A 53,506-nucleotide genomic window follows, 5' to 3' on the forward strand; every position below is an offset into this window, starting at 1 on the left:
ATTCCCACCGATTGAACCAGTTATAGAGGGTCTTATAACTTATGCTGAAAATATTCATTAACTCTCCTTTTTTTACTCCTTGCGAAGCTAATATGAGGCAATGTGCTCGTTGACGTACCTGATGATGTCGGCTTTGGCGATAAATTCGCTGTAACAATTTAGACGAAAGATGGTTTATTTCTCTGATAAACATCATATGAAAGTGTAATTAACTCATAATTTTGCCGGAAATATCATTCTACTATGTATTTGTGTAATTAATTGTGTCTGACTACTTAGTCCAGACTGTTTTGAGTTCGTAGTCTGAAACCCTAGATTTTCCGTTGGTAGCGAACTTGCCTTGGAGCCTTGAAACCCTTATTCTACGGTTGGGTATTCAAAACTGTCCGAAGTATTGTATGAAAAGTAATTTAACTTTTGATAACTAAATAAATCGTGGTGAACATTTAACATTTGTAACTAAAGAAACATTTTTTAGCCTACAGGGGTAATACCGTAGAAAGATGTCATTTTATGCGGAAAGAGCGAGGATCGACGTGTAATTATAAGGCAAGGGAAACCAGAAACATGAATCCTTTATTCTACTGGTTTTTCCCCTGACTTTAAGCCAAGCTTGAGCCGAGAATAGCAATGATTATCTTTGCTTATGTCTTGGCAGCACTTGTTTTATAGTTTGTGACTGGCAAACTTTGTAGAACCTTTCATCAGCTTTAACGACTGCTGCTACCTCAGTAATTGGTAATTGGTGAAAATCTCATTCGTCCCTCTTACCCGTTAGATATTCCGAGCAGTGGCTCTAAGGCTCTAAAAGTTTAATGTGGGATGTTGGCGAATTACCGTTACTGTAAAACTCTGGAGTGTTAAAAATGCTAAAACAAATGTGTTGGTTGCCCAGACTCGGAGGCAATGGAGAAAAGATATTGCACTTGCGTACCGATGCCCGTCAGGCGTGGCGGCCTTATACAGCTTTTCCGCAGTGGGCTGTAGCCGACTACCGGGAACCGGGTGGTTCTAATGGATGGGCAACATTTCAGAAGCTGAGAACTCAAGGGTGGAATTTAATATCGACTGAAGAAGGGCAGCAGTCGAGTTTTGGCGAACAGAAAAGTGCTTAAAAAAACCGAAACCGTAGCAATAAAAGAAGAGGTAAAATCCTCTTCTTTTTATTATTTTTGGATACAGAAACTGGGTTTTTAAGCATCCTACTTGGTAAAATGGATAAGGTGTGTAGTGCTCACCTTACATAATTTTAAGAGGTTTGCCAGTTGCAAGTAAATTAGGCGATCGCCCTTTCTGTCTGTGCTGTAGTTGCTACGTTATGCAGCACCGGCTGGCGAGTTTTCAAGTTAAACCGGTATCCGTGGGGGAGGATGTGCAACTTGGCGCCGCAAATCGCTAAAGCCTCATCCTTCAACAGTCCATCTATATTGTCGTGGAGTTTTTCCGACTCGTCGATGACAGTTACAGCGTTTTCGCCAATGACTTCCAACTCGTCACCGTGGACTAAAATAGCTGTATTTTCGTCAATACCAAATCCCAACACGGCAGGTTGCAGCAAGAGTGCCGAAACTAAGCGTCCCAGACGACCTCGCTGGGCGAAATGCTGGTCGATGACAACTCCTGGAAGGAAACCCATTCCGGGGCCCATTGCTACCACATCAACGCGGGGATTTGTCTCCGAGTCTCCTTCAATAATCATCATGTCTGGCATCATGGCCGCGCCGGCACTTGTGCCCCCAATGATAATCCCTTCAGAGAAGCGTTTGTGCATTGCTGCGTCGAGTTTGGTGTCTTTCAAGCAGCTAATAATCCGTGATTGATCTCCGCCGGTAAAGAATATGCCTGTCGCTTGTTCGATCGCTTCTAAATACTCTGGATTGCGGGCCTCTTCGGGTCTCTGGGTGTCAACAACTCGCACATCTTCAGCGCCAAGCCGCTCAAACACTCGGATGTAATTATCTCCCACTTCTCCCGGCAGGCTTGTCGCAGCCGTCATGACAACAATGTGGGCTTTAGTGCCTCCGGCGCAGCGCAAGAATTCCCGCAGAATTTTGCAGTCCCCCTCTTTGTCTTCGGCACCACCAATAATTAGCAACTTCCCCTGAATTGCGTTGCTCGCCATATTATCTCCACTGTTAATTTATTAATAATTTCACTAAAACACAAACTTCTTTTTTCCGAAAACGGCCAAAAGGTATATCTAGATACCAAAAACATCTCAGACTTCTACCCCTCCAGGGCGCATACAGCTATAGCGTTCTGGTGTTTTTTTACTCTGGCGCAGGGCTGTAACGATGGTTTTGTAAACAGTCCTGGAGGCACTAGATTAAAGAAACCGGAAATAGGAACGAAAATTCTGCGTGTGAGCGGAAAACCTTAACTGAGAAACCCCCGTTTTTGAGAGAGCTTTTGCGTCCGCGACTGGTAAAAAATACCGGTTTCTGCGTCTAGGACTATCTATTTAACTCATCCTCGATGATGGAGAAAACAAACTTACCCCCCCTAACAGGAGATAGGAGGGGTCAAGAAATGAGCTTAAATTACAGGGCCCACGCGCGCGCGGTGATCAATCCGGTTTCTGATCCGATTCTTCGCTAATCCTCCTCTGATTGCTCGTAGAAATCGGATTGATGAGCGTAAGTCCTCAATTAGTCCGATCGCCCGTTAGTGCGATCGCTCGATCAAATTGCTCAATATGGTACTCGCCCGTTCTAAAGGGAGGTGCCTGGGTTTGCCGTTCCAGACAATCTGATATTCGTTGCTGTTTTGACCATCGCCGTAGCCAGAAATTAGCTTCCGGTGAAAGGCTTCCTCAGCTAAGTGGTGAACTTTTTCCCTGAGAGCAGTTTGTGCGATTTTCATAATTTGCTGCCTCTTAAATTTTCTTTCACTGTCATAAACAATTATAAGTACAGAGTGTACCTCTCAAAAGTTATAGCTTTTGTCGGGAGGGGGGAAGGAAGTAGTAATTAGTCATAAGTGCTTAGTTATCAATACTTAGTCATCAATGCTTAGTCATCAATGCTTAGTCAGATGTTGAAGGAAGAAGGAATATTTTCCCACTCTCACCATCTCCCCCACTCTCCCACTCCCCCTTTCGGGCAATACTGAAGGCAGAATTGGTCGGAGTATTTATCTCACTGCTGGAATATCTATGCCCGCAGGTAGTATCCCATGCAGCGACTATAAAGTTACGGTATAAAATTAGCTCAAAGGAGGTTAGAAAATGCTGCAAGAAAAAACCACTGAAATATCCCGCGTCAATGCTCGAAAAACCGATATTTTTGATGTTTTTAACTTCAAACACTATATCGGGCCCAACCCTTATTTAGACACCGCGGCTTTAGTTTTTGATTTAGCGGTAACGGGCGCGAGCGAACCTTTGCCGATCGCACATTACCACGAAATTATTAGCGATCGCTACCCGCAACTCCTGCACGAAAATTTCTCTAACCATGCCCAACTGTTCGGTCGTACCGCCTCAGAAGTAGCAAAACTCGACATGGGTTTGCACTTCCAACACTGGAACATCAAGCCGTTTTCTCATTTTAACAGAATCAGCATAGAAGCACTTCACGCCCGCACCGCCAGAGCAGTAGTTTACGCAGTTTGGGATTGGTTTGAAGCCATCAATCAAAATCAAGACTTTCCCTTGGAAGCACAAATGGGCGCGCTGCAAAATATGTTCCGGCAGTCAGTTTACGGAGGCCCGACAGTTTATTCGTTAATGCGATCGGCATCCCAAAAAGGCATTCCCGCATTTTATTTGTGGGATGAAGGACTAATGCAATATGGGTACGGCAAAAAACTGGTTCGCGGCTCTGCAACTACCTTTGATTGTGATAGCCACTTAGACTCAGATTTTACCACGCGCAAAGACGATTGTAAAGCTTTTCTCGCTACATTAGGATTTCCTGTTCCCAAAGGCGATATCGTCTCCACAGAAAACGGAGCTCTGGCAGTTGCTAGAGAAATTGGCTACCCAGTTGCTATCAAACCAGTAGTCGGTCATAAAGGAATTGGCGTAACCGCAGATGTCCGAGATGGTGAGGAATTGCAGGCAGCTTTTAAAAGAGCAGTTAAGGCCATTCCCGAAACAGACCCGGTGCGAGTAATTGTGGAAAACAGCATCAAAGGATCGGATTTTAGGCTGCTATGCGTTGACGGCAAATTTGTTTCTGCAACTGAACGCCGGCCCGCTTCGGTAACAGGTGATGGCGACTCAACAATTCGCGAATTGATCCGCCGTGAAAACCGCAAACCAGAACGTTTGGATACGCCAACTTCGGCGATGAGCAAAATTCAGTCCGACGAAGCGATGGAAATGTATCTGGAAGAACAAGGGCTGTCATTGGATAGTGTGCTAAGTCGCGATCGCACTGTGTCTCTACGCAAAGTTGCTAATCTTTCTGCAGGCGGCGTCAGCATCGACGCTACCCGCAATATTCACCCGGATAACATTGTTTTGGCTCAAGATATCGCCCTACATTTTCGGTTAACTTGTTTGGGCATTGATGTGGTAACAGAAACTCTCGCCAAATCTTGGAAAACAGGCAATTTTGGGATTATCGAGATCAATGCCGCGCCGGGAATTTTCATGCACCTCAACCCCGCTGTCGGCGAAGGAGTTGATGTGCCTTCGCATATTATCGAAACTTTCTTTGAATCGGGAAAGTCAGCCAGAATTCCAATTATTACTTTCAACAGAATTTCGGTACATGACCTACAAGAAACCATCGATCATGTTCTGTTGCAGCATCCCGATTGGACAATCGGTGCTGTTTGTCGCGGTGGACTTTTTGTTAACCGTTCTGAAAAAGTTTTGAATAAGAATTACCATCTCAACTTGCAAAGTTTGCTGCGGAATCCCAAGCTCGATTTGTTAATTGCTGAATATCCCGAAGATATTTTGGAAGCTGAGGGAATGTTTTATCGGGGCAGCAATATGGTGGTGCTGGACAATCCAGGGGAAACTGAGATGATGTTGGTCAGAGAAAGCACTGATGACGATACTGTTGTGATGAGGGAAGGAAATAGTATTTCTATTCGCCGCCAGGGATTGATCGAACAGTATACTCTGGGGGATGATGAACCGTTTACACGGGTTTATTTGAAGGAAATAGGGACTGTTTTGTAAGCTGTTCCACATTTAAGTTAGCTGTGTAGGGCGGGTATTGATTACCCGCCCCACCAGATCAAGGCTTTTTCTCCTTCCCCGGTTCTTCCGGGGAAGTAACTTGGGGAGCGCCCAGATTTTAACTCGCTTCGTTACAGGAAAGCGATGGTGAAAGCCGCCGTACTGAGCGTCGGGGGATGAAACCGAACGAGTCGTAAAGACAGCGGGATTTATCCCGCATTCTTGTCTTTTATTATGGTACAATGACTAATATCAAGGGATGTGATTATATTGTTCGGATGTCAGCAAGTTTTGATTCATACAGATCGAGATACTCAAGCAATAATTGAGTATATTTGTAGTGAATCAAATAAGGTTTTTAATTGTGCCGTGTATTATGCACGGCAAGTATACTTTAAGGCGCATCGCTATGCCACAAAAGCAGAGTTAGACCAAGAGTTGAAAAGGAATAGGCACTTTCAAGCCATGTATTCTCAGGCGGCGCAGCAAACTTGCCACAGCGTATTTGAATCCTTCAAATCCTTTAAGGCTCTTAATAAGCTGTTTAGAAAAGGGGAATTGGAGGCTCAACCCAGACCTCCGAAATACCGGAAAGGTGGGCTAAATGTTGTCACCTACCCTAAGCAAGCCTTAAAGCTGATAAATGGCAATATCAGGATTCCTCTAGGAAGTAAAGTCAAGACATGGTTTGGGATTGACTCATTCACTATTCCCATGCCCAACAACCTGAATTTCAAGGAGATTCGGGAACTGCGGATACTTCCCAGAAATCAATGCTTCTGGGCAGAGTTTGTCTACAAACTAGATGTTGTAGAAACAAAGCTCAATCCTAATAATGCCTTGGGAGTTGACCCTGGCATGGACAACTGGTTGACTTGTGTTTCCACCACAGGAACAAGTTTCATTGTTGATGGAAAACACATTAAGTCATTGAATCGTTGGTACAACAAAAAAAGTTTCCACGCTCAAAGATGGCAAGCCTCAAGGATTTTGGTCTAAAAAGTTGGCACATCTAACAGAACGTAGAAACCGTCAAATGCGAGATGCTGTTAATAAGGCAGCAAGGATAGTGATTAATCACTGCCTAAACAATAATATGGGAACCATCGTTTTTGGTTGGAATCAGGGTCAGAAACAAGAATCCAACCTTGGCTCCAAAAACAATCAGAAGTGGGTGCAAGTTCCTACAGCCCGACTCAAGGAGCGAATTGCCCAGTTGTGCGAACAATATGAAATTCAATTCGTAGAAACAGAAGAGTCGTACACTTCCAAAACTTCGTTCGTTGATGGTGATTATCTTCCTCAATATGGTGAAAAACCCGACAACTGGAAGCCATCAGGAAAGCGAGTGAAGCGCGGTTTATACAGAACTGCCCTCAATTGGTACATTAATGCTGATTGCAATGGCGCAGGAAATATATTGAGAAAAGTAGCGACGATGCTTGGATTTAATCTAAGCGGAGTTGGTAGGGTGCCTTTGACAGCACCCCAGAGGATTAAACTCTGGTCAGCTAAGAAGACACTTCGGGACGGTGTTTCAACCCGTCCCGAAGTATCGGCTTAGAATCCCCCGTACTGAGCGTCGGGGGAGTGTCAAACTTAGTTACAATTGGTGGCAATCCTCAGTCGTGGATGCACTATTCCTAAGAAACCCGGTTTCTCCCCAGATTTATCGTTACCACACCAATATTTTCGTAGAAATTGGGTTTCTCAAGGTAAGTTCTATTGCTGCGATCATAAGTTTTTAGACAATCTCGTTTGTGCGCTGTCGATCGTGCTATCAATGAACTTCACAAGTCTTTAAACAATTGCACTCCGCTAGCAGAAGGTGTGGAAATATGAATGTTGCGAGCAATTGGTTTAATTCGCTGACCGAAAGTTTACTGTCGCACCGTCGTTACATTCCAGCAGCGCTGACTCTTTGCACCGGTACGAGTTTGTCATTGGCAGCCGCAGCCGTTGTGTGGCATTCGGAAAACCAACGAATGCAAGCTGAATTTCATCAGCAAGCCGATCGCCTGAATGTGGCATTGCAGCAAAGCATCAATAAAAATTTAGAATTTCTGTACTCACTTGAAGGATTCTACAGGGCGTCTACTGAAGTTAGCCGACAAGATTTTAAGCAATTCGCTCAACCTGCACTTGCCCGAAATACTGCTATACATTCTGTTAACTGGATTCGGCGCGTGCCTGCTGCCCAAAAAGCAGCTTATGAACGGACAATTCGAGCCGAAGGTTTTCCGGCATTTCAAATTTACGAACGAACTCCTGACAAAAAGCAGGTCAAAGCAAAAGTGCGATCGGAATACTTTCCCATTATTTACAGAGAAGCATTAGAAGAAGATAACAAAGTGATCGGTTTTGATGTTGCCTCCAGCCCCGATCGCAAAGCAGCTTTAGAGAAATCGGTGAATACCGGGAAAATAGCGGCTTCCGCGCGGATTAGATTAGTCAGCAACAATCAGCCGGGATTGCAAGTATTTCTACCAGTACCCCGCCGCACAACTTCTGCAGATAACTCGGTCAACGGGCGCCAAAACCTCATGGGAGTTATTGCAGGTCTGTTTCAGATCACCAGTATGGTCGATTCCTCTTTAGAATCACTAAATTTAGACAAGATTAATTTTTACCTCTATGACAACTCTGCTATAGAGAAAGAACGCTTTCTGGTGCGCTACGACTCACAAGCTAAGCAGTTGATAGATAACCCAAAACACGAAAAGCCAGAGTTAACTAATATCCGGGGAAAAATCTGTCAAAATCCTAGTGCTTGCACTCGCTTATTTAACGTAGCAGACCGCCAGTGGATGCTGCTAGTTTTGCCAGGGAAGGGGTACAACAGTATCAGGACGCATCAGGGTTCGCTGGCAATTTGTGCGATCGGGCTATTGATGACTGGCAGCTTGACGATTTACCTGTTGATGTCTCTAGAACGTACTTCAAAAGTAGAACAGCAAGTGTACGATCGCACAATTCAACTAAAACAGCGCACCGCTGAACTAGAAACAGCACTAAAAAATTTGCAGGAAGCTCAATTTAAACTAATCCAAACTGAAAAAATGTCCAGCCTGGGGCAGTTGGTGGCTGGAGTTGCCCACGAAATTAACAATCCTGTCAACTTCATCTCTGGCAACCTTATCCATACAGGCGCATATACTCAAGACTTGCTGGAACTTGTGGAAATATACCAGCAGCAATATCCGAACCCAACGCCAGAAGTGCAAGCGAAACTAAAAGATATTGATTTGGAGTTTATCAGTGAAGACTTGCCTAAAATCCTAAAATCTATGAATATGGGAGCTGAAAGGATCAGCCAGATCGTGCTTTCTCTGCGGAATTTTTCGCGCTTGGATGAAGCTGAAATGAAGTCGGTTGACATTCACCAAGGCATTGACAGCACCTTGATGATTTTGGATAGTCGGCTGAAACCAAAAGCTGATTTTCCTGGCATTAAAATTATCAAAGAATACGGAAATTTGCCCTTAGTGGAGTGCTGGGCGGGACAATTGAATCAGGTATTTATGAATGTTTTGAGTAATGCTATTGATGTTTTATCTGATGCAGAAAATCCAAAAAGTCTCCAAAACAACGCCTCTAATTCTGCATTTTTACCTACTATTCGGATTCGCACTGAACTTTTAAGTTCTAATTGTGTATGCGTGCGAATTGCTGACAATGGAACGGGCATGACTGAGAATGTAAAAAAACGTTTGTTTGATCCGTTTTTTACTACCAAGCCTGTAGGCAAAGGTACTGGCCTGGGATTGTCGATCTGCTATCAAATAGTGGACAAACATCAAGGTTCGCTCAGGTGCGTATCGGCTCCGGGAGAGGGAACTGAATTCTGGATTGAGGTGCCGGTGCGGCAACAGTCTAAGCAATCTATTTCTAATGTTTTCCCTGCGGTAGGTGCCAGTTGGAATTAGCGGGAGAAATCTCGCTTTTAGCTGAGTCTTGATGGGAGCATCTCATATCAATTCCGGTTCCAGCGTCAGGTAATTGTTGACTGTTGACTGTTGAAGGAGGGGTGGAAAAACTCAATGGTTGAGTGTTAACTGGTGACTCGATTTTATTATTCCGATGCAACCGGAAACGATATCACTTTTGCAGCCAAGCTAGAAATTGGAGTTGGGAGGCAGGAGCCAGGAGGAAAGAGTCAGAATAAAGGAGGAAGAAGGAAGGAGCCAGAAGAAGTGTTTTTACAAATATGAGATGCTCCCTAATTCCTATTTAGAAAAGGTGAACTATGTGCACTTTACTTGGGAAAGTTTCGGATTTCGTACTCTACTTTCAACAGTCTACTGTTAACTGTTAACTGTTAACTGTCAACGGTTATAGTTATTGGCAAGCGCGTACTAATTTCCAGTGGAATATTGCCGAAAACAAATATCTGGGGTTTTACCCGTCGTGACAATTTATAATTGTAGCAAGTCCAGATTACCAATTATTAACTACGATGTCTTTACAATCTATTAGCATACCGCCCACAACGGATCGCAAACCTGTCGCTTTGATGGTCGCTTTGCATGGATGGGGCGCTAATGCTCGGGATTTGACTTCCTTAGCACCCTTTTTCAATTTGCCGGATTATCAGTTTGTATTTCCCGATGCCCCCTTTCCCCATCCCCAGGTAACAAGCGGCAAAGCGTGGTATAACCTTCAAACCAAAGAGGCTCAGGGATTGGTAGAAAGCCGGCAATTGCTGAGGGAATTTTTGCTGTCTTTGGAAAGCAGCACGGGCGTGCCTTTGTCTCGCACGATTTTAAGTGGCTTTTCTCAAGGCGGAGCGATGACTCTAGATGTGGGATTGACTTTGCCCCTAGCTGGTTTAATTTGTCTGAGCGGTTATTTACACCAGATTTCACCAGTTGCGGGGAGTGTTTTGCCACCTGTTTTAATCGTGCACGGTACTCAAGATACTATTGTGCCTGTTAGTGCTGCTGTGCGATCGCGCGAGAGTTTGACGGCTTGGGGAGCTGCGGTGCAGTATCGAGAATTTAACATGGGACACGAGATTCTGCCGGAAGTTATAGAGGTAATACGAAGTTTTGTTGTAGAAACTGTGTCGAAATCTGATTAAAGGTTTAGTATATAGTATGGCGGAAGTCTCGGGCAGGGGAAAAAAATGAAAACTTTAACCAAAGCATCGCGCGATATTGCTGTACTTACTTCTCAGGACGTGGCAGAATTGGCTGTCCGTTTGGAAGTTGACGATTATACAGATCCTTTTGAGGGATTGAATGATTGGCATTTGTTGCGATCGCTTGCTTTTCAGCGGCCGGAGCTAGTTGAACCTTATCTCCACCTTCTGGATATGGAAGCCTACGACGAAGCATAGACTGAAAAATCTAGCTCAAAATTTTCGACGGAATTGAGGAAGAAGTTAGCAGCATATTTTGTTGCAGATTAAACAGATGAATTAGGGATTTTAGTCTGTTTTTATCTTGATTTCTTTCTTGATTCTTTTTTATGGCTGAAGGAAGAAGGAAGAAGGAAGAAGGAAGAAGGAAGAAGGAAGAAGGAAGAAGGAAGAAGGAAGAAGGAAGAAGGAATGAGGAGATGCGATCGGGCTATTCTCCGCAATGGTTTCAGGAATTCATTAAGTTCTCATAACCTCGAAGGTTGCTGTATTACCAAAAATCATGAAGGGCAGACGAATTTTAATCGGCGTTAGTGGCGGGATTGCGGCTTACAAAGTTTGCGAAGTAGTTTCAACTTTAGCAAAAGCTGGAGCGGAAGTTAAAGCTATTCTTACTGATGCGGCTGGGGAGTTTGTAACGCCTTTGACTTTTGCTACTCTGTGCCGCCATCCTGCTTTTACTGACAAAGATTTTTGGCAAGCAAGTCACGGGCGCCCCCTGCATATTCAACTGGGAGAATGGGCGGAAGTTTTTATTATTGCTCCCCTGACAGCTAATACTTTGGCTAAGTTGGCGGGGGGTTTTGCTGATAATTTGTTGACTAATACTGTCTTAGCTTCTACTTGCCCAATTTTGCTGGCACCGGCGATGAATACGGATATGTGGGAACAGCCGGCGGTGCAGCGGAATTGGCGGGAAGTTTTGACTTATCGGCGCTATCATGCTGCGAATCCGGGGGCGGGTATGCTGGCGTGCGATCGCGCGGGTGTCGGCCGGATGGCAGAACCTTATGAGATTTTGCCTCATATTGAATCGCTGTTGTATGCGAAGGGCGATCGAGATTTAGCGGGCCTTCGGGTGTTGATCAGTGCGGGAGGAACGCGGGAACACCTCGATCCGGTGCGGTTTATCGGCAATCCTTCCAGCGGCAAAATGGGTATAGCTTTGGCGCAAGCTGCACAGCACCGCGGCGCGACAGTGACGCTGGTACACAGTATAACTGGCGAATTGCCGCTCTCAGGCGTGCGGGCGATCGCAGTTGCGAGTGCACAAGAAATGCGGCAGGCGATGCTGCAATGCTTTCACGATGCGGATTTGACGGTGATGGCGGCGGCGGTAGCGGATGTGAGACCGGCTGAGTACAGTAGTGAGAAATTGCCCAAGCGATCGCTCCCGAATTGTTTGCCGTTGGCACCGGTAGCGGATATTGTGGCAGAGTTGGGAAAATTGAAACAGCCGCACCAAAAATTAATCGGCTTTGCAGCACAAACTGGGGATATTGTCAAGCCTGCTTTGGAGAAATTGCGATCGAAGAAACTTGATGTAATTGCCGCAAACCCGATCGATCGAATAGGTGCAGGTTTCGGCAGCAATACCAATCAAGCAATATTAATTAATGCCGCCGGCAAGCAAGTAGAAATAGCCTCTTGCAGCAAGCTAGAAATGGCTCACCGATTGTTAGATTTTGTGATGAACGGGTGAGGGGGCGATTTACTCATTAACTGGGATTAATTACTACTGGTTCGGGCGATAATTCTGATTCCCCAAAATCCGTTGATTTCGAGTCAGCCGACAACTCAGTATCTGCGACAGTAATTTCTAGTTTAAATCCTAATGCTTCGAGCAATTCTACCAAACAGTTAATTTCCGAACCGCCGCTTTCAGTCAGCATCTTGTCGAGTTTTTCGTGATGCTCTTTTGCTGACTCCGAAAGAGCATTCATCCTGATTCGAGCCTCAATTACCTTTCTGATGGCATTTCTCAAAAGTGCTGGTTCAGGGTCTTTTTCTTCTAAGATAGCCCCGATAAAACCAGCAGCGTGTTGGGCATCTTTGAGAGATTCAATGAGGTACTCGCGGTAGCTATCGCTGGTAGGCATTTTCATTTCTTTCATAGTCTGCCGAATACTCCTTCGCTTTGAGAATATCTTGTTCTTGGGTACTTTTATCCCCACTACAGAGCAGAAGCACAATTGTCGCTCCTATTTGTCTAAAATAAATCCGGTAGCCAGGGCCGTAGTTAATCCTAAGTTCACAGACACCATCTCCGACTGACTTATAATCCCCCAGATTGCCGAGACTAACTCGCTCAAGTCTTGCATCAACTTTAACTTGGGCTTTGCCATCTCGTAGGGAATAGTACCACTCTAAAAAAGGAATCCTGCCATCGGGTCGGATGTAACGTCGAATTTCCCTCGGTTGTACTTCCATAATTTTATCCTAATTCATTAACAATTTCTATCGTAAGCGCGATGACAGTGCATTAAGTGGGCAAATAAATCATACTTAAGACAGAGGCATTCGAGCGACAAAATAGTAAACCTTGTTTGAGGGAACAAACTTTAAATCAAACAGGGGATTGTGAATGAATTTTAAATCGATCGCAAAAACCAATCTACTATTCGGCAGCCTGATAATTAGCCTCGGATTGCAAGCACTTCCAGCCACAGCGCAAGCAGTCACCGACGCGCAAGTTTCCGCCCTCGTAGAAGCGCTGCGACAAGCCGCCCCGCCCCAAGCCGCAAATGACGGAATGTACAGTCAGTGGCAAGTTTTACCGAACAATATTTCCCGCTGGGCAAAATTCTGTACAAAACAAGATTTAACACCCCAACAATTTGAGGCCGACGCGACAAAAGCCAAATCTATTGTTACCTGTATCGTGGGCGATTTGCTGCGCGACGAATACAAAGCTAGCAGCAACAATGAATTAACCGCTGTACGCCGCGCCGCTTGCTGGTGGATGACTGGGGACTCCGCAGCTTGTAAAAGTGGCGCAACTGCTACTTATGCTGATAAAGTTATCAGCGTTTACCAGAAGCAGCAACCTAAAAAGTAAAGTTTTTGCTGGCGGAATTTAGATTTTTTTGAACGCAGATGGACGCGGATGGTTTTGTGCTGATGGACAGATAAGAGCGATTTAATATCAAATTCAATTATCCTATAAGCGCCAAAGATTCTTGAGAACATTAATCAGCTATTTCTGCCGTCGAGCGATTACTTCTGGCGTCCATTCCTGTTCCCGCAGCACTTGGGTAGTAAGTGCAAAGGGTGAAACGCCTGTCTTAGTGGTGAAATACTTCTGTTTCTTCACATCAAAATCATAATTTTGTGCCAGACTGTTTTTCGCACAAGATAGCAAAACTAAGTTGCCAAGACGATGCACATATTGCTCGCGCTCTTGCTGACTAGGAAACCACTTCATCCACTCACTATTAGGCCCTGGATTTTGGGGAAGTACGTGCTCGACAGTAATGTTAGAGAAGTTGTAAGATGCTTCACCTTCTGACAGAGCAGCATCTAAGCGTACCAAGACATAACGACGAATTTTTTGAATTAGGTAAAGGTCACTATCGAGGACTCTAAGGATATTGTTTGACTCTTCAGGAGTAAACTGGAGCGGTGAATTGGAATTGAATAAATCTTCCTCTTGTTCAATAGCAGTAAGCAATTTGCTGTAACGTTCAATGCGCTCATTGATATTGGCGCGGACAATCATTAAACCTGCCGCGAGGCGGTCTAAATGTGTAAAAAAACGCACCAAATTATCCTGGTTATTACGGTTGCGCGACAGGTAGAGAATCGCAGGCGGTATCCAGTCAAAATTATCAATTTTGTTTAACCATTTAAATAGTTGATTAATTTCCTCGGCACGCCGCTCGCTTTCATAGGTTAATTTTTGAATTTCGGAAAAAGCCTTAGCATAAGGAGCTAAAATTTCATCAATGAATTGTTGAGATCCAGCCGCAGGATTGATGTTTTCTTGAAACTCTTTAAGGATACTCTTGCTAAGTTTTTTCTTTTCCTTAATCATGCGAATATGAGAAAACAAATCTTTGAATAACTCGCGTCCCAGATTCTCCTCGGTATCTTCCCACTTTTTAGTATATTTTTCTTGTTGGCTTTCGGGTATTTTTCCGATTATGTCCGCTTTCAAGATATCAGTTATGGAGAGATCCAATCCCCTGTTGTTCAACACAGAAAATATCCGATATGCAGAGTCAAAGTCAGGCGTAGAAACCACTACCAAGAAGCACTGGGTAATGAGGAACTGGGCAAGACGTATACGGTGGGATTCCGCGATAGTCTGCAAACGTTGCAAGAATAAATGTGCATTTTCTTTAATAAGCTTCTGAGTATCCATCAGCTCCGCATTGTTCAATTTTTGGAGCTTGTTAATACCACCTTCATTTTGAATATATTCCTTGAAAAATTGTGCATCTCGCTCGCGCAAAGTCAGACGGTAACGATTATCTATACCCGCAATTAAGCTGCCTTTTTGGTATAGATAAGTAGTCAATTCATTGGCGTGTTCTGTTGGCAATGATTCCCTGAGAGCAGCTAGTAGTATGGTGAGAGTTGTTAGACGTTGCTGACCATCTACAATTTCAGCATCTGGCGGCCCAGATTTGATTAAAACAATGCTGCCTAGAAAGTACGGGTTGAGTTGATCAATCGTGTCGTTACCATCTCCCAATGATGTTAGCAGGTCTTCCAGCAGTTCCCCAGCTTGCTCATTTGTCCAAGCATAGGGACGCTGGTAGAGGGGAATGGTAAACATAAAGTCATCGCTAAAGATTTTCCTAATGGGGTGTTCCTCACCCTTGATGCTGACACGGTTCATGCTGGAGTCCTGTGTTAGGTGTGGTTGGTAATTGCTTCCCGAAAGTCAATTTTCCCTGTTGCTAGAATACCATGCTCAAGCTTGGAAAGGCGAACTCTCAACTTAGCCTGTGCAGGCTGGTTTGATTCGTCCCGCCGCAGGTTTCAATCTGATCCTGAATTATCCATTTTCTGCCTGACTTCTCATCAACTTTTGCACGCTGGCTAAGGCTCGATTTAATTCATAACTCTTTCTTTCTGAATTCTGCAAAAAAGCCTGCTGTTCTTCTTCAATCATTAACACATCCTGCCGCACCAAACCATCTAATAATTTTTGAGCAGCACCGAAACAACTATCTTTGATAAACCTGCGAAACCATACAGGCAATTTGTGCAGCCGCCAAAACGCATTTAATGAGGTAAAGTGAATTAAATAAGCACGAGTTGCTGTCTCGCTCACCGGACAAACCAAGCAGTAAATCTTAAAGTCGCTTCCCAAAGTTGAAACCCAGTGCGGGTAAACATAGCTCACCTCCAGCGGTTCCGGGTGCAGTCGGCGCAGAGATTTAAAAAACAACTGAGAAATTGACCAAATTTTATCTATTTTGTAATAACTTTGTGCCTGATAGCGAGCAGTTACTTGATGCTCGTTTTCTTCTAAAGTATCTAACACCGGATTTGCCCAAGCTTGCCAATCATCGTGCAAGTGTCCGTGGTACATATCCATCAAGTTTTCAATTAAAAATGAATAGTGTGCCTGACAGTCGATGACTGAAACAGTGGCAATATAATTGAGATGTTCCCACTCGGGCAAATCCAGTAAATGAGTTTTTCCTGCTTGGGTTTCGTCGCCGGGAAACAGCCAGATAAAACCGTTTTGTTCCTTGACTGGATAGGAGCGAATTTTGCAGTTAGGTAGCTTTTGATTTTCGGCTAAATAATCGACTTCGGCGCATTCTCCCCTTGCATTTAAGCGCCATCCGTGGTAAGCACATTCGATTAAATCGCCTTTAACTTGACCGTGGCTGAGTTTAACTTGCCGGTGCGGACATCTATCTTCTAAAGCGTTGATTTTGCCTGCACTGTCGCGGAAAAGTACGATCGCCCGATTCCAGATTTTCGCAGCTAGCGGCTGAGTTTGCACCTCGGTGCTGCGGGCGATCGCATACCAGCGATCGAGATTAATGCCCAACTCGCGGATGTGAGTTTTTTCTCCCCTTGCAGCTACCGATTTTATCGCGTTGTTTTGCATTACAAATGTTCCCAAATTACGCCCATAAAACAACCCAATCTTACAAAATAACAGCCTGGAAAGCAACGACTGTAAATATTTTTAAATCGCCGTTCTGACAAATACCTGTCGCTAGCTAAATGTTTCAACCAGCTTGGCGACAGTCTAAATCTTAATAATCTTAAAGCATTGCGAAATCCGTAGGTGGAACAGTCGGGTCTAAAATCTCTCGCTGCACCTAATATGTAGCCTATTGTAGCAGGTCTTTCGATTTCCGATATATTATCTAAAAAAACGATTTTTCCGTGCCGATTTAACAATTGTTTAATTACTGAGAGGGCGGCGGGGAGGTTGGGCAAGTGGTGAAAAGTGTCTGCACTAACTATTAAATCAAATTTGCGCTCTAACGTTAATTGACTGGCATCCATTTGGATATATTCGATATTGGGAGCTGAGCGTTTTTGACGGGCGATAGCCAGCATTTTCGCTGAAAAATCTACGGCGACTACATGATCGTAATACTGGGCCAATTCAAAAGCAAGAATTCCCGAACCGCATCCAATATCTAATGCTGTACCTTTGCTTGTCGATAGGTTTTTAGTAAAGAAATCGTTCTGATTTTGCAAGGTGGCGGCGAAATCGTATTCTGTTGCAAAAGCATCAAACATTACAGGTTTATTGCGAATTGTGCAGTTAATCTTCAGCATCTATTATTGCTTTATACTGATTCAATAATATTTTAACCGCATATTCACCCCGCTCAACGCAGATATTTTTTGGGTTCGCAAGCTCTGCCTTTTCTCCTCAGCGAAACCGCACCCACAAACCGTAACTAATCTTAAAAAAAGGATGCAACTGTAGTAAAGCTCCAAACCCTTATATAATCAGTCATTTCCAATTATTCAATTCTTTAATCTAAAATTTAAAATGGTATGGCTGGGGGCGGGTTTCACCGAGAATAGCAGCCGATAATTGACGATTTATAAAACCCGCCCCCCTGCTAACCTTAGATTTTTAACACGCCTTCGGGATTTACCGTCAAGAGCGATCGCCTCTGCAAACCCTCTTGATATAAAATAGCATTAGCGGCCAACAAACCGCTGCTTACTGCCCTTTCCATTAAACCGCAAGGAAACGGCATTTTCACCCAATCTCCCGCAAACAAAAGATTCGGAACAGCGCAGCAAGTCTCCGGGCGTTCCGCATAACTACCGGGCGGATATCCAGAGAAATTCTTTTGATTTACCAATTCCCGGTGCAGCATATTTGCCTCTTTTAATTCCGGTACAATTTCGTACAATTCTTGCTCAAAAGTAGCCAGCAAAACTTCCTGGTTTGGAAATTCCTTCTCCTTGTAACAATAAGCGTGCAGTTCCACTACACTACCACCAGTTTTCTGATTCCACTCGATGAACTGATCCTGAATTTTGTGGTAAAGTGTAATGCTGTCAGTCAGTTTGTAGCCGGAAAGCGAACTGAAATTGCTGTGCTCCCAGGGAAATTCGCGATCGAACCAAAAACGGCCCACCGCAAAAGGATCGGCTATTTTCAAACTCTCGATCCGCTTCTGCACCTGGGAATTTACCTCACCGCTGGCCAAACTAAATAAATGCTGCATCCCCGGAACATCGGCAGCAAAAACATAGTAATCAGCCTTCAATGTTTCCGCCAAATTCTGCGTCTGGGACTTCTTCGCGGCGGAGACCAACTGTACCTCATCTGCTTTTTCATCGACTACCTTAAATCGAGGCAAATCCCGCTGAGCAGGCCCACTCACAACTCGTCCTTCGGCATCAAAAACTGCGCCGTGACAAGGACAGTGAAATTGACCGTCGTTCTGTTTCTGAACAGTGCAGCCTTGGTGAGTGCAGCTCAGAGAAATTGCCTCTTTTCCCGACGGTGCGGCGGCAAATACGCTGTCACCAGCACCGAAATATTCGGTAGAGTTGCTGTCAGTTAACAGGGCGTTTCGCTTTACCCAAAAAGGTATTTTACTCTGCACGTCTCCCGACTGATAACTCAGAGAATCAATCTTGCCGTTTTCCCAGCGTATCTCACTGACTGCGACATCTGCTAATACTTTGCCACCTTTGCTTTCAATCGCTCTGGCAATAGGTTGCACCAAACTCGTGCCCATATCTTGCCGCGTGCCGTTGAATGCCAAACCCTCTGGATTTCCGAAGAAGTAAAAGTGGAAGAATTGCATTAATTCTCCCGCGCTCAATTCGTCGGGAGCGTTGAGGCTGGACTTAGCAAAAGGCAGAAAATACAAGTCATAAAGCCCGCGCGGAAATTCACCTTTTACCCAGTCGGCAACTGATATATTGTCGAGGCGATCGAAAGTTTTTTGAGTTTGAAAACCGCCTATTTCTCGAAATACTTGCCAGTGAGCGGGTTTTGTAAGATTGATTCCCCACTTGAGCCGATTGGGAGAAGATATCCCCAAGTCAACTATATTCCAGGGAAAAGCTGAATGGTTGGGACGGAAAACTTCGGGTTTGTATTTGCCGTCTCGAAACAGAACGGCGTAGGATTCTAAAGATACAAAGTTATCGCTAATTTCTAGTTCTTCAACCACACTTTTGAGGTTGTAGTATTGCGGAAAAAAACCGTGGAAACCGTGTTCCATCATAAAAGTTTCGTTCCCGACTTGTATCGGCCAACTAGCAATTTTGCCGCCGAGTTGGGGCGATTTGTCCAGCAGCGTCACGGCGAAACCCCGCTGACTGAGTTCGTAAGCACAGGCGAGCCCGGCCAAGCCTGCCCCTACAACTGCAACGGTTTTGCGCTGATTCAGCATTCGCGGCAAGTCAATAGAATCTTGCACAAAAACGGCGGGCTCTGGCTTGGAAAATCGAGAATAGCCCAGCAGCCCGCCTGCGGCACCGACTCCGAGGAATTTGAGGGCGGTTCTTCGAGAAACTGGTTGGGATAGCGGTGGATTGGTTGATTGACTCATCAGCGGTACGCGATAACGGGCTTTAAACACAAATACGCCATAAGGCATATATCATAGACCGAAATCAGGATATGTGAAGAAATACTAAGACACATTCCGCAATCCGATCGCGATCCTCTTCGAGGGCTTCGCTAACGCACCGTGCCAAGTTCGATCGCACACAATCTATAACAGAAGCAAGAAGGCTTTACTTATTTAGGAGAAAAGACGGAAAAAGCGATCGCCCGCATAGCGTCAAATTTTCTAAATAATTAGTGTTTTTATTTATGTTGCTCAACTCTTGGCAACCGTCGCCACTTATGCTAAAAAAATAGGAGATTTGCAGGTAAAATGTTAGGTAAAAATCAGTCTTGGCGGCTTGTACTAAATAACCAAAAAAATATCCGAGTCCAAACAATTAATCAGTATATTTTTAAGTAAGTTAGCGCCGCGAATAAACCTAACTCTTTTAAAACAAGTAAATACCGAGAATATATCTACTGAGGTAACTCAATATATCGGCGATCGATGCAGGGTATTCCTCACTTAATACCAAGAAAAAACCCTATTAAAACTAAGAAATGGGGAAGTGTCGCAAAAAACCAAAGACGCCCGTATAGGTAATGCCGATTAAATGTACCTGGCTGCTATGGAAAAAACAGGGCTTACTTGAAGAAACCGGATTTGTGCGTAAGTCCTGTTTATGCAAAACTTCTGTATAATTTACAAAACTTTATATAAATGGTGGATTTCTTGGCGTGGGGCTTCTTTTGCTGCTGGTATCCACACCCTGCGATAGATATTTGGGGTTGGTATTGAATGCTATAATGGTGCGGCAATTTCCAGCACAGTCAATCGATTTTAGATTTTAGATTTTAGATTTTAGATTTTAGAATTGAAGCATTGACCTCACGGATAAATTCGGGGGGCAAGTTTCATCGGATACAGGTTTTTTATTTCGGGGTCCTGAATCTCCGAAGGAATGAATCCGGGGGCTTGTATCCTGGATGCTTGATTGTCAAAATTCCCACCCACATCCAAACTTTTGCCAACTGCTGCCGCCAACGGCGCCCTTAACCGCCCCAAAATCATGCACTACCAATCCCAGCAGCAACGCCAAAAACATACGACTCAGAAAAAAATTAAAAAAGCTATTTTTTACTGTTTGACAGCAATATTTTTCTGCTTGAGTACCGCGAACCTGGCTACAATTGCCCAAAACACAGACCAGGGCGGGCTTAACGGACAAGAAATGAGAAATTTGCTCGATCGGGGAAACCTCACCGAAGCCGTAACCAGAATCGAAGAAAACTGGGAAGAAGAGTATCAAAACTACTTTGAACAAGACTTTGAAAGCCGTGCTAAAACGACCGAAGCAATATCAAAAACTCTCTCCCGTCTAGCAGTTCAAACCAAGAAAAAACCAGCTTTAATTTACGCTATCCCCCGCACCGACCAACTAGAATTAATCTTAATATTGCCCGATCGCCCGCCCATTCTCCGCAGCATCCCCGAAGCCAAACAAGAGAAACTGCTCTCAGTAGTCCAAGAATTCCGCAGCGAAATCACCAACCCGGTAAAACTCAACACTACCAGCTATTTAGAACCAGCCCAACAACTCTACAAATGGATAGTTGCACCCCTAGAAACAGATTTGCAAACAGCAAAAATTGAAACCTTGCTGTTCTGCGTCGGCGCAGGTTTGCGAACCGTACCCCTAGCAGCAATGCACGACGGAAAGCAATTTCTGATCCAAAAATACAGCCTCTCCCGCATCCCCGCCTTCAAACTCACAGATAGCAATTACACTGACCTCAGAAACGCGCAAGTCCTAGCAATGGGAGCATCAGATTTCGCAGAAACGGCGAACAAAGAACCGCTGCCAGCAGTGCCGTTTGAACTCGGCGCGATCGCCCGACAGTGGCCCGGTAAATCCTTTCTCAACGAAGATTTCACCATAGTAAACTTGCAATCCCAGCGACTGCAACAAAAATACGGAATCATCCACCTTGCCACCCATGCAGAATTCCGCCCTGGAACCCCAAATAATTCCTACATTCAATTTTGGGACACCCAACTCGGCCTCGATCAAATGAGAGATTTAAAATGGAACAATCCGCCTCTTGAACTGTTAGTATTAAGCGCCTGTAGAACCGCCTTGGGAGACAAAGAAGCAGAACTCGGATTTGCAGGTTTAGCGCTGCAATCGGGAGCAAAATCAGCCCTCGCCAGCCTGTGGTACGTCAGCGATGCGGGGACTCTCGCCTTGATGACAGAGTTTTACCAGCAGTTAAAAATCAGCAGGCCAAACGACCCTCCAATCATTAAAGCTGAAGCAATGCGGCAAGCACAAATCGCTGCGATCGAAGGCAAAGTGACGATCGAAGGCGGTCAACTGCGAAGTTCCCGAGGCGAAACTCCCTTGCCCCCGTCCATCCCCAAACTCGACAGCAAAGATTTATCGCATCCGTATTATTGGGCAGCATTCAGCATAATCGGCAGTCCTTGGTAAGTGGGCCTCTTGACCGACACAGGTGATAGGCTATAAAACATAAGTAATTTAATATCTGTAGCTGTCGCTCAACAAACCACCACCAACCTGTGACGAATCAAGCGGGAGCCTTCAAGGGGAAAGAAAGATGAAAAAATTAGAATTTTTGCTACAGAAAGAAGGCGATCGCGCCTGGTTGCCCCTAGAAACCTCCGACGTGGAAATTCTAGAAGGTAAATACCGCGTGGTTGCTCGCATTCAGCATCCCAACACCGACATCGAAATTCGCGTTACCCATACCTCCTTTGACCAAGGGGCGCAGCGGAAAGTCCAAAGCCGATCGGCCCGCACCAACCCCGAAGGATTAGTCGTGATCATTCCCTACACCAGGCTCAAACCCGGACTGTGGGAACTATCCTGCTTGCCAGATCCCAAATCAACACCACTAAAACCTTGGCAGTACGGCGTTCAGTTGGAAGTATTGCCCGCAGAATCGGACACCTCCGAACCCCTACCGCCGATCGACCAAACCGAACCCGCAGCTTCCGCAGCAACCCCACAAATCGCAGCACCGGTCGATCGCGCAGCCCCACAAATCGCAGCACCGGTCGATCGCCCCGCACCAACCCAAATCCCAGCAGCCGATTCAGCACCGCAGCAGACCAAAATTTACCAATTCCCCATTCCCCAAACCCCCGAACCCAAACCGGGCGTCAAACTCGAACTCGTCCTCGATCGAGAAACCTTCGTCACCCAACTCGGTCGCCCCTTAATCATTTCCGGCAAAATCGACATTCCCCAACACCCCCAACAAAGCAGAAAAACAGCAACTCTCATCCCCGAATCCGAAGCGCTAGAACTCAAACAACTCATCGGTTCAGCACAACTGCAAATTTACCTGCGCGACCCCCAAACCTCAAAAATTCTCGCAGAAATCCAGCAGCCGATGCCAGAACAAGTTCCCCCCTGCATCTTTGCCTGCGTCACCTACATCCCAACCGAGTGCAAAAGCCGCCTAATTTTAGGAGAAGCAATTCTCAGCAGCGGCGGCGTCACCCTAGCCACCAAACTATTCACAATTACAGCCCGTTTAGAGCACCTTCTAGAGGAAATTAAAGACAATTTCATCGAAGAAAAGCATCAAGCCGAACTCTCCCCAACAGCCTCAAAACAGCCTGGAAGCGCCAAAAATCTATCCTTCCTCAAGCTAGTAGAAAAATCCTTAGACCCTCCCTCCCCTGCCGAAGCCCCAACCACTGAAGCCCTACCCCCTCTACTGGCTTCACGTCACACCCCAAGTGCAGGCGGTCTAGAATTGCCCGCATTCGGTAACAAACTGCCCGACAGCAGCCGATCGCAATTGCTTTCGGAAATCTCCAATTCGCCTCGAACTACCGAAGAGTCGATCGACCCACAAACCAAACCCTCAGACATCCCAAATCCCACTCAAACAGCCGAAATCGGAGCGATCGACAAAAAACCCGAAAACAGCCCCGAACCAGAAACAACAGCCCCAGAAACCCCGCCAGCACCCACAAAACAGGCATTTCAAACCTTAAACGTCGAAAGTCGATTTTGGTCGCGACTGAGTTCCCTAGCCAGCAACGGCGAATCCCCCGACTGGTTGAAAGCAACCACCCTGTCACCAACTCCAAAAGCCGCCGCAAATAGCAGCGACGAAATTGCCGTTGTGGAAGAAAGCAGCCCAACCCAGCAGCAATCCGAAACCAGCGAAACAATTTCCGATCCCAAATCTACTAGCCCGGAAGCCAGAGAATTTGTGGTTTTTGACGAACCCCCGCAACCGAAACAAGTTGGTCAAAAAACCACAACTGTCGCCGCAGAAGACACTCCCCCGACTCCCTACGTTTTGCCAGAAGATGAGTTAGTACCGATGCCCATTTTGGAATTGCCGCGCGCCGAAATCATCGCGGGCCAAGCTGTAAACGTGCAAGTGCAACTCCCGGAATTAATGCCCCGGATTTATGTGAAAGTTTGGGTGTACGATCGGCAAACCTACCTGATTCTCGACGGGCCGCGCTGGATTACCGAATTTAAAGCTAACGGGTTAGGAAACGTGCGAGCAAGTATCGAGTTAGAGATTCCCTACGGCTGCATGGAAGTCGAATTTGAGGCGATCGCCGTCGAAATGCAAACTCAGCGGGAAAGCCACAAAATAAGCGTTCACCGCCAAGTTTTACCGCCAGCCGGGCCAAGTTTGCCCCTCGAAGGGTAAGCCCAAATCCGCGTGCATCCCCGTTTATCCCCTGACATCTGCGGTTAAAAAATCCTACTTACTTCCCCGCCAACTGCCGAAACTTCTTCTTAAACTTATTCTTATACACGTAGATCGATCGCTGTAAATCCTCAACTTGCAGCGACATATCTGCAGCCAAACCCGTGCGGTTCCAAACATCCTCCTCACACTTGCGGCGGCAAAAATTCATCGGTTCCGAGTAAACTTTCCCACTAGATAAAGTTGGCTTCGGCCCGCACCAGTGAATCACAGTCGCCTGAGTGCGATCGCCCCCAGGCCCGCTTTCTTCCACCGGAAACCGCTTTCTCAGCAAATCCTGGTCAAAATCCGGCACCAACAACTGCATATCCACATTCTGCACCCGCAGCCGCTTTTCTTGTGCCGCCCGGAAAATCATAAAGTTCAAAAACCCCATTTCTCCGTACTTAAATATCCCCGGATTTGCCGCCGTAAAATCTAAAATTTCCACGTATTCTTCCAAGCTAAAAACGCCGCGTTTAGCAAAGAAAGTACCCGTGCAGAAATAGTTCGATCGCGATTCCGACCACCGAAAATTCGGAAAATGCTTCTCAACGCCCGGAATGTCAAAGAAAAATTCCGAAACATCCGCATCCGGGTACTCGTAACAAGGCTTGTCTACAGTAAAATCAAACTCTTGAAAATTAGCCAATTTGAGAACATCGCCCCAGACGATCGTATCGGCATCCAAAACCATAAAATTTGACCACGGACTTTCCCAGAAAGCAATCATTTTAGTTTTGCCCCAACCAAAACTTCTTTTCCTGAGAACCTCTTCAGAAACGGTTGTGCGATTGATAACCCGCACCCCATAGGATTTTTCCAAAGCACTCACAGAAAACGTACCGTCAATCAACAGACAAATCGGCACATCTCCCAGGAAATAGCGGATGCTAGCACAGCAACCCTTAGCAAACAGATAATCTTGGTCGCAGCAGGCAATAATAATACCAAAGTCTTCCATAAACCCTCACTATTTTACTAACTTGCCTAGCCACAGCGTTTCGGTTTTTTGTTCTGAAAGCAGCTCGATTTTCAAGTTTTGCATTTTCGCCAGCTTAGCACTAAACTTCTGCAATCGCCCGTAGACAAAAACATCGCTAAAACCGCTAGGAATATTGGGTATAGTTGGTCTGCCAAACAACTGAGCTCGACGGCGCGCTTCTGGGTCAAGCAACACCAATTGCAGCCGCACTTTCGGTTCTAACAAATGACTCATTGACAGTATATTTCCCAGACTGACTTCCGAGATATCACTGACAAGCAGCGGCTTTGGGGCACGATCAATCCTGCGAGCAATTTCGGGATTTTCCCTGCCCCATTCCTTCGTCCACCAAGTCTCGGCTTGAGAACTAACGGCATTCGACAGCAAGCCGCCCGTTAACAGTACAACTGTCAAAACTTTCCACATTTGCCGTTTCGAGCTTGGCACGCCCAGCGCGGTAATTTTAGTCGCTAACAGGTAAGCAACAGCGATTTGCATCCCCAAATAAGTCGGAAATAGGTAGCGAGCTTTAGTCGATCGGATTCCTCCCAATATAACATCCGGCAGCACGAGTGCCAGTGCTGTCACCGCCATCATCGTCACCACAAACAGCCAAACCTGTTTGTTCGTCTCCGAACACAGAAAATAAACGGCATACCCTACGATTGTCAATAAAATTAAAGTCGCTGCCACTAAACCAATAAGATATACGGATATCGCATTAGAACTTAGCCCGAAATCGAAAAAAACGCGACCGATATTTCCGACCCAATTCTTAACTAAAGATAGCCTCTGACTTTCTAGATTTGCCCAACTTATCGCACCGGATGCTGCACTTTTATTTATCACTAAAATTACCATCCAAGGTAGAAATACGAGCAACGACACGGCAATTGCTATCGAGTAATTCACTAGCTTTTTGTTAGACCTAAAACCTTGAGTTCCTAAGATATAAATTCCGTGTCCTAACGCAACTAACAGACTAAATAAATGAGTGTAAAATCCCATAATATTTGCTACTGCGTAAATGCTCCAACTTAGCTTGTTTTGCAGCCGCAGTGCTCGCAGCAGAGAGGCACAAGAAAGCAAAATCAGGGCCGGCCACAAACTATAGGGACGTGCTTCTTGAGCGTAAAGCACGTGCAAGGGAGAAACTGCTAGCAATCCCACAGCTATCCACGCCACTTCCGGCGGTGCAAACAATTCTCGGCACAGCCAGTACAGTCCAGGAAACGCTAACAAACTCATCCAAACTGAGAAACTTCTCGTCGCTGCGGGAGAATCACCGAATAGTTGTGCCCAACACTTGACTACCAGAAAATATAGTGGAGGCAGTTGAGGTTCTTCTATTGCCAAACTTTTAACAGTATCGCCAAAATTTTTTGTCGCATTGGGGCGCTGATATTTCATCAAATCTTTTGCCCCTACTAACTGACCGCTGCTTATTTCATGAAGCACTTCTGTTTGCGTGTATCCAGAAATCCGCAGGGAAGTAAATACTTCATCGTACCAATAATATTTTTTGTCGATGTTGACGAAGCGAAAGAACACTCCTAATAGCAATAATACCACTACTAAGAACCGTACTTTACTTTTCATTACCGTCATACATGGTGTAAAAAAAGATAGATGGTACGCCTCAATGTAACATAGCATATAAGAGCGAGTGCATTGCCCAATCTACAGGTTGTTCGATCGCCCTCCCATAATTTGCAGCATTTACTTGTGTTCTTAGCACATTAAAACCGTCTTGGATGCACTCCTTACTCTCATAAACTCGGTTTTTTAACTTCGAGCGATCGCCCAAAAGCAAGTATTTGCGTTCCTAAAACCCGGTTGATGCGTCCAGGAGGGCCGGAGAATCAATGGATACTTTGGCAGTGGCATAAATCACAGAGAAAATGTGCTTTGAGATCCCGAGGCTGTGCCAAAAAAATAACTGGTTGTCAAACGCAAGACAACGAGGCCACAAAACTATAATTTCAGCTAACAGAGATTCAGTCGGCTGCTGCTGCCAGACCGCAAAAAAATTGTGTTAAAGTAGCGGGAAATTGAATCCGCCGATGACCCGTCTCAAAAATGGCGATCGCCCTGGCAAGTCCAGACGGCAGCGGGCATCAAAAAACCAAAATTGGTCAAGCCTGAACTTTGGTTTGGATCGGGTAAATCTACCAGCCTTTAGCTCTCAGTTTCCCACTCATGGCGGGAAAATAGCCCCTGCCGGGTCGCGAGGTTTAAAGTTAGGTTAAAAACCTTGACATTATAGGATATAAAGCTGTATAAGGGATGCGACAAGCAGCCACAATCCTACCTATAACTGTCTGTTAAGTCTGGCGTAACGCAGGACTCTGGGCAGTTGTCAGTTAGAGGCAGATTGTGGTCGAACCCGTAGAACCAGTTGTCGATCGCCCGCAAAGCAACTCAAGCAAGTCGGGCGATCGAGAGATGAAATTAGCAGGTGATGGTATAATCAACCGTAAGGTAATGTGGGCTTGACCTGAATTGATGCCGGGGCGGTATAAGGGCTCAGCCCCCTACGTTCAAGCAGAAGTAGACACGCCTACTGTGAATCAACAGTGAATCAACAGTTATGGATAGGTTCTATTTGGGCAGTTATTGTCAACAGGCAAGCAACCACAAAAATTAGCAGTTGGGAATTGCTGCTCGTCGAGTTGAATAGAGTGTGAAGGTGTGAGGAAAATGAACAGAACTTTTTGGAATTTACTGCTAGTATCCCCGGCAATTCTGGGGCTATCATCAGTCATGAGTGCCACTGCGATCGCCGCAGAAGTGACCGCAACCGCTGAAGCCAACCAGCTAGCTACAGCTCAGTCATCTGAGTCAAAAATTGCAGAAATAGTTGGAGAAATAGTTGCAGAACCAGTTGCAGCAGCCCCTGCTGCCCCAGAAAACCTGGCTTTAAACAGCAGCGTCGAAGCGGCCCAAACCCCGGTCGTTAACGAAGCAGACGCTGAAAAACTAGCCTCAATCGAACCAGAAACCAGCGAAGCAGCACTGCAAACAACACTGCAAACAACAGGGAGCGACATCGAGCTAGCAGCCCCAATTGCTCCGACCAGCGCAGCAGCAGCGACTGAACCCCTAGCAGCAGCAGGCACAGCCGAATCCTCGCCCCAAGCATCAGACTTGGCAGAGCAAATCAGCCAGACAGACGCCCCTGGGAAAATTGAAGTGCCAGCAGTCGCCAGCACCCCAGCTACTACCCCAGCTACTAAGGTAGAAATTGCTCAGACACCAGCCCCCGGAATGGGCGGCCCCATCGTCCCTGTTGCTCCCCAAGCACTGCCTGCCCAACCGTCGGGAACCATGTCCCAGGTGACATCAGTCACTCAGCTCTCCGACGTGCGCCCGACAGATTGGGCATTCCAAGCCCTGCAATCCCTAGTCGAACGCTACAGTTGTATCGTAGGTTATCCCGACGGCACCTACCGCGGCAACCGCGCCCTGACTCGCTACGAATTTGCAGCCGGCGTCAACGCTTGCTTAGACAACATAACCCAGCTAATTGGGTCAACAGGTAACTTGGTTACCCGAGACGACTTAGCCATCCTGCAACGCCTGCAAGAAGAATTTGCAGCCGAACTCGCTACCCTGCGCGGACGAGTAGACGGCCTAGAAGCTCGCACCGCAGAACTCGAAGCCAACCAGTTCTCCACCACCACCAAGTTGAATGGAGAAGCCGTTTTTGCCGTCAGCGACACCTTCAGCGGAGATGGTATCAGCCTTGAGGACGACGACACTGTCACCAACTTCGGCTACCGGGTGCGCTTGAACTTATTGACAAGCTTTACCGGTCGAGACTTGCTCAGAACCCGGTTGCAAGCGGGTAACGTCGCCAACTACGGAGCATCAACCGCTACGGGTACTAACATGGCTCGCCTAGCCTTTGATGGGGGTGATAGCAGCGAATTCACACTAGACGAACTGTACTATCGTTTCCCGGTCGGTCCGGCTACAGTCTTTGTCGGTCCTAAAGGACTTGACCTGGATGAAATTGCAGACACGGTAACACCCTTTAACTCTACGGGTACTGGTTCAATTTCCAGATTTGGAGTTCGCAACCCGGCCGTATTCCGCGGGCCGCAGGGAGCTGGCGCAAGTTTGACTTTCAACTTGGGCCCCCTCCGAGCTACTGGGGGCTATCTTGCCTCCGACGGCGATGCTCCCGACCCCGCAAACGGCAGGGGCGTTGCCGACGGTTCTTTCAGCGCTCTGGGTCAGATCGGCTTTTTTAGCAAACCGTTTGATTTGGCCTTCACTTACACCCACAAATACAATCGCGCAGGCGATGTTGGCATCATGGGCGGTACGGGCAGTGCCTTGGCTAACCGGCCCTTCGGTCAAGCAACCACTCAAGCAGATAACTATGGCGTGCAAGTTAACTTCAAACCCAGCCGCCGCTTTCAGCTTGGTGGCTGGTACGGTTATACGAAGGCTGAACAACTGCGGGGGGGCGGCAATGACGCGACGATCCAGAATGGTGCTATCACTTTGGCCCTGGCAGATTTTGGCCGGCAAGGCAACCTCCTCGGTTTTGTCTTCGGTGTACCGCCAAAAGTTACTGAGAGTGATGTCGCCAGAAACCGCGACACCTCTTATCACTTAGAAGGTTTCTATCGCTTCCAAGTCAATGACTTTATTTCGGTGACACCGGGCGTTTACGTGATTCTGAATCCCGAACACAACAACAACAACGACGATATCTGGGTCGGACTCCTGCGTACTACCTTTAGTTTCTAAGGTTTCCAGACATCGAGTTACAGCTAAAAGCGGCAGGCGACTGCCGCTTTTATTTATTGGTCATCAGTCGATCGATTTTAGATTTTAGATTTTAGATTTTAGATTTTAGTGAACAGTTAACACTCATCAGTTATCAGTCAACATTTAACACTCATCAGTTCACAAATTATGAATTTTGGCGGCAAATCCCGAATACGGAGGTGTAGCCGTGCAGAAATGTGCTACCGCCGACGGGGCCGATTTCGCCATTGCAGAAAAAGCCACTCAGAGGGATGTTTTTGAGGTATCGGCCAAACAGTCGGGAGTCAAAGTTCGATTCGCCGTAAAGCCCTTCACCGCGCCCCAGACAAGAGAACATCAAGGCTCCGGCGCTGGATGTACCACTGTACTCGGCGGCCCGCTGATAGCGATCGAGCAGCATTTCTAGGTCTTCTGCGGAGGTGCGCGCGTCCCGCAGGTGAAATTGGATGCGCTGTCCGGGACGGACTCGATCGCCGATCGCAATTGCTCCCACTTTCGGATCTACTCCCAACAGATTGCGGATTAAAAAATCTCCCGGCTCTAATGTCAGCTTGAATTCATCGCTGACTAAGCCTACAAATAACGAGTGCTGCGCTAATTCTCGGTCTTCTTCGCTCAAAGTTTGAACTAACTCTCGCAGAGCCTCTAAGGGCGATCGCTCGATGCCCCCGCTGCCGCTATCGTCGGTTTGTTCTTCGAGTTTCAGCAAAATATTCCGCTCTCCTTCCGTCACCCGATAAGGATGCCCGATCAGCCTGCAGCCTTGAGCTACGATCGTTTCCAAAACTATATTGCCGCTCAAAGCTACCCCAACCGTCCCTTCTCGGTAAAGCTGATAGTCGCAAAACAGCGCCGGGCCCCTGCCCGCACCGTCCCCGCCGGCGAGCCCCCCTACCTTCGCCGCACCCGGATAGGCATAATCTAGCCCTTGCAGCAAATCGTTAATTTTTGCGGAAAAGGGGTCGGCCAAGATGATAAACTGCGGTTCTTCTTGGGCAGGCACGCCCAAGAGATCCACCCAAGTATCCGGGGGACTATCTAAGTCCGGCAGTTCTTCTGCACCGACGTGAAAAGTTCTGACATTCACTCCCGGCAAGCGCGCCAGACTCAGGCTGACTGCGGGAGATCCCTCGACTTCTTCGGTGAGGCCGCCCCGGTTCCTGCCGATGACTCCTCCCCCGCCGCAGCCAAGGATAGCGGGTACTGGCAGCAGTTCTCGGAGTAAAGGCATCAGCCGAGAATACTCGCTGGCAAAGGCAGACGAGATAAATATCAGGGCTAAATCAGCCGGGCCTTCTAGGTCGCGATCGGCTTGTTCTATAACTTCTTTGAGGGCGGATTCCAAAGAGGGACGGGTTGATAAAGCGCTGACCCATTGCATTTGGTTTTCGGTGTACATAAGCCAAACTTCTCTATAAAACTATCTCTATACATTAGGCTAACCGGAACTGGCCGCTGGGGGGACGGTATTCTTGGGCGATCGATTCCCCATCGATTGCCGTTCTTGTGTTAACATAAGTTAACATGAGTGTCCCATTAATCTGTTGAGTGTTAAATGCCGTATTCAGCTAAATCTTAAAAGATAAAGCTCAATACAGTTTGACACACTAACCTGGTGTAATGTTTTCATCAAAAGTAAGGTCAGCTCGACCTACATTGATGCCTGTGGACTCTTCCCCCGCCGACGGGGTAGAGTAAAGCAGGAAGTAGATACGGCTGCTGCGATCGCAGTTATGGATGGTTTTTCTCTGGGCTGCTGCAACAGCAGCGCATCTCAAGCTATTATTAGCTGGGGTCGCCAGACAGAAACTGCCCATCCAACCCAAACTAACATCCAAAAAGAAAACCTTTCTTACTTAATAAGGTCAACGACCCAGGTCTAAAGACACGCTCGCTTCGAGCCTAAGACTTAAACCACTGTTGACCCGCCTAAGACTTTAGAAGTCTACGTTTTTTGAGTTATGACACCAAGTGGCTGCTTAGCTAGTCCCTTGCTCTGTCGTTAACGGTTAAACATCTTTAATTTGGGTTAAGGACGTGCCGTTAGCCGAACAAGCTCACTAAACAAAGGCGCGTGCTAACATTACCTAGAAATAGGTCGGGGACAACCATATTCTCCTACACTTTCCTACCAACAAGTTTTATGACAACAACACCTGCAGGCAACATCCAAGAAAAAATTGAAGAAGAACTAGAAAGCGCTCGTACCGTCTGTGACGCCAAGGGCGCCACTTCCGGGGAATGCGCGGCGGCGTGGGACGCAGTTGAAGAACTGCAAGCAGAAGCTTCCCACCAAAAGCAAGTAAAACCTAAGAATTCCTTTGAAAAATTTTGCGACGACAATCCTGACGCTGCTGAGTGCCGCATCTACGAGGAATAAACGAGCCATTTAGCTCTATGCCTTCCCTCCCGCGCCGAAATCTAACTTTTGGCGCGGGAGCATTTTATTTTAGGGGTTGAGCCTTGAAATAATGGTGAGATTTGCCCTCTATCCCAATACGGTTTAAGTCCGCCAGCTTCCCCCTCGCCCCCGAAGGGGGACAAAAATTTGCTCTTGCGTCCCCCAAAAGGGGCGAGGATGGGAAGGAGATATCTCAAGAATAAACACTTTTAACTCAAGCGTATTGCAGTCTATCGCCTCTCAAGTACCCTTCAAAGCGCGCCAAGTACCTTAGAAAAGGTAGCAGTAACTAAAACATTAAGACCATGTTCTGGTTGCTGATTTTTTAGCATTTTTGTAGTAAAATTTGTGACAAATAAGTGAGTATATTTTCCCAAAGATGTTGAGTCTTTTATTGGCAGCCACCGGGCCTTGGTTTCAACCGCTAGTCTGGATGGATTACCGGTTGTCTGTGTTATTAACAATTTCGATCCCGCTGGTAGTGCTGATTTGGGCTGTTGTGGCAAAAGCTGAGGCGATCGTCCGTTTGTCGATTATTTATTGGCGGGTGGCGAGTTTGCTGGCAATTACACTTTACCTGATGATGGCTGCGCTGCCTGTAAGCTTTGTATCGTCGGTGATTGGGAGGACCTTAATTCCTGCTAGTCTGTGGTTCTGGGAGGATTTAAACGAAGAAATTGCCGATCGACCGCAGTCGCCCCTGAAACTGGCTTTTACAGCTTGGCGGTGGGCGATTACTGTTTACAGCGGTTTGGGCGCTCTAGCTCAACTTCCCTTCTTAAGCTGTGCTTTTAAATCTCAAATCCAGGTAATTGACGAACCTTTTTGCCGCATTTGGTTAGACCCACCTTGGCTCTATAAACAAATGTTTCACCCTACGGCAACCCCTCAATTTTTGGGATGGTTGGGTCTGATAGGTTTAGTAATCTATGTAATTTACTTGTCATACTTTGTGCTTATTCGACTAGGAAAACAGGGGAGGTCAGCAACCGGAAATTAAGTTCGGTTTAAGTTAGTATTTTCCTCCTAAATTGCAGCTAAACTCTTCAACAAAAAACTCAAAAATCCCAGTCAAAAAAACCGGGGCGTATATACGAAAGAATCGAACTAACACCAGAGTAGCTGACGTGACGCCCAAAAACGGATACAAGCCGCCGACTCCTGTCGTGGAGATCTAAAAATTTTAGACTAAGGTTCAATCTTCCAGATTCATCTGTGGAGTAAATCTAAAATCTAAAATCTAAAATCTAAAATCGACTGACAGTAATGTTATTGGGAAAGACTGTGATGGATAGCAAACAAGCCTACTTACAGTGCTTAGAAAGGCTGATTTGGGCGATCGATCGCCTTGAAGCAACAGTCGAACCAAGTGAACTCGCTCGGATTGCCGAACTGATCGTTCAGCCGATGATGGGGCCCTGGCGGTTTTTTCACACTCCCGAACATATTTTTGATGTGGGGGGAAAGGAAGACGCGATCGAGGTTTTGGCAGCTTTATTTCACGATACCGTCTACGTGCAAGTCGATCGCAGCATTAACTTTAACGTCAGCTACTACATCACTCCTGTTGCCAAAGAGGTTAACAAACAACTACAAATTCGGGATAAATCTGAACTGCCTGCGGATGCTACCTTCGAGATGGTAATGCTGGTATTCAATTTTGTACCGGGCGAAGTCCTCAATCCTTTCGCTGGACAAAACGAATTTCTCAGCGCAGTCGTAGCAGCAAAAGCTCTAGAACCATTTCTAAAACGCGAGCAATTGCTTCAAATTGCAGGCTGCATTGAAGCAACAATTCCGTTTCGCACCGCCGATTCTGGAGTAACGGTAAGCCAGCGCCTCTATAACCGCTTGCAAGCAATTAATGGCTTATTTAACCTCAGTTTGACTGAGGAGGAAATGCGGGAAACGGTCAAAAAAGCTGTGCGAATCTCTAACCGGGATGTTATGAGTTTTGCTCACCATAGTTCAGCCCATTTTTTGGCAAATACCTGGAATTTACTGCCGGAAACCAATCACAATCTCATCTGCTGTGGTTTTTACACGATTCGCGACTACCGAGTTGCTTTGCTGAAGATGGAAGGTTTTATGAATAATCTCAAGCCAGAGATGATTTTCCGGCAGTTTGAGGGATATCCAGACGATCGCACATATCAACGCTGGGAAACTACTGCTAAGTACAATCTCGAAATTGCGAAGCTTTATTTGGGGTGCAAACTGTCTGCCCTAGCCTTGCTAGAAGCTCTTTCTTCGGATTTGGGGATTGAGGTTTCTCTGGCGATGATGATGGGAGGAATTCCGGCTCAAGCTGCTAACTGCGTGCGGCTGGAAAGCTTTTTTCCCGAAATAGAGAAACCTTATAAACCTAAAATTAGTTTAGAAGCGGAAGTATTGAATTTATTAGAAAATGGGCGGGCTAAAAGCACTTCTAATACCGATTTAGAGAGTTCGCCCCTGACAACATTTGTGGTGAAAATTGTTGGCTTTGACGAAATGCGCTATCAGTGCGATCGAGCTAAGGACTTTTTTCGAGAAAATCTAAACGCCGACGACTTTATTTCCGGCTTTAACCCGATAGTTACAGAAATTGTCATTGATTCAATTCTCAAGTTGTTTGACAGCCGGAAATCTACTATTTACCGATACTACGATATCACTTCTAAGTTAAGGTCGCAACCCCAGACCAATTTTCTAGATCGCCCTTTTCGTTCACATGGTTAACTAGCTTTAAATACTGTATTTTTCCCTCCTTTATAAAAAAAACTATTACTCAGCTTATATAAGAGTAGATAGATTACACCGTGACACGATTGATTGCTCGCCAACCTAGATCAATCTGCCTATCCATCCCGACACCAACAGCCGTACAGGTAAGTAGGTAGGCAAGATTCAAGCACATAATATAACACTATGTAAACAGGTTTAAGTTAACCAGTAGAGAGCATTTGGAGACTTTGCCCTCGTTTAGATAGGGGCGTTTTTTGGCGCCGACTTACCTATGGCGTGGGGCTGGTGGCAAAGATGCTAAAAGTTGATAAAAAATGGAAATTCGCTGCTGTTTGCCTTTGACAATTATTTTATACAAAAGGGATTTGATAGCTGGCTGTCACTCATCTGAGCTACCCCAAATAAGCGTCACTATAAAAAGCGACTGTTAAAGCACTTCCCCCCACAGCTACAACTGGGGAATAGCAAGTTCAAACGACTTGCAAACCACTAATCCCCAATCAAACCATGCAAACCACAAATCCTATTTACGCTCAATTGCCTCTTTGCTCTTCACTGCCCACACTGCAACGAAATAATAGTACCACTGCCAATCAAAACGTGCGCTATCTCCAACAATCCTTAGTTAAAAAGGGGTATCCCGTCGGAACTGATGGATTCTTCGGCCCAAAAACCGAACAAGCAGTCATCAAATTTCAAAAGGACAATAAGATTGCTGTTGATGGCATTGTCGGCCCTCAAACTTGGAGTCTATTAGGCGCTTGTTATACAGGTGAACCCGGATGTTAAATCCAAGTTAACTAATCCTAGGCGCACGGCTAGCAAGAAACTGGGTTTTTTCACAACAATACTTCGTTTCAGCCCCCAGAAACGCTAAAAAAGCTGGTGTTGAGCGAAGCCGAAACCCCGCTTCTGCCCGTCAAGAGTGTATCCAGGACTTATTAACATCATTTCCGCACTTCTCTGCTTTTAAATAACTTGCAAACAACCAATGGAGAATCAAACCATGCAAACCACAAACGCAATTCGCACTGAATTACCTTCCTGCCGTTATTTTCCCCTACTCAAACGCAACGATGGCGTCACCCAAAATGAGGACGTTCGCTACCTTCAGCGACTCTTGAATGCCAGCGGATTTTCTTTAAATACTGATGGAGGATTCGGCACGAAAACCCAACAAGCAGTCATCAATTTTCAAAAGCAACAACAAATCGTTGCTGATGGCATTGTCGGCCCTAAAACTTGGAATAAATTGGGTGTTTGTACAACTATATTTTAAAGTTTGTGCAACCATCTGTTAAAAAGAGTAGGGCGTGCAGTGTGCGCCCTATTTTTCTGTCGAAGTTTCCACCCCACACCACCCCTCCGGGGCTCCGTACATTCGATACTTGCGAGCTCGTTTGAAATACAGCATTGCTACCCGATCGTCTGGATTGATTTGTAAAATGTTTTGAAATACTTTTTGGGCTGCAACAAATTTTTGCTCGTAGTAAAAATTGAGAGCTTCTTGAAAAACCTCCGCAGTTTGCTGCTTAAGTACAATGCTTTCCTCTGTTTCTGTGTCGTAAATTTCAAACACCGACACAGCATTTGTCTTTCCTTTCACCGTTACTCGATCGACAAATCTGTACTTATATTTTTCTGGATCGTCGAGGCGATCGATAATTGCACCGCTAACTAGAATTCCCGATCCGTAAACCTTAGTCAATCCTTCCAAACGAGACGCGAGATTCACCGCATCAGCAATCACGGTACTTTCCATTCGTTCTCGCTCGCCAATTGTACCCAACATCAAATTGCCCGCGTGTAAACCGATGCCGATCGCGATCGGAAACAAGCCATTGTTTTCTCGCTGCTGGTTGTAGATATTCACTTCTTTTTGCATATCAATTGCTGCTCGCACGCCATCAGATGGAGATGTAGAAAATAGTGCCATGACTGCATCCCCAATGTATTTATCAATAAACCCGTTATTTTTCCTGATAGCAGGGCTAACCCTTCCCAAGTAATTATTAATAAATGCAAAATTTTCATCCGGTGTCATATTTTCCGAAAGCGCCGTAAACGAGCGAATATCAGCAAACAGCACTGTCATATTTCTTTCCTGATGTTCGCCTAATTTTACTTCAATAATACTCGGCTTTTCCAGCAAGTTTAGAAAATCATGCGGCACAAACCTACCGTAGGCTGCATTCAGTTTTGCTAGGCGAATTTGCGTGTTAATTCTCGCCAACAATTCCTTTTTGATAAAAGGTTTAGTTACATAATCATTTGCTTCTAAGTTAAAAGCTTCTACCAAGTCGGTAGTTAGATTTTTGGCCGTCAGCATCAGAATCGGCATTTCTAAAGGCGAGTATTTTTTACGGACTTCTCGACATACTTCATAACCTGTCATCTGCGGCATCATTACATCGAGTAAAATTAAGTCAGGCTTAAATCCTGATTCAATAAGATTTAAAGCTTCTAAGCCGTTGCTCGCTTGAGTAATCTCGTAGTTGGCTAGAGAAAGACTGTTGATGATGACATGAATATTAATCGGCTCATCATCAACTACCAAAATTTTTAATTTTTCACTTTCTAGCAAGTCGCTATTGTCTGATACCTGAGAATTTATTATAGATGATTGGCGGCCTAATTCAGGAGCGATTAAAATGCGAGATCCCTCAGTTAAATGCGGCTGTGTGCTGCTAAATTCCTGCTGACTCTCAGATACGGGCAAAGTAAAGGTGAATTGGGAACCTACGCCTACAGTTGAAGATACCGAAATTTTACCTCCGTGCAATTCCACTAATTGCTTGGCAACAGTTAACCCTAAACCCGTGCCACCATATTCTCTAGCAGTGGAACCGTCAGCTTGTTCAAAGGATTCAAAAATTCGCTCTAATTTATCTTCGGGGATGCCAATACCCGTGTCGGATACAGTAATGGCTATTTGGGAATCAAGGGGTGATTGTGCCTTGCCCGTTACCAATTCTGCGGAAATTTCTACTCGGCCACTTTCGGTAAACTTAATCGCATTGCCGATTAAGTTGTAAAGTATTTGCTGCAAGCGATTCTCGTCGGCTGCTATTGGCGGCAATTCAGGAGCGACTGAGTTAATCAACTGCAAGTTTTTTTTGCCTACTAATGGCTGAGACAAAGTGAGAATTACAGAGACTATTTCTCGAATACCGACGGACTTAATTTGCAGTTCTATCGTTTTATGTTTGAGCTGAGAAAAGTCCAGAAGATCGTTAATCAAAGAAGACAATCTTGTGCCCGATGATGAAATCAAAGCTAAGTTAAAATTTGTTGGTTCTGGCAGTTGTCCGGTAGCACCGTCTATTAAAGATTCTGCAATACCAATAATGCCGTTAAGGGGAGTGCGGAGTTCGTGGGAAGTATTGGCTAAGAATTCGTCTTTCAGTTTATCGAGTCGCTGCAATTCGGTATTTTTAGTTTCTAAGGCAGTAAAAGATGCTTGCAGTTGTTGTGCCATGCTGTTAAAAGCAGCGGCAAGTACGCCCAACTCATCGGAGCGATCGAGCTTTACAGTTTTGTCAAATTGTCCTTCAGACAAAGCTATTGCTGCATTTTTTAATTTTAAAATAGGTTGGATAATCCAGCGAGAAGTGAGAATTCCTAGAACAGTTGCCATGCCCAAAGCTGCCAGACATAGCAATACTGTAGTTCGGTTGCCTGCATGGATTTGTTGCATAAAGTCGGCTTCGGGAACGACGACAACAATCAGCCAATCTAAACCTTTGCCGTCTTGGAAGGGCAGGACTTTTAAAAATTTATGCTGACCGTTTATGTCAACCTTTATTTGCTGCGTTTTTGTAATTTCCTGCAACTTTTGAAAGTGACTTTCTAAATATTTAGCTGTAGTTTGCGTTACTGGATCGCTGCTTTCTGTAACTTTAAAAAGTTCTTTTTTACCGTTTTGGGTGCGGAAAGGTTGTTCGGCTGTGGAAGTTGCCAGCAGCGTGCCGTTTCTTTCGATAATAAAAGTTTGACCGGATTTGCCTATTTTGAGGCTGTTTAAAAAGTGACCGATACTGTCGAGACGCAAAGCAGCAATTAATACTCCTTCTAGCTGTTTCTGGCTGTTGTAAATTGGTTGCAGGGCGCTGATGATTAATGTAGGTTCTAGGAAGGATATATAAACTGAACTCCAAGTTGGTTTGATTGCTAGAGCTGCATAGGAGTAGGAAGGGTGCTGTCGGATATCAAAGTTTTTGACAGAGGCTGCTACTGTCGTGCGATCGCCCGTATCATTAGTATTGTAAGAATAAAAATCAAAATTTGTAGACGGGCCCGATGCGTTAATCAATAAAGTGCCGTTCGACATCTTTTCGCCAGTGCGATATTCTCCATCTTGATTAGCGATCGACGTAAAATTGATATAGGGATACAATTGCACTTGCCGCCACAGATACTTTTCCCAAGCTGACAAGTCTTTCATGTTCACAAAACCCAGTTTCACTGCATCCAACTTGCTTTGATTGATTTGGTGCGGAGTTTGCAAATAAGTTCTCAAATTTTGCTCGATGCGATTGCTCACCTCGCTCATCAACTGATCGGCAAGGTCATTTACTGCTCTTTGAGAGTTCCTAAATGATAAATATCCCACAATACCCACCGCTGCAAATACTTGCAAGACAAACGGAACTATGAGTACAGTTTGGAGCGTTGCTTTTCCTGAAAGTTTTGCCACCAAGCGCTTGAGAGAAAGAGTGGACATAACATTAATTTAGGTTGAAAAACCGAGTTAATACTTGGAGCGAAAGCTTACCGATGGTAAGTATTATAAACTATTTTGTACTTAAACACAACTTACGCAAGGAAGACCTGATACCGTGTCTACAATGCTTAATCTTATACCAAATTATTAAAAGTCAAAGCGAACTGTAGGGATAGGCCATTTCCTTGTCCTACTCCCCGCGCCGGACAAGGCATTGCCCTGTCCCAACCGATGTTCACATACAATATATCTGTATCACTACTTTTCATAATAGAAGTTACTTGTACTACTTTTCATCCAAAGCTTCTATCCCCGACCATCCTTCAGGCACTCCATACATTCCATTCTTTAGAGAGCGCTGGCAGTAAATTGCTGCTAACTTATCTTGAGGATTTTTTCCGCAAATCTTACTGAATGATTTTTGCGCTTCAGTAAAGTTTTTCTCGAAATAAAGCTCCAGACCTTTTTGAAATTCAGCAGCAGTTCCCTGTTTTAGGTGAACGCTTTGTTCTGTTTCTGCATCATAAATTTCAAACACCGACACGGCTGATTTTTTGCCTTTTACTGTGACTCGATCGACAAATCGGCACATATATTTTTCTCGATCGCCCAAACGGTCTAAAATTGAGTCACTAACTAGAATTCCCGCCCCGTAAACCTTCGTCAATCCTTCCAAACGAGACGCGAGATTCACCGCATCAGCAATCACTGTACTTTCCATCCGTTCTTGCTCCCCAATCGTACCCAACATTAAAGTACCTGCGTGCAAGCCGATGCCGATCGTAATCGCTGGGTAATTGCTGAGTTGTCGTTGGTGGTTGTAAACCATAACTTGTTTTTGCATTTCCACCGCCGCGCGAACAGCATCATCTGCAGACTCAGGAAATAGTGCCATAATCGCATCGCCAATATATTTATCGATGAAACCTTGGTGAGCACGAATCACCGGACTTACTTGGCTGAGGTAGCTGTTAAGAAAACTAAAGTTTTCTTGGGGAGTCATCCCTTCTGAGATAGTCGTAAAGGAGCGAATGTCAGAAAATAAAACTGTCATTTCTTTCTGAATTTGATCGCCTAGTCGGACATCAACAATACTTTCGTGTCCCAAAAAGCGCAAAAAGTCATGGGGGACAAATCTACCGTAAGCTGCATTGATTTTTGCCAGACGTATGTGAGTTTTGATTCTGGTTAGCAATTCATTTTTGACAAAGGGTTTAGTTAAAAAATCATTGGCTCCTGCATTGAAACCTTGCACTAAGTCAGATACTTGATTTTTGGCGGTTAGCATCACAATTGGCACTTCTATAGCGGTGAATTTCTCCCGGATTTTCTCGCAAACTTCGTAACCAGTCATCCGCGGCATCATCAGATCTAGCAAAATTAGATCCGGCTTGTAGCCTCTGTCTAGAAGGGCTAAAGCTTCTCTACCGCTGCTAGCTTTGGCGAGCGTATATTTTTCCAGAAGTAAATTGTTAGCCAATACCTGAATATTCACAGGTTCGTCATCTACAATCAAGATTTTCAGCCCACTGTTTTCTTGGCTTTCTTTCTCATCGATTAAACTGTTGTTATTAAAAATTTGTGCGACAGTTGCATTAGTTATTAACTTGCGATCGTTGGTTCTTGAAACTAAAGATGGTCTAACCGTTGCTGGAAAATGCTTGCAGTCAACATACTGATTTTGAGATACTGGCAAACTAAAGGTAAACTGCGAACCAATACCTACTTTTGAAGATACCTGAATTTCGCCACCGTGTAGCTCGACTAACTTCTTTGTAACTGCCAAACCTAACCCTGTTCCTCCATATTCTCTAGCAGTGGAACCGTCTGCTTGTTCAAAAGATTTAAAAATTTTTTCTAATTTATCTTCAGCAATCCCAATACCAGTATCGGATACCGTAATTTGCAGTTTTGACCTGAGAATTAAAGATTGAAGCTGGCTTGTTACTGAACTTTCTTTGTCGCCTAGCTGCGGGGATTCCAAGCTAATCGCATTCGCGGAAATTTCAACTCTGCCGCTTTCGGTAAATTTAATCGCATTTCCGATTAAGTTATAAAGAACTTGTTGTACGCGATTTTCATCTGCATCTACGAGGGGGATGTCGGGACTGACTGAATTAATCAACTGCAAATTTTTTGTACCAATTAGAGGTTGAGAAAGAGTTACCACAATATCGACAATTTCTCGGATGCCGACAGGCTTGATTTGCAGTTCAATATTTTTGTGTCTCAGCTTCGAGAAATCCAGAATGTCGTTGATGAGATTGGACAGTCTTCTGCCGCTAGATGCAATAATTTCTAGATTGGAAATAGTCTGTTCTGGCAATTGTCCTGTAGCACCGTCGATCAAAGATTCAGTTAAACCGATAATGCCGTTAAGCGGGGTGCGGAGTTCGTGAGAAGTGTTGGCTAAAAATTCATCTTTGAGTTTGTCAAGTCGCTGCAATTGGGCATTTTGATGCTCTAATCTTGTGAAAGATACTTCTAATTGACTGGCCATGCTGTTGAAAGCATTAGCTAATTTTCCGAGTTCGTTTGATGCCGCAATATTTACCCGATTTTCAAACATTCCGCTACTCATTTTAGTAGCAGCAGATGTTAGGGATTCCAAAGGATGTGTAATCGATCGAGCAAAAGCCACTCCCAAGCCCACGGCGACGAGAGCGCTGGCGAGGGTAACTGCACCCATGACGTATATCAGCTTACGCACCGGAGCGTAAGCTTCCGCCGTAGGTAGCTCTACAACCACCATCCACTGAACCCTCCGCACGATCGCACCCGTGCCCATTACTTCTTCCCCGCGCAAGCCTCGATAAACAATCGGAGATTGAATCCCCGCAGCTAAAGCTAATTTGGATAACTCTCGCACAAACGATCGCTCTCTCAAATCTTGCAGTAAATATGGATTAATCTTGCTTCCTGTTTCCGAAATCAGCACCGAGCGATGGTCGAGAACGTAGCTGTATCCCGTTTTTCCTACTTTAGTTCTGGAGGCAATTTGAGTTAAAAAATTGAGACTTACTCTGGCAAATAATACGCCAGCAATTTGATTTTTATTGTCGCGAACAGGCACTGCTAAGTTAACAACATTAACTGCTGTTTTTAGATCTACCTCTACTGGACTAACATAATTTTGAGTTTGCCCAAATGTCTCCCAAAATACAGGTGTTTCTCCCGAAATTCCTGCTAAACTCAAGCTAGAGATAGAGAATGATTCGTAAGGCGACATCGCCTGTACGACTTGACCTTTACTGTTAAAAATTCCGACCACTTCGTAGGCGCTGTTGCTGTTGACCAATCCTTCGAGAATGCTGCGCTGAGTTTCAGCATTAAATTCTGTTAAACCGCGCAATTCTGACAAAAAATTGAGTTGGCGCTGCAAGCTATCTAGATAAGCGCTAATTTGGACAGCAGCAGCTTGCGATCGTTCGTACTGAAGCTGTTTTGTCTGTTCTATTTGTCCCCGAAAGCTGAGGTAAGCTAAGGTACTTCCAGCCATCAATACGCTTGCCACAACAATCGAGACAAAACCGTAACGCAGTTGATTGGCAATTGATGACATTTGATTCTGCCAGTTAACAGTTTGAACTCACTCTATAGGATACACCAAATTGCACCTTTTAAGACTGGCGGAATAGCCATCACTAATTTATTGTTACCTTTGCCTAAGTTAGGAATTTATAGATCTAATTTTTGTTTCCAAATAACATCTTCAATCCAAATGCGATCGGGAAGCAGTCCCAACCGAAATAAAATTTCAGCAATCCGCTGCTGTTCTTCAACTGCCCTGTCCTGAATTGGCAGCACATCGTAGCGGCGGCTTTTAGTTAACATGATAGCTGTGGTTATTTTCATCCCCGTTCTAGCGCTGATAAATTCCGCTGCTGGCTCGGGATTCTTAGTTATCCAAGTAGCCATCTGTCGCGTTTCTCCCATCACTATTTTAACAATATTAGGAAAGTCGCTAGCAAAAGAGCGACTTGCCAAATAGAAGTTTCTATCATTCATCAGCCCGTCGCTGTTAGTCAAGAAATGAACAGGGATAGTTTCCTGTAACTGAGCTAGAAACGGCTGCCAAATCGCCCAAGCATCAACCTCGCCTCTCACAAATGCTTCCTGAGCTTTTGGTGGAGACAAATCGACGAATTGGGCATCTTTTAACTGCAAGCCGCCTTGAGTTAAGGCGCGAATTAACAAATAGTGACCTGCGGTTTTCTGAGTGGCTGCTATTTTCTTGCCTTTGAGATCCGCTAGAGTCCGAATTGGAGAATCTTGAGGAACTATGATGCCAATGCTTCCAGGTAAAGCGGAATCATTAGCAATATAAACAAAAGGTAAGCCGTCTGATTGGGCAAAAATTGGCGGCGCAACTCCTGCATAACCCAGATCAATTTTTCCTTTTCCTATTGCTTCTAAAATTGGCGGCCCAGCAGCAAATTCTGTCCATTCTACAGACCACCCAATTTTTGCTAAACGGGTTTCCAAAGAGCTTTTAGCTTTGAGATAAAACAGCGCTCCGAAACGTTGATGTCCGATTCTTACAACTCTTGTTAAGTTTGAGGGTGCATTTTGGGTTTTTGCTGTAGAGTTATTTATTATTTGTGATTTGCAACTTGCCACAGCTAAACTCAAGCAAAAAACGAGCGTTAATAGCAGCGTATATCCCCAACGAAAATGCCTTTTAATAAAATTTTGACTAGAAAACGATAATTTAAACCTAGTCTTTCTGTGGCTCATAAAATATCGGATAAGTAGGTTTTGCCGGATGAAACTCTGGCAGATGTTTTTTACAGGATTTATATTATGTCCGCTTACTTCCTGCTGTTAAAAAAAACTCGAATTAAAAATAAAATTTTAGCGGGCTGTCCCTGAAATTAGCCGCAAAAGTAAGCTATATTATAGCAGATTTCAGGAAAGTGAGATTTGCTATGGCTGACTCTATTGCTCGCCGCTTGGAACAATACACGGTAAAACGATCGCACGAAGTTTTAATCGTCAAGGCCGAAATTGACGGCGAATTTGATGAAATTGCTATTTTTAAAGGCTTTTCTAGCTCTTTGGTACGATCGACCGCTTTCGATCCAGAGGTTCCTGTTTTGCCGGAGGAAGCAAAAATTGTCAGTGTCGATCGTGTGGAGAGCCCCTACAATCCAAATAACCCCCGCTATCTTCAGCAGGGGTTATCTTGGGAAACAATGCAATCTCTATTGTCCGAGGCGGGAGTTTAGCAAAACATTAGGGACACAACCGAGTAAAACAGTAGGGACACAACAATGTTGTGTCCCTACTACAAAAGCACTATGTCCTTACCCTTAGAGCTAGAGCGTGCCGCCTGCAGCTTGGAAACGAGCTCTCGCGCGTTTGATTGCTTGCTTGGCTTGAATTTGCTCTTGCAAAGTGCCGCTAGTAGCCTTGTCCAAACGAGCTTCTGCTTCGGTGTAAGCAGTACGAGCAGCTTCTTTATCAATGGTTTCGCCTTTTTCAGCGCCGTTGACAAGAATAGTAACTTTGTTTTCTTGGATTTCTGCAAAGCCGCCCATCAGAGCAATAGACACCCATTCCTTGCCGGGACGGACGCGCATCACTCCGGTATCCAAAGCTGTCAACATTGGAGCGTGACCGCTCAAGATACCCAGTTGGCCTGTGGTGCTCGGCAGAATTACTTCTTCAGCATTAGAATCCCAAACAGTTTTGTCTGGGGCCACGACGCGCACAGTTAATGTCATAAATTGTCCTTAGTCATTAGTCATTAGTCAGCAGTCAGCAGTCAGCAGTCATTAGTAATTAGTCATTAGTCAGTCGTCGCCTATCATCAGTCACTTAGTTGTTAACTGTTAACTTTTAACTGTTAACAACTAATGACCAATGACCAATGACTAATGACTAATGACTAATGACTAATGACTAAAATTACTTGGCGTCAGCTTTCATTTTTTCAGCTTTGGCGATCGCCTCGCTAATGTCGCCCACCAAATAGAATGCTTGTTCTGGTAACTCATCAAGTTCACCAGCCAAAATCATCTGGAAGCCCTTAATGGTGTCTGCCAGCTTGACGTACTTGCCGGGGGAACCAGTGAACACTTCAGCCACAAAGAACGGTTGAGACAAGAACCGTTCAATTTTGCGAGCGCGAGAAACGGTCAAGCGGTCATCTTCTGACAGCTCATCCAAGCCCAAAATTGCAATAATGTCTTGCAATTCCTTATAGCGTTGCAGAGTAGACTGCACCTGACGAGCAACACCATAGTGCTCTTCGCCGACAACGCTAACTTGCAACATCGTAGAGGTAGAATCCAGCGGGTCAACCGCAGGATAAATCCCTTTCGCAGCCAAACCGCGAGACAACACAGTTGTAGCGTCCAAGTGAGCAAAAGTCGTAGCCGGTGCGGGGTCAGTCAAGTCATCCGCAGGTACGTACACAGCTTGAACCGAAGTAATGGAACCTTCGGTAGTCGAAGTAATCCGTTCTTGCAAGTCGCCCATGTCTGTACCGAGAGTCGGCTGATATCCCACAGCCGAAGGCATCCGACCCAACAGAGCCGATACCTCAGAGCCCGCTTGCACGAACCGGAAGATATTGTCAATGAACAGCAGCACGTCTTGCTTGCTGACATCACGGAAGTATTCGGCCATCGCCAGAGCCGACAGGCCCACGCGCATCCGAGCACCAGGTGGCTCGTTCATTTGACCGTAAACCAAAGCAATTTTTGATTTGCTGCGGTCTTCTTCGTTAATAACCCCCGACTCGATCATTTCTTTGTAGAGGTCATTACCTTCGCGGGTGCGCTCGCCCACACCACCGAACACGGACACGCCGCCGTGAGCCTTGGCGATGTTGTTCACGAGTTCCATCATAATCACGGTTTTGCCGACGCCTGCGCCGCCGAACAAACCGATTTTGCCGCCACGACGGTAGGGTGCCAGCAGGTCAATCACCTTGATCCCGGTTTCAAACACCGAAGGCTTGGTTTCCAGTTCGGTGAAAGCCGGCGGGTTGCGGTGGATGGGCATACTTTCGGAAGTATTGACCGGGCCGAGGTTGTCTACGGGTTGACCGATGACGTTAAAAATGCGGCCGAGAGTTGGGATTCCGACGGGAACTTGGATTGCTTCCCCGGTATCTACTACTTCCATGCCACGCACCAAGCCGTCGGTGGTACTCATGGAAACTGCACGCACTTGGCTGTCTCCGAGCAGTTGTTGAACTTCGCAGGTAACGGCAACGTCTTGACCTGCTTCGTTTTTGCCGGAAATTGTGAGAGCGTTATAGATTTGGGGCAGTTTGCCGCCTGGGAATTTTACGTCTACAACCGGCCCAATGATTTGGGTGATGTAGCCTACGTTCGTTTTTGTTGCGGTGGATACCATGAATAGTGCCTTTGTTAGGATGCTATTTTTCCCGTTATGGAAAAAGTCTTAACATTTAGAAATGCTATTCCTCAGATTACCACTGAACAGACGCACTATTTAGATTTGTATGGGGTTGGTTAAGAGTCATTTTTATGGTTACTGCCCTCGCTTTTTTTTCCTGCGAGCTGCAGCCAAAGCCCCGATCCCCAGGATAGTCCCGAATACTGTGACTGGTTCGGGGACTGGTTCGGGGACTGGTTCGGGGTCAGGTTCGGGGACTGGTTCGGGGACTAACTTAGCCGACACGGTGAAGTCCTTGAAGTCAAGCTCGGTTCCTGGTTTGGCATCGTCGAAGGATATTTGTGTGCCATTAGCCAGTTGGGCCATTGTGAGGGATGAAAATTGCTCTGGGCCTTTACCGCCGTTGATGTTTGTAAATGAGTCGCTGGAGTTGTAGTCGAGGCTAATGTCACCAAACACAGCAAGCTGACATCCCGCCACCAGACATTCATCTCTTCGGAACTGGGTGCCAGCGGCCCGCCATTGGGAGCTGTTCATGAAGGTGCTTGACGAGACGTATTGCGCGAGAGGGTTGCCACTGCCGGTGTCGCTCCACAGCAGCAGGGCATAAATTTGATCCTTCAAAAATCTGAAGTTTTGGGTGATGGAGCCGTTTTCGGAGGTGACTGCGTTGCCGAAGGTTCCTTTCCAGTTGTTGGCAGAGCCGTTATCTGAGGGTTTAGTCTCGTAAAACAGTCTGGCGATGTTGGTGTAGCCATTGTTTCCTGATTGAGCTTGGGCCACCCACAAGCTGGACTGGTAAGGGCTGTGAGATTGGTCGAAGGTAAAGTTTATATCGGCATCTTGATCGAACTGGATGCCGCCAGTGCCAAACATGAAAGCTCGGACGGGCGTGCAGATGCTGAGCAACATTGTGGTTGCCAAGCTGGCGACTGTAAAAGATGTTTTTTTGACTAGCGTTAAGGTAGTCATAACCCTGATTCCTCCAGTATTATTAGGTAGTAAGGTCCAAAATGCCCTAAATGCCATGTTGCCGTGACGCGAATAAACGATCGCGAGCCTGCGATATTTAGGGCGATCGTCAAACCTAAAGAAGAGGCTCCACACCAGTGAATCTACATACAGATCTCACTTAAGGGTGTTTTGGAGTAAATGAGTGCTTCTTCTAAGAGTTTTCACTGACACCAGACTCGCATAGTTTAATCTGTCAGAGCAAGATTTTCATCCTGCCTAGACTTCCAACCTACTACATTTACTTCGTTTCGGTAACAGTCTCAAGATGAGTGCAAGACTTGCAAATATTGGCTTTCATCAAAAATATATAAAAATCTTACTAGAGCTTTATAAAGTTTTGGTAAAGTTTATCCATAAAATATAAAGTTTTTGAGAGAAAGTCGGCTGTTCGGTTCGTTGTTCCTGAAAGCAGCGTGCTGCAAGCTGCTCGGCCGATGCAGAAAGAAGTGGGGACGACCGCGAGTAGGGATTTGAGCGAGTTTTTTGCCACTCTAAGCAAGCTTTATAACAGGCGATCGGTACTTACGTACTTTTGACTCAAATTCCTAGTTTTTTAAACCCCTAACCCTCGCATTCCGCGCTATATTTTCACCAACAGTCCCGGACGCATTAACCCGGTTTTTTAAGGTAATTGGGTCAGGAAAGCAGTGAAAGTCAATCGATTTTAGATTTTAGATTTTAGATTTTAGAATTGAAGCCTTGATCCCACGGATAAATTCGGGGGGCAAGTTTCATCGGATACAGGTTTTTTATTTCTGGGTCCTGAGTCTGCGAAGGAATGAATCCGGGGGCTTGTATCCTGGATGTTTTCGGTCAAAAAAAGAAACCAAGTTTCATTTCCCGCGCCTGACTCCTAGTCAAAAAACTGTTTTTACGTAAATCATAGTAATTAAAAACATACATTTCCTGTTTCAGTCCTAATTATTCGGCAAGCAAAAATAGACTGCTCCTATTGACATGAGGAATTTTTATGAGTAAAAATAGGATAGATAAATACGATCGCACTTTAAGCACAATCTTTAAACACAATGACTGCCAACAGACTACATTTGCTCGGATGGTTATTCATTGTTAGCTGGCTGAGTGCAGCGGCGGGTTCGGCAAACGCGCAACCCATCGCCCCCGCAGCGGACGGCACTAACACAGTTGTTACTCCCAGCGGCAACCGCTACGACATTTCCGGGGGGTCTTTCAGCGGAGATGGGGCTAATCTTTTTCACAGTTTTACTCAGTTTGGCCTCAGCGAGGCTCAAACGGCTAACTTTCTGACTAATCCCAATATTCAAAATATTTTGGGAAGGATTACTGGGGGTAATCCTTCTTTAATAAATGGCTTAATTCAAGTTACGGGTGGTAATTCCAATTTATTCTTGATGAATCCTGCTGGCATAATTTTCGGGCCGAATGCCAGTCTGAACGTGCCTGGTTCTTTTAATGCTACTACGGCGACAGGGATAGGTTTTGGGAACAATCAGTGGTTTAGTGCTATTGGAAATAATAATTGGGTAAATTTAGTAGGCACTCCTAATACTTTCGCTTTTACAAGTTTACAACCAGGAACGATAATTAATGCAGGTAACTTAGCTGTAAGTACAGGCTCTAATTTAACTTTAATGGGCGGTACTGTTGTCAATACCGGACAACTTTCGGCGGGTAGTGGTAATATTTTAATTAATGCTGTTCCCGGTCAAAATTTAGTTAGAATTAGCCAAGCAGGACATTTACTAAGTTTAGAATTGCAGCCGCTTAATAATGCCGGGTTATTGCCGAATACCTGGACAGAGCCAGTGCAATCTTTGCCGCAGTTATTAACAGGTGGAGGCGTAGAAAGTGCCGCAGGTTTAACAGTGAATGCTCAGGGTCAAGTAGTATTGACGGCTAATAATAGTATCATTCCCGGAGATGCAGGAACGGCTATTATTTCTGGCAACGTTAACACCTCTGGAATGACAGGAGGAACCGTTAATATTTTCGGATATAAAGTAGGCGTAATTAATGGAAACATTAACGCTTCAGGTATTTATGGTGGTGGCACTGTATTAATTGGTGGGGACTATCAAGGTAAGGGTGCTGTTCCTAATGCTAGCCGTACTTTTATAAGTAATAATTCTACGATTAATGTGGATGGAGTGAGTAAGGGAAATGGCGGTAGAGTTATCGTTTGGGCCGATGATGTTACTCGCTTCTATGGAAATATTAGCGCTCGTGGCGGTACATTTTCTGGCAATGGTGGATTTGTCGAAGTCTCTGGTTATAATGTTTTAGACTTTCAGGGAAATGTTAATACTTTAGCTCCGAATGGCACTGCGGGACTATTATTACTCGATCCTACTGATATCACAATTATCGCGGGACCGGGGTCGTTTGCTGCTCTTACTGATGTCGATCAATTTGCCGATCCTGACATTGGAGCTAATACTATTGATGCGGCTCTGATTAATGGTGCGGCTACTAATGTTATGTTACAAGCAACAGGGAATATTACTTTCAGCGCTCCTGTTAACATAGGAACTGGGGGAGTGGGACTGACTGCACAAGCGAATAATGACATCTTTGTTAATCAGCCTATTACCACCTTTGGTGGGGCGATTACACTTACGAGTTCCAATGGGAATATTGATACAACCGGAGGAGCGATCAATACCGATGGAGGGGATGGGACTTCAGGAGCGATCACGATTTCAACTACTGGTGGTGGTAACATTTCCACGGGCTATGTTAGTTCTGCTTCATCAGGTAGTTATGGAAGTAATATTACCCTTTCTGTGACTGGAGGAACAGGTTCCATTAACACCACTGCTGGAGACCTGAACACCGATTCTTATGCAGGCGGTGCAGGAGCGATCGCCCTCTCAACTTCTGGCGGTAACATTACTACTGGCAATCTGAGTTCCTCTATCAGCCCTTTTACAGGTAATGGAGGTAATATTACCCTTTCTGTTACTGGAGGTACAGGTTCCATCAACACCAGTGCTGGAGTTCTTGATTCCCAATCTAGTTTAGGAAATGGGGGTGCGATCGCCCTTTCCACTACTGGTGGCAACATTACTACTAATGCTATAGATTCCCGTTCATTTGGTGCAGCAGGTACGGGAGGGAATATCACCTTTTCTGTTAATGGCGGAATAGGTAACATTAACACCACTGCTGGAAATCTGTCTTCCCAATCCAGTTCAGGAGATGGAGGCGCGATTGCCCTCTCAACTACTGGCGGTAACATTATCACTGGGAATATATATTCTAATGCCCCTGGCATCACTGGAGGTACGGGAGGGAATATCACTCTCTCTGTTACCGCTGGAACAGGTTCTATTAACACCAGTGCTGGACTTTTGGATTCTGCTTCCGATTTTGGAAATGGAGGAGCGATCGCACTCTTAACGACTGGTGGTAACATTATTGCTCCCTTGCTGGAGTCTCCTGCCATCAATGGAGGTACGGGAGGAAATATTACTCTTTCTGTCACCGGAGGAACAGGTTATATTGACACCAGTGGTGGATTTCTGCTGTCAAACTTAGGTTCAGGAAATGGAGGCGCGATTGCCCTCTCTACTACTGGTGGTAACATTACTACTGCTAATCTAACTTCCTCTTCATCAGGTGTAGGTACGGGAGGGAATATCACCCTCTCTGTTATTGGAGCTACAGGTGCGATTGACACCAGTGCTGGAGTTCTCGATTCCACTTCAGCTACAGGAAGTGGAGGCGCGATCGCCCTCTCTACTGCTGGGGGTAATATTACTACTGGTACTCTGAGTTCTCTTTCAGGAGGTGAAGGTACAGGAGGAAATATCACCCTTTCTGTCACCGGCGTAACAGGCGCGATCAACACAACTGCTGGAACAGGGCTGAATGCCACTTCTACTTCTGGAAATGGAGGCGCGATCGCACTTTCAACTGCTGGTGGTAACATTACCGGTGGTGCGCTGGATTCTCGCTCATCAGGAGCAGGTACAGGAGGTAACATTACCCTTTCTGTCACGGGAGGAACAGGTGCGATCGACGTTGCTGGAGGATCGCTAACTTCTGGTTCAACTTCAGGAAATGGCGGCGCGATCGCCCTCGGAACCTTCAATGGTAACATTACTACTGGCAATCTAACTTCTTCTTCTTCAGGTGCAAGTTCTGGAGGAAACATCACCCTAAACTCTGGTACAGCAAATACTATTCTTAACGGTTATCTCGACACCGTAACCGCCGCAGGAACTGCTGGTAATATTACTCTTCAATCACCTGTTGTACTAACTCAACCAAATATTGCCCTAGTAACATCAGGAACTACTACCAGCGGCAACGTTACCTTTAATAGCACCCTCAACGGCACTACAGCAAACACTGAAAATTTATTCATAAATGCAGGTGCAGGCAACGTCACCTTTACAGGCGCGATCGGTAGTATTCCCCTTGGAAACCTAACCATCACTAGCACAGGAAATAACACTTTTCTTAATACTGCCAACCTGCTTAGCTTAACCACTACAGGAAATACCAATCTTTCCGGTAACGTAACAGCACCCAGTAGCATCAACCTGAACGGCCCAGCGACAATTACCAATAACGTTCTGCTTACAAGTAACGCAATTAACTGGACAAATAATGTATCTGGAACAGGCAATCTAACCCTACAACCATTAACAGCTAGTGCGCCAATAGTCATCGGCAACATTCCCGCTAGTGGCTTAAATTTAACACCAACACAAATAGGATTAATACAACCGAGCTTAGGTTCATTTACTATTCAAACTAATAGCGGTGGTAACATATTAGTTAATGACCCCATTACCTTAAATCCTCCTACTACCCTGCAAACCTCACCAGGTACAATTACAATTAACAGTCCCCTTACGGGAAGCAATAACGCTCCAATTACCATATCTGCTAATACAACAAATCTAAATGCTGACATCAGCACCTCAAACGCAAACATTGCCATCAACGGAAATACTTTACTTGGAAATAATGTTAATCTCAATACAGGCAGTAGCGGTAATATTATTTTAAATGGGCCAGTAGATGGCAACAATAACCTCACTGCTAGTGCAGGCACAGGAAACATCACCTTTAGCGGTGCAGTTGGCAACACCAAGGCATTAGTAGGAAATATTACTGCTAACTCTACAGGAACAACCGCATTTAATGAAACAGTCAATGCCGCGAGTTTGACGACTAATATTGACGGCACAACTCAACTCAATGCCAATGTCACTACAATCGGGAGTCAAACTTATGGAGATGCAGTTACAATTGCCAAGAATCCGACTCTCTCCGGCAGCGGAATTACTTTCACTGATACAGTAAACGGCAGCAGCGATTTAACTGTCAATGGGGGTACGGGTAATGTTACATTCAATGGTGCAGTTGGGAATCCAACAAATGCGATCGGCAATTTAAAAGCTAACTCTACAGGAACAACCGCATTTAATGAAACAGTCAATGCCGCGAGTTTGACGACTAATATTGACGGCACAAC

41 protein-coding genes are annotated in these 53,506 nt (G+C 45.4%); 21 read left to right on the forward strand and 20 right to left on the reverse strand.

The genetic code is table 11. The features are described 5' to 3' along the window. Positions 1-196, reverse strand: a 196-nt coding sequence (locus tag QUA36_RS31380) for a helix-turn-helix domain-containing protein (RefSeq protein WP_445301440.1), incomplete at its 3' end; no start/stop codon positions are given. 670 nt (positions 197-866) lie between these two features. Here QUA36_RS31380 and QUA36_RS16635 point away from each other — a divergent pair. Further along, a complete protein-coding gene (locus QUA36_RS16635; RefSeq protein WP_333160654.1) occupies positions 867-1,115 on the forward strand; it encodes a hypothetical protein in 249 nt (82 codons plus the stop codon). A gap of 161 nt (positions 1,116-1,276) precedes the next feature. On the opposite strand, the gene QUA36_RS16640 is transcribed toward QUA36_RS16635, so the two are convergent. Both QUA36_RS16640 and QUA36_RS16645 read right to left on the reverse strand, forming a co-directional pair. After that, positions 1,277-2,122, reverse strand: a complete 846-nt coding sequence (locus QUA36_RS16640; protein ID WP_333160656.1) for a cyanophycinase — start codon at positions 2,120-2,122, stop codon at positions 1,277-1,279. A gap of 542 nt (positions 2,123-2,664) precedes the next feature. Then, a complete protein-coding gene (locus QUA36_RS16645) occupies positions 2,665-2,862 on the reverse strand; it encodes a hypothetical protein (protein WP_015175364.1) in 198 nt (65 codons plus the stop codon). Positions 2,863-3,226: 364 nt separating this feature from the next. Between QUA36_RS16645 and QUA36_RS16650 the strand changes: the two genes are divergently transcribed. From QUA36_RS16650 to coaBC, 9 genes are all read left to right on the forward strand, one after another. After that, positions 3,227-5,137: an ATP-binding protein gene (locus QUA36_RS16650; protein WP_333160658.1), complete on the forward strand. Its 1,911-nt coding sequence runs from the start codon at positions 3,227-3,229 to the stop codon at positions 5,135-5,137. 261 nt (positions 5,138-5,398) lie between these two features. Next, positions 5,399-6,136, forward strand: coding sequence for a transposase (locus tag QUA36_RS16655; protein ID WP_333458436.1), 738 nt, complete (start codon positions 5,399-5,401; stop codon positions 6,134-6,136). Between the two features lie 37 nt (positions 6,137-6,173). Then, a complete protein-coding gene (locus tag QUA36_RS16660; protein ID WP_333458463.1) occupies positions 6,174-6,701 on the forward strand; it encodes an IS200/IS605 family accessory protein TnpB-related protein in 528 nt (175 codons plus the stop codon). Positions 6,702-6,975: 274 nt separating this feature from the next. Continuing rightward, on the forward strand, positions 6,976-9,063 hold the full coding sequence (locus tag QUA36_RS16665; RefSeq protein WP_333458437.1) for a CHASE domain-containing protein: 2,088 nt from the start codon (positions 6,976-6,978) through the stop codon (positions 9,061-9,063). Between the two features lie 132 nt (positions 9,064-9,195). Next, positions 9,196-9,348: a hypothetical protein gene (locus QUA36_RS16670; RefSeq protein ID WP_333458438.1), complete on the forward strand. Its 153-nt coding sequence runs from the start codon at positions 9,196-9,198 to the stop codon at positions 9,346-9,348. A gap of 245 nt (positions 9,349-9,593) precedes the next feature. After that, complete coding sequence (locus QUA36_RS16675) at positions 9,594-10,217, forward strand: alpha/beta hydrolase (RefSeq protein WP_333160664.1); 624 nt, start codon at positions 9,594-9,596, stop codon at positions 10,215-10,217. Between the two features lie 45 nt (positions 10,218-10,262). After that, the gene (isiD, locus tag QUA36_RS16680) at positions 10,263-10,475 is read left to right on the forward strand and encodes a protein IsiD (protein WP_006632739.1); all 213 of its coding nucleotides are present in this window, start codon (positions 10,263-10,265) and stop codon (positions 10,473-10,475) included. Between the two features lie 131 nt (positions 10,476-10,606). Beyond that, on the forward strand, positions 10,607-10,750 hold the full coding sequence (locus tag QUA36_RS16685; RefSeq protein WP_333458439.1) for a hypothetical protein: 144 nt from the start codon (positions 10,607-10,609) through the stop codon (positions 10,748-10,750). A gap of 29 nt (positions 10,751-10,779) precedes the next feature. Then, the gene (gene coaBC, locus QUA36_RS16690; protein WP_333458440.1) at positions 10,780-11,979 is read left to right on the forward strand and encodes a bifunctional phosphopantothenoylcysteine decarboxylase/phosphopantothenate--cysteine ligase CoaBC; all 1,200 of its coding nucleotides are present in this window, start codon (positions 10,780-10,782) and stop codon (positions 11,977-11,979) included. A gap of 16 nt (positions 11,980-11,995) precedes the next feature. Here coaBC and QUA36_RS16695 read toward each other — a convergent pair whose 3' ends face one another. Both QUA36_RS16695 and QUA36_RS16700 read right to left on the reverse strand, forming a co-directional pair. Beyond that, positions 11,996-12,376 (reverse strand): transcriptional regulator, encoded by a 381-nt coding sequence (locus tag QUA36_RS16695; protein WP_333458441.1) that lies wholly within the window; start codon positions 12,374-12,376, stop codon positions 11,996-11,998. Then, positions 12,360-12,707: a type II toxin-antitoxin system RelE/ParE family toxin gene (locus QUA36_RS16700; protein WP_332983946.1), complete on the reverse strand. Its 348-nt coding sequence runs from the start codon at positions 12,705-12,707 to the stop codon at positions 12,360-12,362. The genes QUA36_RS16695 and QUA36_RS16700 overlap by 17 nt, the downstream gene beginning before the upstream one ends. 154 nt (positions 12,708-12,861) lie before the next feature. On the opposite strand from QUA36_RS16700, the gene QUA36_RS16705 reads away from it, so the two are divergent. Beyond that, a complete protein-coding gene (locus tag QUA36_RS16705; protein WP_333168793.1) occupies positions 12,862-13,335 on the forward strand; it encodes a hypothetical protein in 474 nt (157 codons plus the stop codon). Positions 13,336-13,473: 138 nt separating this feature from the next. On the opposite strand, the gene QUA36_RS16710 is transcribed toward QUA36_RS16705, so the two are convergent. From QUA36_RS16710 to QUA36_RS16725, 4 genes are all read right to left on the reverse strand, one after another. Next, positions 13,474-15,120, reverse strand: coding sequence for a DUF262 domain-containing HNH endonuclease family protein (locus tag QUA36_RS16710; RefSeq protein WP_333458442.1), 1,647 nt, complete (start codon positions 15,118-15,120; stop codon positions 13,474-13,476). A 159-nt stretch (positions 15,121-15,279) separates the two neighbouring features. Beyond that, on the reverse strand, positions 15,280-16,350 hold the full coding sequence (locus QUA36_RS16715) for an aromatic ring-hydroxylating dioxygenase subunit alpha (protein ID WP_333458443.1): 1,071 nt from the start codon (positions 16,348-16,350) through the stop codon (positions 15,280-15,282). Next, positions 16,350-17,036, reverse strand: a complete 687-nt coding sequence (locus QUA36_RS16720) for a class I SAM-dependent methyltransferase (protein WP_333168428.1) — start codon at positions 17,034-17,036, stop codon at positions 16,350-16,352. The genes QUA36_RS16715 and QUA36_RS16720 overlap by 1 nt, the downstream gene beginning before the upstream one ends. A 299-nt stretch (positions 17,037-17,335) precedes the next feature. Continuing rightward, positions 17,336-19,336 carry an FAD-dependent oxidoreductase gene (locus QUA36_RS16725; RefSeq protein WP_445301441.1) on the reverse strand — a complete coding sequence of 667 codons (2,001 nt, stop codon included), beginning with the start codon at positions 19,334-19,336 and terminating at the stop codon, positions 17,336-17,338. A 976-nt stretch (positions 19,337-20,312) separates the two neighbouring features. Here QUA36_RS16725 and QUA36_RS16730 point away from each other — a divergent pair. Together QUA36_RS16730 and QUA36_RS16735 are read left to right on the forward strand one after the other, a co-directional pair. After that, positions 20,313-21,779: a CHAT domain-containing protein gene (locus QUA36_RS16730; RefSeq protein ID WP_333458444.1), complete on the forward strand. Its 1,467-nt coding sequence runs from the start codon at positions 20,313-20,315 to the stop codon at positions 21,777-21,779. Positions 21,780-21,906: 127 nt separating this feature from the next. Continuing rightward, a complete protein-coding gene (locus QUA36_RS16735) occupies positions 21,907-23,994 on the forward strand; it encodes a hypothetical protein (protein WP_333458445.1) in 2,088 nt (695 codons plus the stop codon). A gap of 58 nt (positions 23,995-24,052) precedes the next feature. On the opposite strand, the gene QUA36_RS16740 is transcribed toward QUA36_RS16735, so the two are convergent. Next, complete coding sequence (locus QUA36_RS16740; protein ID WP_333458446.1) at positions 24,053-24,997, reverse strand: hypothetical protein; 945 nt, start codon at positions 24,995-24,997, stop codon at positions 24,053-24,055. Positions 24,998-25,006: 9 nt separating this feature from the next. Beyond that, positions 25,007-26,617, reverse strand: coding sequence for a glycosyltransferase family 39 protein (locus tag QUA36_RS16745; protein ID WP_333458447.1), 1,611 nt, complete (start codon positions 26,615-26,617; stop codon positions 25,007-25,009). 1,101 nt (positions 26,618-27,718) lie between these two features. Between QUA36_RS16745 and QUA36_RS16750 the strand changes: the two genes are divergently transcribed. After that, complete coding sequence (locus QUA36_RS16750; protein ID WP_333458448.1) at positions 27,719-29,779, forward strand: iron uptake porin; 2,061 nt, start codon at positions 27,719-27,721, stop codon at positions 29,777-29,779. 166 nt (positions 29,780-29,945) lie between these two features. On the opposite strand, the gene QUA36_RS16755 is transcribed toward QUA36_RS16750, so the two are convergent. Together QUA36_RS16755 and QUA36_RS16760 are read right to left on the reverse strand one after the other, a co-directional pair. After that, entirely contained in the window at positions 29,946-31,199 is a 1,254-nt protein-coding gene (locus QUA36_RS16755; protein ID WP_333458449.1) for an FIST N-terminal domain-containing protein, read from the reverse strand. A gap of 208 nt (positions 31,200-31,407) precedes the next feature. Further along, a complete protein-coding gene (locus QUA36_RS16760) occupies positions 31,408-31,638 on the reverse strand; it encodes a hypothetical protein (protein WP_333167038.1) in 231 nt (76 codons plus the stop codon). A 305-nt stretch (positions 31,639-31,943) separates the two neighbouring features. Between QUA36_RS16760 and QUA36_RS16765 the strand changes: the two genes are divergently transcribed. The 5 genes from QUA36_RS16765 (at position 31,944) to QUA36_RS16785 (ending at position 36,207) form a co-directional block, all read left to right on the forward strand. Next, the gene (locus QUA36_RS16765; RefSeq protein ID WP_333167036.1) at positions 31,944-32,180 is read left to right on the forward strand and encodes a Calvin cycle protein CP12; all 237 of its coding nucleotides are present in this window, start codon (positions 31,944-31,946) and stop codon (positions 32,178-32,180) included. Between the two features lie 400 nt (positions 32,181-32,580). Next, positions 32,581-33,201 (forward strand): DUF3177 family protein, encoded by a 621-nt coding sequence (locus tag QUA36_RS16770; protein WP_333167034.1) that lies wholly within the window; start codon positions 32,581-32,583, stop codon positions 33,199-33,201. Positions 33,202-33,467: 266 nt separating this feature from the next. Beyond that, positions 33,468-34,922 carry a hypothetical protein gene (locus tag QUA36_RS16775; protein ID WP_445301442.1) on the forward strand — a complete coding sequence of 485 codons (1,455 nt, stop codon included), beginning with the start codon at positions 33,468-33,470 and terminating at the stop codon, positions 34,920-34,922. A 513-nt stretch (positions 34,923-35,435) separates the two neighbouring features. Continuing rightward, entirely contained in the window at positions 35,436-35,717 is a 282-nt protein-coding gene (locus QUA36_RS16780; RefSeq protein ID WP_333167030.1) for a peptidoglycan-binding domain-containing protein, read from the forward strand. A gap of 217 nt (positions 35,718-35,934) precedes the next feature. After that, entirely contained in the window at positions 35,935-36,207 is a 273-nt protein-coding gene (locus QUA36_RS16785) for a peptidoglycan-binding domain-containing protein (RefSeq protein ID WP_333167028.1), read from the forward strand. Positions 36,208-36,255: 48 nt separating this feature from the next. Here QUA36_RS16785 and QUA36_RS16790 read toward each other — a convergent pair whose 3' ends face one another. From QUA36_RS16790 to QUA36_RS16805, 4 genes are all read right to left on the reverse strand, one after another. After that, on the reverse strand, positions 36,256-39,651 hold the full coding sequence (locus QUA36_RS16790; protein WP_333458451.1) for an ATP-binding protein: 3,396 nt from the start codon (positions 39,649-39,651) through the stop codon (positions 36,256-36,258). 134 nt (positions 39,652-39,785) lie between these two features. Beyond that, positions 39,786-39,920: a hypothetical protein gene (locus tag QUA36_RS16795; protein WP_333458452.1), complete on the reverse strand. Its 135-nt coding sequence runs from the start codon at positions 39,918-39,920 to the stop codon at positions 39,786-39,788. 17 nt (positions 39,921-39,937) lie between these two features. Beyond that, on the reverse strand, positions 39,938-43,213 hold the full coding sequence (locus QUA36_RS16800; RefSeq protein WP_333458453.1) for a response regulator: 3,276 nt from the start codon (positions 43,211-43,213) through the stop codon (positions 39,938-39,940). A 116-nt stretch (positions 43,214-43,329) separates the two neighbouring features. Further along, a complete protein-coding gene (locus QUA36_RS16805) occupies positions 43,330-44,271 on the reverse strand; it encodes an aliphatic sulfonate ABC transporter substrate-binding protein (RefSeq protein WP_333458454.1) in 942 nt (313 codons plus the stop codon). Positions 44,272-44,579: 308 nt separating this feature from the next. Here QUA36_RS16805 and QUA36_RS16810 point away from each other — a divergent pair, with 308 nt between their 5' ends. After that, positions 44,580-44,879, forward strand: coding sequence for a DUF7734 family protein (locus QUA36_RS16810; protein ID WP_333458455.1), 300 nt, complete (start codon positions 44,580-44,582; stop codon positions 44,877-44,879). A gap of 90 nt (positions 44,880-44,969) precedes the next feature. Here QUA36_RS16810 and atpC read toward each other — a convergent pair whose 3' ends face one another. From atpC to QUA36_RS16825, 3 genes are all read right to left on the reverse strand, one after another. Further along, on the reverse strand, positions 44,970-45,377 hold the full coding sequence (atpC, locus tag QUA36_RS16815; protein ID WP_333158683.1) for an ATP synthase F1 subunit epsilon: 408 nt from the start codon (positions 45,375-45,377) through the stop codon (positions 44,970-44,972). Between the two features lie 184 nt (positions 45,378-45,561). Further along, positions 45,562-47,019 carry a F0F1 ATP synthase subunit beta gene (gene atpD, locus QUA36_RS16820; RefSeq protein ID WP_333167016.1) on the reverse strand — a complete coding sequence of 486 codons (1,458 nt, stop codon included), beginning with the start codon at positions 47,017-47,019 and terminating at the stop codon, positions 45,562-45,564. 138 nt (positions 47,020-47,157) lie between these two features. After that, on the reverse strand, positions 47,158-47,994 hold the full coding sequence (locus QUA36_RS16825) for a PEP-CTERM sorting domain-containing protein (RefSeq protein ID WP_333458456.1): 837 nt from the start codon (positions 47,992-47,994) through the stop codon (positions 47,158-47,160). 1,070 nt (positions 47,995-49,064) lie between these two features. Here QUA36_RS16825 and QUA36_RS16830 point away from each other — a divergent pair. After that, a partial coding sequence (locus tag QUA36_RS16830; protein ID WP_333458457.1) for a two-partner secretion domain-containing protein occupies positions 49,065-53,506 on the forward strand: 4,442 nt, incomplete at its 3' end.

The organism is Microcoleus sp. Pol10D4 (assembly GCF_036701555.1).
Lineage (GTDB): Bacteria > Cyanobacteriota > Cyanobacteriia > Cyanobacteriales > Microcoleaceae > Microcoleus.

Excerpts from the sequence above, each read along its gene's own strand:
- QUA36_RS16635 (WP_333160654.1), top strand. The coding sequence starts at position 867 with ATGCTAAAACAAATGTGTTGGTTGCCCAGACTCGGAGGCAATGGAGAA.
- QUA36_RS16640 (WP_333160656.1), bottom strand. The coding sequence starts at position 2,122 with ATGGCGAGCAACGCAATTCAGGGGAAGTTGCTAATTATTGGTGGTGCC.
- QUA36_RS16645 (WP_015175364.1), bottom strand. The coding sequence starts at position 2,862 with ATGAAAATCGCACAAACTGCTCTCAGGGAAAAAGTTCACCACTTAGCT.
- QUA36_RS16650 (WP_333160658.1), top strand. The coding sequence starts at position 3,227 with ATGCTGCAAGAAAAAACCACTGAAATATCCCGCGTCAATGCTCGAAAA.
- QUA36_RS16660 (WP_333458463.1), top strand. The coding sequence starts at position 6,174 with ATGCGAGATGCTGTTAATAAGGCAGCAAGGATAGTGATTAATCACTGC.
- QUA36_RS16665 (WP_333458437.1), top strand. The coding sequence starts at position 6,976 with ATGAATGTTGCGAGCAATTGGTTTAATTCGCTGACCGAAAGTTTACTG.
- QUA36_RS16675 (WP_333160664.1), top strand. The coding sequence starts at position 9,594 with ATGTCTTTACAATCTATTAGCATACCGCCCACAACGGATCGCAAACCT.
- isiD (WP_006632739.1), top strand. The coding sequence starts at position 10,263 with ATGAAAACTTTAACCAAAGCATCGCGCGATATTGCTGTACTTACTTCT.
- QUA36_RS16685 (WP_333458439.1), top strand. The coding sequence starts at position 10,607 with ATGGCTGAAGGAAGAAGGAAGAAGGAAGAAGGAAGAAGGAAGAAGGAA.
- coaBC (WP_333458440.1), top strand. The coding sequence starts at position 10,780 with ATGAAGGGCAGACGAATTTTAATCGGCGTTAGTGGCGGGATTGCGGCT.
- QUA36_RS16695 (WP_333458441.1), bottom strand. The coding sequence starts at position 12,376 with ATGCCTACCAGCGATAGCTACCGCGAGTACCTCATTGAATCTCTCAAA.
- QUA36_RS16700 (WP_332983946.1), bottom strand. The coding sequence starts at position 12,707 with ATGGAAGTACAACCGAGGGAAATTCGACGTTACATCCGACCCGATGGC.
- QUA36_RS16705 (WP_333168793.1), top strand. The coding sequence starts at position 12,862 with ATGAATTTTAAATCGATCGCAAAAACCAATCTACTATTCGGCAGCCTG.
- QUA36_RS16710 (WP_333458442.1), bottom strand. The coding sequence starts at position 15,120 with ATGAACCGTGTCAGCATCAAGGGTGAGGAACACCCCATTAGGAAAATC.
- QUA36_RS16715 (WP_333458443.1), bottom strand. The coding sequence starts at position 16,350 with ATGCAAAACAACGCGATAAAATCGGTAGCTGCAAGGGGAGAAAAAACT.
- QUA36_RS16720 (WP_333168428.1), bottom strand. The coding sequence starts at position 17,036 with ATGCTGAAGATTAACTGCACAATTCGCAATAAACCTGTAATGTTTGAT.
- QUA36_RS16725 (WP_445301441.1), bottom strand. The coding sequence starts at position 19,336 with ATGCCTTATGGCGTATTTGTGTTTAAAGCCCGTTATCGCGTACCGCTG.
- QUA36_RS16735 (WP_333458445.1), top strand. The coding sequence starts at position 21,907 with ATGAAAAAATTAGAATTTTTGCTACAGAAAGAAGGCGATCGCGCCTGG.
- QUA36_RS16740 (WP_333458446.1), bottom strand. The coding sequence starts at position 24,997 with ATGGAAGACTTTGGTATTATTATTGCCTGCTGCGACCAAGATTATCTG.
- QUA36_RS16745 (WP_333458447.1), bottom strand. The coding sequence starts at position 26,617 with ATGAAAAGTAAAGTACGGTTCTTAGTAGTGGTATTATTGCTATTAGGA.
- QUA36_RS16750 (WP_333458448.1), top strand. The coding sequence starts at position 27,719 with ATGAACAGAACTTTTTGGAATTTACTGCTAGTATCCCCGGCAATTCTG.
- QUA36_RS16755 (WP_333458449.1), bottom strand. The coding sequence starts at position 31,199 with ATGTACACCGAAAACCAAATGCAATGGGTCAGCGCTTTATCAACCCGT.
- QUA36_RS16765 (WP_333167036.1), top strand. The coding sequence starts at position 31,944 with ATGACAACAACACCTGCAGGCAACATCCAAGAAAAAATTGAAGAAGAA.
- QUA36_RS16770 (WP_333167034.1), top strand. The coding sequence starts at position 32,581 with ATGTTGAGTCTTTTATTGGCAGCCACCGGGCCTTGGTTTCAACCGCTA.
- QUA36_RS16775 (WP_445301442.1), top strand. The coding sequence starts at position 33,468 with ATGTTATTGGGAAAGACTGTGATGGATAGCAAACAAGCCTACTTACAG.
- QUA36_RS16780 (WP_333167030.1), top strand. The coding sequence starts at position 35,436 with ATGCAAACCACAAATCCTATTTACGCTCAATTGCCTCTTTGCTCTTCA.
- QUA36_RS16785 (WP_333167028.1), top strand. The coding sequence starts at position 35,935 with ATGCAAACCACAAACGCAATTCGCACTGAATTACCTTCCTGCCGTTAT.
- QUA36_RS16790 (WP_333458451.1), bottom strand. The coding sequence starts at position 39,651 with ATGTCCACTCTTTCTCTCAAGCGCTTGGTGGCAAAACTTTCAGGAAAA.
- QUA36_RS16795 (WP_333458452.1), bottom strand. The coding sequence starts at position 39,920 with ATGAAAAGTAGTGATACAGATATATTGTATGTGAACATCGGTTGGGAC.
- QUA36_RS16800 (WP_333458453.1), bottom strand. The coding sequence starts at position 43,213 with ATGTCATCAATTGCCAATCAACTGCGTTACGGTTTTGTCTCGATTGTT.
- QUA36_RS16810 (WP_333458455.1), top strand. The coding sequence starts at position 44,580 with ATGGCTGACTCTATTGCTCGCCGCTTGGAACAATACACGGTAAAACGA.
- atpC (WP_333158683.1), bottom strand. The coding sequence starts at position 45,377 with ATGACATTAACTGTGCGCGTCGTGGCCCCAGACAAAACTGTTTGGGAT.
- atpD (WP_333167016.1), bottom strand. The coding sequence starts at position 47,019 with ATGGTATCCACCGCAACAAAAACGAACGTAGGCTACATCACCCAAATC.
- QUA36_RS16825 (WP_333458456.1), bottom strand. The coding sequence starts at position 47,994 with ATGACTACCTTAACGCTAGTCAAAAAAACATCTTTTACAGTCGCCAGC.